Source organism: Sphaerisporangium corydalis (genome assembly GCF_025506355.1).
GTDB lineage: Bacteria > Actinomycetota > Actinomycetes > Streptosporangiales > Streptosporangiaceae > Sphaerisporangium > Sphaerisporangium corydalis.
In genome coordinates this window covers 1-57,671 of the sequence record NZ_JANZYP010000045.1, presented here as the reverse complement: position 1 = coordinate 57,671, position 57,671 = coordinate 1, and the positions used below count along the sequence as shown (strand labels likewise).

At 70.5% G+C, this 57,671-nt stretch carries 43 protein-coding genes (1 of these 43 running past the window's edge); 19 read left to right on the top strand and 24 right to left on the bottom strand.

Annotation, left to right across the window (positions count from 1 at the left end; all coding sequences use genetic code 11):
• Together NYZ98_RS27075 and NYZ98_RS27070 are read right to left on the bottom strand one after the other, a co-directional pair.
• Positions 1–2,235 carry the 5' portion of a glycoside hydrolase family 9 protein gene (locus NYZ98_RS27075; RefSeq protein ID WP_316249609.1) on the bottom strand. 90 nt of this gene lie to the left of the window's left edge, so 2,235 of the gene's 2,325 nt are visible here — the first part of the coding sequence; the start codon lies at positions 2,233–2,235; the stop codon falls past the left edge of the window.
• A 223-nt stretch (positions 2,236–2,458) separates the two neighbouring features.
• Positions 2,459–5,362 carry a glycoside hydrolase family 48 protein gene (locus NYZ98_RS27070; protein ID WP_262846333.1) on the bottom strand — a complete coding sequence of 968 codons (2,904 nt, stop codon included), beginning with the start codon at positions 5,360–5,362 and terminating at the stop codon, positions 2,459–2,461.
• 454 nt (positions 5,363–5,816) lie between these two features.
• Between NYZ98_RS27070 and NYZ98_RS27065 the strand changes: the two genes are divergently transcribed.
• Positions 5,817–6,425 (top strand): DUF6158 family protein, encoded by a 609-nt coding sequence (locus NYZ98_RS27065; RefSeq protein WP_262846332.1) that lies wholly within the window; start codon positions 5,817–5,819, stop codon positions 6,423–6,425.
• Between the two features lie 78 nt (positions 6,426–6,503).
• Here NYZ98_RS27065 and NYZ98_RS27060 read toward each other — a convergent pair whose 3' ends face one another.
• From NYZ98_RS27060 to NYZ98_RS27025, 8 genes are all read right to left on the bottom strand, one after another.
• Positions 6,504–7,805: an ice-binding family protein gene (locus tag NYZ98_RS27060; protein ID WP_262846330.1), complete on the bottom strand. Its 1,302-nt coding sequence runs from the start codon at positions 7,803–7,805 to the stop codon at positions 6,504–6,506.
• A 366-nt stretch (positions 7,806–8,171) separates the two neighbouring features.
• Entirely contained in the window at positions 8,172–9,749 is a 1,578-nt protein-coding gene (locus NYZ98_RS27055) for a cellulase family glycosylhydrolase (protein WP_262846328.1), read from the bottom strand.
• 347 nt (positions 9,750–10,096) lie between these two features.
• Positions 10,097–11,488, bottom strand: coding sequence for a serine/threonine-protein kinase (locus tag NYZ98_RS27050; protein ID WP_262846326.1), 1,392 nt, complete (start codon positions 11,486–11,488; stop codon positions 10,097–10,099).
• 10 nt (positions 11,489–11,498) lie between these two features.
• Positions 11,499–12,506, bottom strand: coding sequence for a LacI family DNA-binding transcriptional regulator (locus NYZ98_RS27045; protein WP_262846324.1), 1,008 nt, complete (start codon positions 12,504–12,506; stop codon positions 11,499–11,501).
• 412 nt (positions 12,507–12,918) lie between these two features.
• The gene (locus tag NYZ98_RS27040; protein ID WP_262846323.1) at positions 12,919–14,022 is read right to left on the bottom strand and encodes an LLM class flavin-dependent oxidoreductase; all 1,104 of its coding nucleotides are present in this window, start codon (positions 14,020–14,022) and stop codon (positions 12,919–12,921) included.
• Between the two features lie 100 nt (positions 14,023–14,122).
• Positions 14,123–14,551 carry a large conductance mechanosensitive channel protein MscL gene (gene mscL, locus NYZ98_RS27035; RefSeq protein WP_262846321.1) on the bottom strand — a complete coding sequence of 143 codons (429 nt, stop codon included), beginning with the start codon at positions 14,549–14,551 and terminating at the stop codon, positions 14,123–14,125.
• 938 nt (positions 14,552–15,489) lie between these two features.
• Positions 15,490–15,714 (bottom strand): DUF397 domain-containing protein, encoded by a 225-nt coding sequence (locus NYZ98_RS27030; RefSeq protein WP_262846319.1) that lies wholly within the window; start codon positions 15,712–15,714, stop codon positions 15,490–15,492.
• 112 nt (positions 15,715–15,826) lie between these two features.
• Positions 15,827–16,675, bottom strand: coding sequence for a helix-turn-helix domain-containing protein (locus tag NYZ98_RS27025; protein WP_262846317.1), 849 nt, complete (start codon positions 16,673–16,675; stop codon positions 15,827–15,829).
• 375 nt (positions 16,676–17,050) lie between these two features.
• Here NYZ98_RS27025 and NYZ98_RS27020 point away from each other — a divergent pair, with 375 nt between their 5' ends.
• The 6 genes from NYZ98_RS27020 (at position 17,051) to treZ (ending at position 27,284) form a co-directional block, all read left to right on the top strand.
• On the top strand, positions 17,051–17,368 hold the full coding sequence (locus tag NYZ98_RS27020; RefSeq protein ID WP_262846315.1) for a hypothetical protein: 318 nt from the start codon (positions 17,051–17,053) through the stop codon (positions 17,366–17,368).
• 220 nt (positions 17,369–17,588) lie between these two features.
• A complete protein-coding gene (locus NYZ98_RS27015; RefSeq protein WP_262846311.1) occupies positions 17,589–19,130 on the top strand; it encodes a beta-N-acetylhexosaminidase in 1,542 nt (513 codons plus the stop codon).
• 37 nt (positions 19,131–19,167) lie between these two features.
• The gene (locus NYZ98_RS27010) at positions 19,168–20,802 is read left to right on the top strand and encodes a glycosyl hydrolase family 8 (protein ID WP_262846306.1); all 1,635 of its coding nucleotides are present in this window, start codon (positions 19,168–19,170) and stop codon (positions 20,800–20,802) included.
• Between the two features lie 306 nt (positions 20,803–21,108).
• Entirely contained in the window at positions 21,109–23,214 is a 2,106-nt protein-coding gene (gene glgX, locus NYZ98_RS27005) for a glycogen debranching protein GlgX (RefSeq protein WP_262846301.1), read from the top strand.
• 42 nt (positions 23,215–23,256) lie between these two features.
• Positions 23,257–25,500, top strand: coding sequence for a malto-oligosyltrehalose synthase (gene treY, locus NYZ98_RS27000; protein WP_262846299.1), 2,244 nt, complete (start codon positions 23,257–23,259; stop codon positions 25,498–25,500).
• A 59-nt stretch (positions 25,501–25,559) separates the two neighbouring features.
• Positions 25,560–27,284: a malto-oligosyltrehalose trehalohydrolase gene (treZ, locus tag NYZ98_RS26995; protein WP_262846297.1), complete on the top strand. Its 1,725-nt coding sequence runs from the start codon at positions 25,560–25,562 to the stop codon at positions 27,282–27,284.
• A 60-nt stretch (positions 27,285–27,344) separates the two neighbouring features.
• Here treZ and NYZ98_RS26990 read toward each other — a convergent pair whose 3' ends face one another.
• Together NYZ98_RS26990 and NYZ98_RS26985 are read right to left on the bottom strand one after the other, a co-directional pair.
• Positions 27,345–27,869, bottom strand: a complete 525-nt coding sequence (locus tag NYZ98_RS26990) for an RNA polymerase sigma factor (protein WP_262846295.1) — start codon at positions 27,867–27,869, stop codon at positions 27,345–27,347.
• A 201-nt stretch (positions 27,870–28,070) separates the two neighbouring features.
• Positions 28,071–29,138: a MerR family transcriptional regulator gene (locus NYZ98_RS26985; protein ID WP_262846293.1), complete on the bottom strand. Its 1,068-nt coding sequence runs from the start codon at positions 29,136–29,138 to the stop codon at positions 28,071–28,073.
• A 244-nt stretch (positions 29,139–29,382) separates the two neighbouring features.
• Here NYZ98_RS26985 and NYZ98_RS26980 point away from each other — a divergent pair, with 244 nt between their 5' ends.
• A complete protein-coding gene (locus tag NYZ98_RS26980; RefSeq protein WP_262846291.1) occupies positions 29,383–30,678 on the top strand; it encodes a cryptochrome/photolyase family protein in 1,296 nt (431 codons plus the stop codon).
• Positions 30,675–30,971, top strand: a complete 297-nt coding sequence (locus NYZ98_RS26975) for an MTH1187 family thiamine-binding protein (RefSeq protein WP_262846289.1) — start codon at positions 30,675–30,677, stop codon at positions 30,969–30,971. Before NYZ98_RS26980 ends, NYZ98_RS26975 begins: the two co-directional genes overlap by 4 nt.
• Positions 30,972–30,980: 9 nt before the next feature.
• Here NYZ98_RS26975 and NYZ98_RS26970 read toward each other — a convergent pair whose 3' ends face one another.
• From NYZ98_RS26970 to NYZ98_RS26960, 3 genes are read right to left on the bottom strand one after another with little or no spacing between them, the layout of a single operon-like run.
• A complete protein-coding gene (locus NYZ98_RS26970; RefSeq protein ID WP_262846287.1) occupies positions 30,981–31,883 on the bottom strand; it encodes an ABC transporter permease in 903 nt (300 codons plus the stop codon).
• Positions 31,880–32,845 (bottom strand): ABC transporter ATP-binding protein, encoded by a 966-nt coding sequence (locus NYZ98_RS26965; RefSeq protein WP_262846285.1) that lies wholly within the window; start codon positions 32,843–32,845, stop codon positions 31,880–31,882. The genes NYZ98_RS26970 and NYZ98_RS26965 overlap by 4 nt, the downstream gene beginning before the upstream one ends.
• The gene (locus tag NYZ98_RS26960) at positions 32,845–33,663 is read right to left on the bottom strand and encodes an ABC transporter permease (RefSeq protein ID WP_262846283.1); all 819 of its coding nucleotides are present in this window, start codon (positions 33,661–33,663) and stop codon (positions 32,845–32,847) included. Before NYZ98_RS26960 ends, NYZ98_RS26965 begins: the two co-directional genes overlap by 1 nt.
• A gap of 63 nt (positions 33,664–33,726) precedes the next feature.
• Here NYZ98_RS26960 and NYZ98_RS26955 point away from each other — a divergent pair, with 63 nt between their 5' ends.
• Entirely contained in the window at positions 33,727–34,716 is a 990-nt protein-coding gene (locus NYZ98_RS26955; protein ID WP_262846281.1) for a winged helix-turn-helix transcriptional regulator, read from the top strand.
• 105 nt (positions 34,717–34,821) lie between these two features.
• Positions 34,822–36,477, top strand: coding sequence for a phosphoglucomutase (alpha-D-glucose-1,6-bisphosphate-dependent) (gene pgm / locus NYZ98_RS26950; RefSeq protein WP_262846280.1), 1,656 nt, complete (start codon positions 34,822–34,824; stop codon positions 36,475–36,477).
• A 122-nt stretch (positions 36,478–36,599) separates the two neighbouring features.
• Here the strand turns inward: pgm and NYZ98_RS26945 are convergent, their stop codons facing one another.
• From NYZ98_RS26945 to NYZ98_RS26925, 5 genes are all read right to left on the bottom strand, one after another.
• The gene (locus NYZ98_RS26945; protein ID WP_262846278.1) at positions 36,600–37,277 is read right to left on the bottom strand and encodes a uracil-DNA glycosylase; all 678 of its coding nucleotides are present in this window, start codon (positions 37,275–37,277) and stop codon (positions 36,600–36,602) included.
• Positions 37,278–37,501: 224 nt separating this feature from the next.
• Entirely contained in the window at positions 37,502–38,404 is a 903-nt protein-coding gene (locus tag NYZ98_RS26940) for a carbohydrate ABC transporter permease (protein WP_262846276.1), read from the bottom strand.
• Complete coding sequence (locus NYZ98_RS26935; RefSeq protein ID WP_262846274.1) at positions 38,401–39,918, bottom strand: carbohydrate ABC transporter permease; 1,518 nt, start codon at positions 39,916–39,918, stop codon at positions 38,401–38,403. The genes NYZ98_RS26940 and NYZ98_RS26935 overlap by 4 nt, the downstream gene beginning before the upstream one ends.
• An 11-nt stretch (positions 39,919–39,929) precedes the next feature.
• Positions 39,930–41,258 carry an ABC transporter substrate-binding protein gene (locus tag NYZ98_RS26930; protein ID WP_262846272.1) on the bottom strand — a complete coding sequence of 443 codons (1,329 nt, stop codon included), beginning with the start codon at positions 41,256–41,258 and terminating at the stop codon, positions 39,930–39,932.
• A gap of 123 nt (positions 41,259–41,381) precedes the next feature.
• Complete coding sequence (locus NYZ98_RS26925; protein WP_262846270.1) at positions 41,382–42,608, bottom strand: ABC transporter substrate-binding protein; 1,227 nt, start codon at positions 42,606–42,608, stop codon at positions 41,382–41,384.
• A gap of 165 nt (positions 42,609–42,773) precedes the next feature.
• Between NYZ98_RS26925 and NYZ98_RS26920 the strand changes: the two genes are divergently transcribed.
• From NYZ98_RS26920 to NYZ98_RS26910, 3 genes are all read left to right on the top strand, one after another.
• Positions 42,774–43,280: a PadR family transcriptional regulator gene (locus NYZ98_RS26920; protein WP_262846268.1), complete on the top strand. Its 507-nt coding sequence runs from the start codon at positions 42,774–42,776 to the stop codon at positions 43,278–43,280.
• A gap of 24 nt (positions 43,281–43,304) precedes the next feature.
• Positions 43,305–44,072: an ABC transporter ATP-binding protein gene (locus NYZ98_RS26915; protein ID WP_262846267.1), complete on the top strand. Its 768-nt coding sequence runs from the start codon at positions 43,305–43,307 to the stop codon at positions 44,070–44,072.
• A gap of 62 nt (positions 44,073–44,134) precedes the next feature.
• Positions 44,135–46,408: an FtsX-like permease family protein gene (locus tag NYZ98_RS26910; protein ID WP_262846265.1), complete on the top strand. Its 2,274-nt coding sequence runs from the start codon at positions 44,135–44,137 to the stop codon at positions 46,406–46,408.
• Positions 46,409–46,475: 67 nt separating this feature from the next.
• Here the strand turns inward: NYZ98_RS26910 and treS are convergent, their stop codons facing one another.
• Together treS and NYZ98_RS26900 are read right to left on the bottom strand one after the other, a co-directional pair.
• Complete coding sequence (gene treS / locus NYZ98_RS26905; RefSeq protein WP_262846263.1) at positions 46,476–48,164, bottom strand: maltose alpha-D-glucosyltransferase; 1,689 nt, start codon at positions 48,162–48,164, stop codon at positions 46,476–46,478.
• Between the two features lie 294 nt (positions 48,165–48,458).
• Complete coding sequence (locus tag NYZ98_RS26900; protein ID WP_262846261.1) at positions 48,459–49,886, bottom strand: asparagine synthetase B family protein; 1,428 nt, start codon at positions 49,884–49,886, stop codon at positions 48,459–48,461.
• Between the two features lie 1,062 nt (positions 49,887–50,948).
• Between NYZ98_RS26900 and NYZ98_RS26895 the strand changes: the two genes are divergently transcribed.
• Together NYZ98_RS26895 and NYZ98_RS26890 are read left to right on the top strand one after the other, a co-directional pair.
• A complete protein-coding gene (locus NYZ98_RS26895; protein ID WP_262846259.1) occupies positions 50,949–53,168 on the top strand; it encodes a hypothetical protein in 2,220 nt (739 codons plus the stop codon).
• Between the two features lie 136 nt (positions 53,169–53,304).
• Positions 53,305–54,015, top strand: coding sequence for a GNAT family N-acetyltransferase (locus NYZ98_RS26890; RefSeq protein WP_262846257.1), 711 nt, complete (start codon positions 53,305–53,307; stop codon positions 54,013–54,015).
• Positions 54,016–54,027: 12 nt separating this feature from the next.
• Here NYZ98_RS26890 and NYZ98_RS26885 read toward each other — a convergent pair whose 3' ends face one another.
• Together NYZ98_RS26885 and NYZ98_RS26880 are read right to left on the bottom strand one after the other, a co-directional pair.
• The gene (locus NYZ98_RS26885; RefSeq protein ID WP_262846255.1) at positions 54,028–54,657 is read right to left on the bottom strand and encodes a Uma2 family endonuclease; all 630 of its coding nucleotides are present in this window, start codon (positions 54,655–54,657) and stop codon (positions 54,028–54,030) included.
• A 145-nt stretch (positions 54,658–54,802) separates the two neighbouring features.
• Positions 54,803–55,246 carry an ATP-binding protein gene (locus tag NYZ98_RS26880; protein ID WP_262846253.1) on the bottom strand — a complete coding sequence of 148 codons (444 nt, stop codon included), beginning with the start codon at positions 55,244–55,246 and terminating at the stop codon, positions 54,803–54,805.
• Between the two features lie 95 nt (positions 55,247–55,341).
• Between NYZ98_RS26880 and NYZ98_RS26875 the strand changes: the two genes are divergently transcribed.
• The 3 genes from NYZ98_RS26875 (at position 55,342) to NYZ98_RS26865 (ending at position 57,266) form a co-directional block, all read left to right on the top strand.
• Positions 55,342–56,325 (top strand): helix-turn-helix domain-containing protein, encoded by a 984-nt coding sequence (locus NYZ98_RS26875; protein WP_262846251.1) that lies wholly within the window; start codon positions 55,342–55,344, stop codon positions 56,323–56,325.
• 26 nt (positions 56,326–56,351) lie between these two features.
• On the top strand, positions 56,352–56,597 hold the full coding sequence (locus NYZ98_RS26870; protein WP_262846249.1) for a DUF397 domain-containing protein: 246 nt from the start codon (positions 56,352–56,354) through the stop codon (positions 56,595–56,597).
• 180 nt (positions 56,598–56,777) lie between these two features.
• Positions 56,778–57,266 (top strand): tetratricopeptide repeat protein, encoded by a 489-nt coding sequence (locus tag NYZ98_RS26865; RefSeq protein ID WP_262846247.1) that lies wholly within the window; start codon positions 56,778–56,780, stop codon positions 57,264–57,266.
• Positions 57,267–57,671: the final 405 nt, after the last annotated feature.

Here is a 57,671-nt window from a genome sequence, read left to right as displayed (position 1 = left end):
CAGGCCGCCGTTCCAGCCGGCGTTCCTCACCGACACGCCGCTTCCGGTCTGCGTGTGGGTGGCGCCCCAGATCTGAGTGATCGTCTGGCCGCTGGGGAACGTCCATCCCACCGTCCAGCCGGTGATCGCCGTGCTCCCGGTGTTCCGTACCGCCACGTCGGCCTGGAAGTTGCCCTGCCAGGCGCCGCTGATCGTGTACGTCGCCGCGCACGCCGTGCCGGCCGTGGGCGTCGGGGTCGGGGTCGGTGTGGGGGTGGGGGTGGGGGTGACGGTCGGAGTCGGGGTCGGTGTGGGGGTCGGGTCGGGGCCGGTGCCCGGCGGGTCGCCCCAGATCCTGGCGCCGCCGGAGTACAGCGGGATGTTCCGCACGGTCACCGGCGTGGCGCCCGGGGTGGTGGCCACCCCGGTGTACGACCAGTCGTTGGCCGGGTCCCACGACCCCGACGAGGAGGCGATCCGGAACTGGACCTCGCGCCGCGACTCCGACTGGCCGGCCGGGGCGATGGCCGTGCCCGAGCAGTCGATCGTGACGTAGTAGACCTTGCCCGAGAACAAGGTCGGCCCGGTCGGCGCCTTGCACTGGGTGTAGGCCGACGACAGCGTGATCTGGGCGGGCGTGGTCGCGCCGTCCAGGGTGAAGTAGTAGCGGAACGTGCCGTCCGTCAGCGCGCGCGCCGGCCACGCCGAGTGGTTCACCACGAGCGCCTTGATCTCGGTGTAGGTGGTGCCCGCCGAGTTCACCGAGGCCTGGAGGTAGATCTCCGGCCCGTCGGGCGTCTCGGCGACCGGGAATCCGGTCAGCGGGGCGCCGCCGTACTCCTTGTACAGCCGGGCGAGCGCGCCGGTGAAGGCCGCGTTGTAGTCGGTGGCGACCTCGTTCATCACGTAGTCGTTCCGGCTGTCGGTGTAGGCGTCGTTCGCGGACGTCGGGCCGCCGACCAGCGCGCCGTACAGGATGTGCCTGCTGGCGACCGGCTCGTTGAGGTTGTTGGACCAGGAGCCGTGCGCCGTGCGGTGGTGCGGGTTCTTCGGGGGGTTCGCGCCGAAGCCGATGACGTACGAGGACTTGCGTGGATTGTCGCCCAGCGCGTAGTTGATCTGCCGGACGCCGAAGTCGTGGTAGCGCGCCTTCAGCGTCGTGTCGGTCACCCAGTCGCTGTAGACCAGCGCGACGAACGCGGTGTTGGCGGCGTACCGCAGCGAGCCCCACTGGTCGAGCACGGCCTCGCCACCCGGCGAGTAGTTCACCTTGGCGCCGTTCACGCCGACCGTCCAGAAGTCGAGCCACCGGTTCGCGTCGTCCACGTACTTCTGCTTGCCGGTGAGCTTGGCGAGCAGCACGTAGGCGCCGTACGACTTGTCGTCCCAGGCGATCGTCCACTTGTAGGACCGGGTCGTGCTCTGCGGCTCGGTGCCGAGGGTGTCGTAGTACGCCTCGGCCTTGGTCAGGTACGACGCCTCGCCGGTCGCCCGGTAGAGCCAGATGGCGCCCCAGACCAGCTCGTCGTTGTAGCCGCTCCACGACTGGTAGTACCCGGCGGCGTCGGTGATGCAGTCGCTGTACTTCTTCCTGACGGTGTCGGCGAAGGTGTAGAGCTGCCGGGCATGGCTGACCAGCGTGTCGGCATAAGTCGGGTTGGTCGGGCGGAAGACCATCGAGGACGCCGCCATGGCCGCCGCCGTCTCGCCCGCGAGGTCCGACCCCCCGCACGAGGCGTCGATCTTGTACGCCGGGCGGGCCATCGGCATGACCTCGGCCGGTCCCCACCACGCGTGGTCGGTCCCGCCGTTGCCCACCTGCCCGTACAGCACGTTCGCCGACGGATGGGCCCTGATGAGGTAGTCGTTCACCCACTTCAGGTTGTCCAGCAGGTACGGGAGCTGCCCCGAGCCCTGGTAGGCGTCGCGGTACTCCACGGCCCCCCACGCCAGCATGGTCGCGCTCGCCGCCATCGGCAGCCCGAACTTCACGTGGTCGCCGGCGTCGTACCAGCCCCCGGTGAGGTCCAGGCCCGCGCTCGCGCCGTCGGCCAGGGCCGAGTCCCCCCGCCAGGTGACCCGGTTTCCGGCCGGCAGGTCGCCCGAGCGCTGGGCCTCGTAGAAGAACAACGACTTCTGCAGCGCCTCGCCGTAGGCGAACGCGGGCGCGGCGGCGGCTGAGGACGTGAGCACGGGGAACAGCGTGGCCGAGGCGACGAGGATCGCCAGGCCGGTGAGCGTGCGTCTGCGGGACAGCGATCGCCTCTCGTGGGGGGGGACGCCGGTGGTGCCTGTCGGGGTGGGCGGGGCGCGGCGGGGGTCAGGCCCGCCGCGCCCCGTCCTTCGAGAGGGTGCGACGGCGTGTCAGGCGCCGCCGCACTCCGCCCTGGGGGGTGCGTGATGACGTGTCAGGCGTCATCGCGATCCGCCCTTCGGAGGGGCGCGGCGATGTGTCAGGCACCGCCGCGCCCAGGCCGGATCAGGGGAACAGCCGCCCGTACTCGGCGAGGGCGATCGCGACGTCGACCTGCGCCCAGAAGCGGTGGTAGTTGAACGACGGCGCGGAGGCCGTGCCGTTCAGGTAGGCCTGGACCTTCGGCCAGTCCGGGTCGTTGCGGTACCAGGACCGGATGGAGATGAAGGTCGAGCTGGAGTTGATCGTGTCGCCGTTCGGCATCTTGCCGGTCCAGCCGGACGGGATGTAGATGGGGTCGTCGAGCCGGTTGTAGTCGGCCTTGGTCTCCGGCACCGACACGCCCTTGGAGTCCTGGTTGTTGGCCCAGATGCCGTCGAGCAGCGACTTGGCCAGGTTCTTGGCGGCCGTGTCGCCGGACTTGGCGGCGTAGTACATCAGGACCTTGGCGTACGCGCCCGCCACGCCGACGTCGTTGGTGTAGTCGGCGATCGAGACGTGCAGGCTCGCGTTGCTCCCCGGGCTGGCGGCGTTCCAGGTGTCGGGCTGGCCGGTCCAGCGCAGCGTCGAGGGCATCCGGATCACTCCGGCTGAGCTGACGGTGGTGTTGGCGCTGGCCCAGGCGACCCACTTGTCCAGGACGGCCTTGGCGGTGGCGTTGCCGGTGGCGTAGTAGTACTCCGCCACCCGCTCCATCGACCACGCCTGGAAGCCGAACCACTGGTTCGACGGCGGGTCGTGGTAGACCGGCTGCCAGTCGTAGGCCATGCCGTAGAAGGTCGGCGTGCCCGAGGGCGGCGCCGCGTAGTGGCCCTGCCAGCTGTTGGTGGCGCCACCGGCGATGGCCCCCTCCGACGACTGCAGCCAGCGGTAGAACTCGATCTGCCGGGTCAGGCTGGTGGTCCAGTCGGCGACGGCGGTCGAGCCCTTGGGCTTGAGCGCGTCCACGTTGGACAGGGCCCAGGCCGCGAGCGGGTTCTGGTAACCGGAGTGGTTGTGGCTGGCGCCGATGCGCCACGCCCAGCCCGCGGAGGTGTCGTTCGCGCCGCCCCAGGCGTAGTACCAGGACAGCAGGTAGGAGGCGCTGTCCTTGCCGGTGCCCGCCGCGCAGGAGGTGCTGGTGCAGCCCTGCTTCTTGAAGTACTTGTCGTACATCGCGTAGCGGAGGTAGTCGCCCATCTTCGCGGCCTTGGCGACCGTGGCCGAGATCTGCGACGCCTTGCCCTGCGCCGTGGCCCAGGTCAGCGCCCAGTACGCGGCCTGGACGGCACGCGCGTCGGCGTCGGGGGCGTCGGTGTACTTCCACTGCTTGGCGTAGGAGGTGTCCTTGGTGAACAGGTCCAGGTAGCCGTTGGGCCCGCCGTGCTTGAAGGTGTCGCAGGACGGCTGGGGCACCGTCTCGAAGACCGACTCCTCCGGGCCGCGCTGGTAGGTGTTGATGTAGGCGGGCTTGGTGGTGCCGTCGCCGCAGCGGCCGTAGCCGTAGGTGTTGTCGACGTCGAGCAGCCAGTGCATGCCGTACACGTCACGGGTGCCGTAGGCGGTCTGCAGTTCGTTGGCGATCGGGTCGACGCCCACCGACACCCCGCTGTCGAGCTGCGAGGGGTACTGGTTGATGGCGTCCCACTCGCCGGCGTAGGTGGCCGGCTTGCTCGGGTTGTAGAACGAGTTCGTGGGCTGGTCGGTCGAGGAGGGGATGATGTACCTCTCCATGGTGGCCCAGGCGTCGTTGAACCTGGACCAGGTGCCGGTGACCTGCCCGTACACCGCCTCCAGCCACAGGAAGTAGCTGAACGCCTCCGAGGTCGTCTCGTGGCCCTGGTCGGGCGCCTCGACCATCAGGGTCTCCACCGAGTGGTAGGGGACGCCCTCGGGGGAGAAGTACCCGTTGGCCGGGTCGTGCAGCTTGTTGTACATCGTGGTGAACCGCGCGATGTAGTCGGAGTTCCCGCCGCCGCCGTCGTTGTCGACCTCGGTGGCCGCGAGCGAGCCGGTCGTCCAGCCGCTGGCGGTCGAGTTGAACGTCGCCGTGCCCGCGGTGGTGTCGGTGTCCTCGGCCGCGGCGAGCGTGACCGTCTGCGCCGTGTTCCAGTTGGACGTCGTGAACGTCAGCGACGCGCCGGACTGCACGGTCAGGTCGGTGTCACCGCCGCTCGCCCGCGCGGTCGCCACGGTGACGCTCGAGGTGGGGGCCTTGGAGAGCTTCACCGAGTACGTCGCGGTGCCGCCCTCGGGGACGACCAGGCTGGTCGGGCTCACGACGATCGTGGAGGCCGCCGTGCCGGTGACCGTGATGCCCACCGGGGACGAGGTGGTCGCGGCTCCGGCGTTGTCGGTCGCCTTGGCGGTCAGCGAGTAGCTGCCCGCGGCCACGTTCGACCAGGCGAACGTGTACGGGGAGCTGGTGTCGGTGCCGAGCAGGGTCGTGCCGTTGTAGAAGTCGACCTTGGCCACCGTGCCGTCGGAGTCGGCGGCGTTCGCGGCCAGGTTGACGGTCGCGGGCGCGGTGTAGGTCTGGCCCGCGGTCGGCGAGGTCAGGCTGACGGTCGGTGCCTGGTTGGTGGGCGTGCCGCCGCCGTTGCAGGTGACGCCGTTGACCGTGAAGGCGGCCGGCTTGGCGTTGGTCCCGCTGTAGGTGCCGTTGAAGCCGATGTTGGTCGACTGGCCGTTGCCGAGGGCGCCGTTCCAGCTCAGACTGGTGGCGGTGACGTTCGCGCCGCTCTGCGACCAGGTGGCGCTCCAGCCCTGGCTGACCCGCTGGTTGCCGGCGAAGGCGAAGCCCAGGGTCCAGCTGGTCCAGGCGTCACCGCTGTTGGTGATCTTCACGTTCCCGGTGAAGCCGCCGCCCCAGTCGTTGACCGTGTAGTCGACCGAACAGGCGACGGCCGCTGAGGCCGGGACGGAGGCCAGGACCGTGAACAGGCCGGCCGCCAGGCTGGTGAGCGCGACCCACACGCCACGTCTCTTCATCCGTGAACGTGGGAGCGCTCCCGCCCCAAACGATGATGTTGACATTCTGGACGTACTCCAAAGTGATGAAAGGCGATGGACGGTACAGAAGGTGGCGCAGCGTCGGTCACGCACCGGAAGGGGAAGGTGGTGTGATATGGGAGCGCTCCCACATCGGATTCTGGTGAGTACGACAAAGATGTCAATGACGTGTCAGGCGCGTTTCAGGGGCTGGGTAGCGCCCATGGTCGCCAGCCTGGCCGTTCTTATGCGGGGCTTATGCCGAGCTTCGCGAGGTGGCTGAAACTTTCAGGTCGCCGATCCACGGCCGGTGGCCCGGCCGGTTCGGCCGGTCGAGGCGGGGTAGGGGGGCCGGGCGACGGCCTGCCGGGCCACTCGGGCGACCGTAAGAGTGTGAGATATACCGCTTTGTCCTGATGTGACGGTTTCGGCGCTGAGGGTACATGGTGGAGTCATGAACAGAGTGGACCCGAGAGAACTGAGCGTGCGCGACCTGCTCGACGAGCTGAGCGAGCTCGAGGAGTCATGGGCGGAGACGCTGCTGCGCGGCTCGGAGGATGCCCTGGACGACTTCGCGGTGCGCTCACGCGAGCTGGAGGACGAGGTCGACCGCCGCCAGAGGGACGACGCCCCGGCGGGCGCCCGGTCCGGCGGCAGGCCGGCGGACGTGGCCGGGACCGGCGGTGGTCCGAGCGAAGATGTCCTGGTCGGCGATGGTGCGGCCGATGGCGTCCTGGCCGGGAACGTTTCCGCCGAGGCCGGTCCGGGGGACGGTGACGCGGCCGGGAGCGTTTCCGCCGAGGGTGGTCCCTGGGACGGTGGGTCGGACGAGGACGTCGCGGCCGGGAGTGTTTCCGCCGAGGGTGGTCCCTGGGACGGTGGGTCGGACGAGGACGTCGCGGCCGGGAGTGTTTCCACCGAGGGTGGTCCCTGGGACGGTGGCGTGGCCGGGAATGTCCCGGTCGGGGGTGATTCCGCCGAGGGTGGTCCGGGGGACGGCGCCGCGCCGGAGAGCCCGGAAGTTCCGGTAGGTTCTTTGTTTGGGGTCATCGGCTTGCGATAGTTGTCGTTCGTATCACCGGGGTCCCGTCCGGTGAGGTCGGACGGGACCCCGGATTCCCCTCATCAGCCGAATTTCACGTCAACCGGTGACGATCGCGTGCGGCCGCGGCTTCACATGGTGAATTTTGCGGACGTGGAAACGCGGCTTCCAGTGTGCTTTGTAATGGTGGACCGGCCGGCTCCTCGACGCGGAATGGTAACGGGAGTGGTGGCCCCCGTGCCGGCCCTCGTGGATCACGCCGTGCAGCGTGTGCAGGGCCTGGACCGTGAGCAGGCGGTGGTGGTCCCGGTGGTGGCGACCCCGCTCCTCGCGGTGCCTCTTGGTGGTGGACCGGTCGTCGGCCTTCTCGTCGTCGCAGTCCCCGTCGCACTCCTCGGCGCAGGCCCCGCATGGGCCGACGTCCAGGGTCAGCGTCTCCGACGCGCTCGGATCGAGCAGCGTGGTGCCCGGGTAGGCAGCGATGATCCTGTGCTCACCCTCGGCCAGTCTCGGCGGGGTCAGCGTCGCCTGCCCGCTCCCGTTGAGCGTCGCGTTCCCCAGGAAGACCCCGTCGGAGCTGAAGGTGACCGTGCCGGTGGGAATGCTCCCGTTGGCGGCGGTGACCGTCGCGGTCAGCGTCACCGCGCTCCCCGGTCCGTTGCTCGTGCACGACGAGGTGACCGCGGTGGTGGTCGCCTTGGGTGGGATCGGGCAGATGGTCCGGGCGATGGTGTCGGTGTCCAGGGTGACGGCGCCGTTGCGGGCCAGTGTGCGGCCGTTGACGGTGACGCCGGTGGTCACGGTGATCGAGGTCAGCGCCAGGATGTTGCCGGCGAAGGTGGAGCCGGTCCCCAGCGTGGCCGAGCTGCCGACCTGCCAGAACACGTTGCACGCCTGGGCGCCCCCCGCGAGCGTCACCGTGCTGGCGGACGCCGTGACCAGTGTGGACGCCGTCTGGAAGATGAAGACCGCGTTCGGGTCCCCCTGCGCGTCCAGGGTCAGGTTCCCGGTGATCTGGAAGGTGCCCGCCGCCGAGTTGTACACGCCGGGCGTCAGCGTGGTCCCGCCGAGCTGGGTCGGCACAGTGGTCGCGGGGGTCCGCGACGCGGCGTCGGTGTACGCGGCGGTGAGGTCGGTCTGGGCCTGCGCGGCGGTGGCGTCGGCCGCGTGGATCGTTCCCGTCACGACGCCGGGCGGGAAGCCGGTCACCGCCGATCCGGGGCTGACTCCGAGGTCACCGGTGACGGCGGTGGGGCCCGTGTTGGTCACCGTGGTGCCGGCCAATACCGCGAAGTTCGCGGCCGTGCCGAGCGCCACGGGCGCGGTCGCCGCGCTCGCGGTGTTCGGCGTCGCGACGATGGCCCCCATCGCGACCACGGCCGGGATGGCCGCTGCCAGCAAGGTGCGGACGAGATTTCTCCGTCCGGCACGAGGTCGACTGGCGTGCTTCATATGATGGTCCTTTTCTTTTGGTATCGCTATGTGAAAACGCATTACCGATGATGCGTCTTGAGATCCCACCGTACCTACCGATCATGCCGCTATCGCGTGCGACATGCCGATGGCTAATGTCCGGCCTGATATGTGGATTAGGGTTGATTAAAGCCTGATATAAGGAGGCTATGGCGCTTTAGTGGTGAAGCGACATTGGTCCCGCATATGGGGAAATGCCGTCACAGAAAACGAGGGCGCGCCGCGAACGGCGCGCCCTCGTCGAGGTCTCCGGTACTCCCGCGGGCGGGCTCGGCGTGCCCGCGGGGGACCGGTCTAGGAGCAGACGATGTTCGACGGGCCCGGGGTCGAGGGCCCGTTGGCGGTGAAGCCCACGGTGACCGACTGGCCGGGCGCCAGGCTCGCCGCGTACGACGGCGCCCTGGCGGTGATGGTGGTGCCGCTCTGGGTGACGGTGGCGTTCCATCCGCTGCCCAGGGTGACTCCGGACGGCACCGTCCAGCTCACCGCCCAGTTGTTCCAGCTCGACGCCCCGTTGTTCCTGATCGCGAGTTCGGCCTGGAAGCCGCCGGACCAGGTGTTGGTCAGCGTGTACGTCGTCCCGCAGGTGGCGGCGGTCGGGGTGGGCGTCGGGGTGCCCCCGCCGCCGCCCCCGCCGCCCACCGGCGCGATGAGGTAGGGCTGCAGGATGCTCTGCTTGGCCTGGTCGACGGTCGTCCAGTCGTCCTTCAGGATGCCACCGGTGTCACCGGAGTTCGGGTTCCAGGACCAGTAGGTGAACGACATGCCGTTCACGCCGGTGCCGGTGTACTTCATCAGCTCCTGCAGCCAGATCTTGTCGGTGTTGCTGGCCAGCGTGGTGCCGAACTCGCCCATCATGATGGGCGCGATGTTCTGCTTGTAGAGGTAGCCCCAGAAGCGGTCCCAGATGGCGGGCATGTTCGCCGGGTAGGTGGGGTCGTCGAACCAGGTCTGGTGGAAGACCGAGGTGGCGTACTCGTGGGGGGAGTAGACCAGCCGGTTGGCGACGTTCAGCCGCACCGGGAAGTCCTTGGCCTTGGACAGGTTGCCGCCCCACCAGCCGCAGGGCTCGTCGGGGATGTCGTCCCAGACGTTGGCGTTGCCGCCGCTCGGGCAGCTCACGCCCTCGACGAAGATGAGCCAGTTCGGCTGCACGCCGAGGACGGCGTTCCCGGCGCGCTCGGCGGCGAGCCGCCAGTCACGGGCGGTGTCGCCGCAGCCCCAGCACGCGCCGGTGCTGTTCGGCTCGGTCCCGTCGGCGTGCGGCTCGTTGTGCAGGTCGGCGCCGATGACGGTGGTGTTGCCCGCGTAGTGCTGCGCGAGCGTCTTCCAGTCGTTGATCCAGGTGCTCTCCGGTACGCCGCTCGTGTACCAGAGCGCGGTCTGGCCCGCCGAGGTGGGCCGGTGCCGGTCGAGGATGACGCGCATCCCCTTGCTCCCGACGTAGTCCACGACCTTGTCCAGGATCTGCATGGGGGACAGGCCGACGAGGTCGGGGTTGGTGAAGGTGTTCACGCTGGTCGCGACCGCGCCGGGCTTGACGGCGTCGTCGGAGAACGGCACCCGCAGGGTGTTGTAGCCGAGGCTCGCCATGAGGTCGAGCTGGCTCCGCCACGGGTTGCTCGACCACAGGCCATGAAAGGTCTTATTGTCCGTTTCCATCCCAAACCAGTTGATACCGGTCAGGCGTACGGTCGCGCCGGTGCTGTCGACGATCTTGTTGCCGTTGGTGTGCAGGTAACCCGTGCCGGTCCCGCCCGCCGCCTGGGCGGGTGCCGGGCCGAGGGTGAGCGCCAGCGCGGTGGTGGCGGCGACGGTCGCCACGACAGTGAGCGCGGCCTGCCACCTCCTGCCGCTCCATGGAGTCTTCATCGGTGCCCTTCGTGACTGAGGCGAGGCGCGACGGCACCGTCCGGGGAGGGGGTGGTGCCGGCCTCGGCCGGACACGGCCGTGGCCACTGGCCGGCGGGCCCGGACACTGCCGGGCGCTGTACGGCCAGGCCGCGCTCGTCATGCTTCGGCGCGGTTTTCCGGCACGTCAACCGTGAGCCGAGCCGGTCCCGCGTTGACCTGGGCGGGGATATGTAACTTTCATCGGGTCTGACCTCTGTCGCGCGGGCGGGAGGCCCCAAAAGCCTGGGAGCGCTCCCACCCCGCGCGGACCCCTGGCCGCGCCTTTCGGCCGCGAGCGGGCGCTGCCTGTCGCCCTGACGGACGGGTCAGGTTGCGTTCTGGAGGGCGATGCCGATCAGGATGAGCCCCTGGGCCAGCTTCTCGTGGACACCGGGGGACAGGCTGCCCTCCCTGGCCCGGTCGTCGAGCTTCCTGCGGGCGTCCTTCAGGCCCTGGCCCGGGTCGTTCAGCGACCGCACCAGGTTGTGCACCACCTGCCGCAGGTCGAGCGCGACGTCGGCGCGGATGGACCCGGAGGTCTCGCCCGCCGACAGGACGGCGTCGAACCGTCCCACGGCCTGGGTGAGCGTCGCGTGGGACCCGGCCGAGGGGCCGGGCTCCCAGCCCGCGGGGGATCGCACCGAATCAGGACGGTCCGGGGCGGCGGAGGCGGGCGGATCGGGGGGCTCCGGCGATCGCGCGGCCTGCGGGGTCGCCGGTGGGTCAGGGTCCGGGGCCGGCGGGGTGCCGGACACCGAGGCAGCGGCGGTGACCACCGCCGCGACCGGCGCCGACAGGTCCGGCTGGATCCACAGCAGGGCCGCCGTCCAGGTCGCCAGCGCGGCCACGGCGACGGTCGTCATGCGGGCGCGCCTGACCCACCTCTCCGCGTCGCGGGCGGCGCTGAGCGACGCGGTGAGGGTGTCGGCCACGTACTGGGCGCTCGGCCGTTCACCCGGGTCCTGGGCCAGGCAGCTCCGGCACAGGTCGGTGACCTCGGGCGGCAGCCCGGCCACCCCGCGCGGCGCCGGTGGCGGTCCGGTGCGCCGGGCCGACTCCACCGCTTCCCAGGTGGTCTCCGGGTACGGCAGGGTGGCCGTCATCATCTCGAAGATCAGCACCCCCAGGGCGTACACGTCGACCGCCGGGTGGACGCTGGCGCCGGACAGCCGCTCAGGAGCCACGTACGGCGGGGTGCCGAAGTCGGCCAGCCGCTTGTCGACGTGCTCGCCGACGAAAGCCGCTATCCCGAAGTCGAGCAGCTTGGCGCCCTCGGGGGTGAGCAGGACGTTCTCGGCGGTGACGTCGCGGTGCACGATGCCGCGCTGGTGGGCCGCCGCGAGCACCACCGCCACCCTGGCCCCGATGACCGCCGCCTCGCGCCAGGGCAGCGGGCCCTCGGTGAGCCGCTCCGACAGCGGGCGCCCGTCGAGCAGGCGCATCACGACGTACGCGGCCAGCCGGCCGCGTGCCGTGACGGTCTCGCCGTAGTCGTAGACCTCGATCGCGTCCGGGTGGATCAGGCGCGCGGTCGCCCGCGCCTCCCTTCTGATCAGGTCGCGCCCGCCGTGGTCGCCGCCGACGCTGCCGTCCAGGACCTTGATGGCGACGGTCCGGTGCAGGGACTGGTCGAACGCCCGCCAGATGGCGGACATCCCCCCCGACGCGATCTGCTCCACGAGCCGGTACCTGCGCGTGAGCACATCGCCTTCCCGCATGCCTCCCGAATCAAGTTGATTCACGTACCACCAGCTCCGTGGGCAGGATCGGGTTGCCGTGCGGGACTTCGTCCTCAGAGGAGATCGACATCAGCAGCATCCTGGCCGCCAGCACGCCGAGCTCCTCGACCGGCTGGCGGACGGTGGTGAGGGTGGGGGAGGTGTGCTTGGCCAGCGGGGCGTCGTCGAACCCGACCACGGCGACGTCGTCGGGCACCCGGCGCCCGGCGCGGCGCAGGGACTGCATCGCGCCCGCGGCCATCGGGTCGGAGGAGGCGAAGACCGCGTCGAGGTGCGGCGAGCGTTGCAGCAGCCACTGCATGGCGTGCGCGCCCGAGGCGTGCGTGAAGTCGCCGTACGCCACGGGGACGTCGGTCATCCCGGCGGCGTTCAGCGTGCGGAGGAAGCCGTCCAGGCGATCTCGGGCGCCGGGCAGCGTGGGCGGCCCGGCGATGACGGTGATCGCCCGCCGGTTGGTCAGCAGGAGGTGCTCGGCGGCCTGCCGGGCCCCGTCGAAGTTGTCCATGTCGACGAAGGGCAGGTCGATGCCGTCCGGGGGGCGCCCGGCGCTGCGCACCGCGATCCCCGAGGCGGCCAGGGTGACCGCGAGGGGATGTCGTTCCCTGGCGCCCGCGAGCAGGACACCGTCGAACGAACCGGTCACCAGCGGTGGCGCGGTGATCGTCGAGGTCGCCGGGGTGGCGGTCATCATGACGAGCGGCACGCCGTAGCTGGTGAAGACCTCGTCGGCGGCGCACAGCAATCGTGCGTAGAAGGGCTCGGAGAACATGCGCTGGGTGTGCTCGCAGATCACCGCCGCGACGAGCTGATCGGACCGCCGGGCGGACGTTCCGCGAGGGGCGCGGTGTCGTACGTAACCCAGACGGGACATGGCGTCATGGACCTGACGGCGGGTCGACGTGCTCACCCGCACCGAGCCGGTGAGAACTCGCGAGGCCGTGGCGGGGGAGACCCCTGCCTCGGCTGCTACCTGGGCAAGCGTGGGCTGGTCAGCCATCCGGCTTCCTCCGCTTTCAAAGCATGTCGCGAAGGCGTGGGAGCGCTCCCATTACACTAACAGTGTTTCTTGCGTGTCAACAGATGTTTCCGGTGAAGTTCCACGCCGATCTGGAGGCGATGTTACGGACATATTCCATGCGAAGAAAGGTCCCAGTCAGAGAATCCTGGTGAAGCTGGGGTGTCCGTGGCGCAGGAGGTCAGGCGCTCGCGAGTGACCCGCTCCCGCCGCCTCGCCGATCGGCCTGCTCAGGCCGCCGAGCAGGCATGAAGGGCCGTCGGCCTCCTGGGGGGCCGGCGGCAAATGTTACAGGCATGTTACAGATCAGCCTTGGCGGGCCGGGGATTACGGTCGGTCGCGGGCCGCCCGGTCTGGCCGTTCTATCCGGTTTGCCGGATTTACTACATGCGCGTCACGCGTTTCCGGCGATCTTCACGGCGGGAGCGGGATGGCGTTCCCCGCCGGTCATACCATACGCGCGGGCGATCAGCTCGAACGAGCGGAGCCGCGCCTCGCCTCCGTGCACACCCGTGGTGATCATCAGCTCGTCCGCGCCCGTACGCTCGCGCAGCGCCTCAAGGCCGGCCCGGACGCCGTCCCCGTCGCCGGTCACGACGTTCGACAGCCAGTCGCGGACGAACTGCTCCTCGACCGGGCTGTAGGGGTAGGCCTCGGCCTCCTCCGGCGTGGGGATCGGTGCGGGCGTGCCCCGGCGGAGCCGCAGCATGCCGAGTGCGGTGGTCCGCGCGCTCCGCAGCGCCTCCTCCGGCGTGCCGGCCGCGACCGCGCTGACACCGATCAGGGCGTAGGGGCGGTCCAGGACGCTGGACGGCTGGAACGACGAGCGGTACAGCTCCAGCGCGGGCAGCGTGTTGGCCGCGCTGAAGTGGTGCGCGAACGCGAACGGCAACCCGAGCAGACCGGCGAGCTGGGCGCTGAAACCGCTGGAACCGAGCAGCCAGATCGGCGGGCGCCCCGAGCCGGGGGCGCTGGCCTCGCCGGGGACGGCGTGGATGCGCTCGTATGGGTGCCCGGCGGGGTGGGCGTCGTCCAGGAAGGCGGTCAGCTCGGCGAGCTGCTGGGGGAAGTCGTCGGCGTCCGGGGACGCCATGCGGCGCAGCGCCCGGGCGGTCGCCTGGTCGGTGCCGGGCGCGCGCCCGAGCCCGAGGTCGATGCGGCCCGGATGCAGGGCGTGCAGGGTGCCGAACTGCTCGGCGATGATGATGGGGGCGTGGTTCGGCAGCATGACGCCGCCCGAGCCCAGCCGGATGCTCCGGGTGCTCGCGCCGAGATGGGCCAGGATCACCGCGGGGGACGAGCTGGCGACGCTCGGCATCCCGTGGTGCTCGGCCACCCAGAACCGGTGGTAGCCCCATTCCTCGGCACGCCGCGCCAGCTCGGTGGTCGTCCGCAGGGCGCCGGACGGCGTGTCGCCGGCGCCCACGGTGGCCAGGTCGAGGATGGACAGCGGGACGCGCGACTCGCCACGGGCGATCCCGCGGATCAGATCACTCACGCCCCGAACAACCCACCCTCACAAGCGACTATTCCTCGCCGGCCGCCTCCGCGTGTGAAGCACTCGGGTCCTCGACCGGCCGCCTCTGGTTGACCGGGCCTCAGACCGGCGGGCGGTCGTTGGCCGGGACGACGGTCAGCTCGGCGGTGCAGAACGCGCAGCGCCGGGCGTCCAGCGGGATGTCGCTCAGGCACTCGGGGCACTGCTTCTCGGTGGCCTGCTTGTCACGGTCGAAGAAGCCGATCAGCCGGGTCATCGGCATGACGACCAGCCAGTAGATCACCGCGGCGATGATGGCGAAGGTCAGCAGGTGGTTGACGAAGTCGCCGTACATGAACTTCGAGCCGTTGAGGGTGAAGGAGTAGTCGGAGAAGTCGGGCTGCTTACCGCCGGTGACCGCACCGATGAGCGGAGTGACCAGATCGGTCACCAGTGCTTGGATCAGCCCGCTGAAAGTGGCTCCTACCACGACCGCGACGGCGAGTTCCACGAGATTGCCGCGCATCAGGAACTTCTTGAATCCGCCCATCTGTATGTCCTCCGGTGAAACTGTGGGGGGAAAGGACTCCGGCTACCCGCCTCCCCGCGACCAAACCCCGCCCAGGCAGGGGCTGTGGGGCCGCGCGCCGGGGTGGAGCCGGCCCGGCCGCCGTCCGGCGAGGGCGGTCGCCGGGGCAGAAGCCCGCGGTCACCGGCCCGTCCCGCCCGCGAGCCGGGGCATGGCCGCGGCCATGCTATTCCGCGCGCGTTCGCCGGGGCCGCGAATCGGCCGCCGCCGGCTCCCGGAATTCGCGGCGGCACCCTCCGGTACGGGCTTCTTCTCAGGTTGATCACTACGTGGGCTGGGTTATGATGTTCAGGTATGCCGGGTCCGGGATGACGCGAACACTTCCGGCGACCCGGAACGCATTGCCCCGCCATTCCCTCCGGTTCCGGTGATCTCGATTCGGTTATTCCGATTCGGTGGAATCATCGGCGAACCGGGGTGGACGGTCGACTCTCGGCGGGATTTCCGTGCCCGGTCCGGTCGCCGGATCCGGGCTTTTCTGCGGCGCCGGGAATGTTCGGCCGGGCGCGGCCGGAGTGTTTTCCGATCGGTATTGTTAATCGCGATCCAGGTTCAGCGCGCTTAATTCCGAGTCGTTTTGATCGGAGTGCCAGAGCCGGATCGTGCGGAGTGATCTTCCATGCCGGACCGAAAAGGGCCGTCGCCGGAGGCAAGGCCGTCCGAGTCACTTCAGGATTTATCCGGATTTTCCCGGCAAAGAGGCCAGGTCGGCGTCCGAGCGGGGGAGGGAAATGCCGCTTATTTCGTTCCAAAGGCGGAAATAAGGGGAGCGGAGGCGGGTGTGGCGACCCTGACGGCCGATAGCATCTGTGCAGTTCAGGAAGGCTTCGGCCGACGACACCCCCGGTTCCCGAGGCGGTCGTTCTGGCCTACCCCGGGAACCGTTCGGCTATTTATGACTAGGCGGAGAGGCTCGTGATGTCGAACTCCCCGTTCTTTGCGCCGTTGATGAAGGCCTGCCACTCGCTCTCGGTGTAGAGAAGAACAGGGCTGTCGGGATTCTTTGAGTCGCGAACGGCAACCATCCCGTCCGTGACCGCAACGGTCACGCAATTCGATGTGTTGCAGTCCCTCGCGACGCGCCAGGCAAGGTCGGAATACCTCGTGGCCGGCGAGAGCCTCATCTGTTTCTCCTGACGGCTGATGGATATGATATGAGACACAGCTGATTGGTGCCTCATATCCGGTATTATGCCATCAACCCAGCGGCGGGAGAGTGCCGCCTGGCCGCCCCCGTCACAGGGCCGTGTTCCGGCCCACCTCTTCGATGCGTTCCATGGAGAGCGGAGGCTCCAGGCTCACCGCCAGGAGGCGTCCGACGGTCTCTCTGTACATGGCCAGATCGGCGGGTCTGTCATAGTATTCGAGGCGGGTCAACGCTTCTGTATACACGATATCGGGCACTCCCGGATCAACCATCTCAAGAAGCGTGAAGGCACTGTTGAACCCGATGTGCGCGCCCACGCTGAACGGAATCACCCGAATGGTGATGTGCGGATGGCGGGCGACCTCGACCAGGTGGAGTAACTGCTCCCGCATCGTCTCCGGGCCGCCGATGTGCCGGTGCAGGGCGGACTCGTCCAGGAGCACGAGGTGGTGCGGCGGCGTGTTCTGGTAGAGGACCTCCTGGCGCTTCATGCGGGCGTCGGCCCGCTCGACCAGCACCTTCTCCTCGATGCCCGGCAGGACGCCCCGGATGATCGCCTTGGCGTACTCCCGGGTCTGCAGCAGGCCGGGGACGGCGCACGTGTCGTAGCTGGTGATCGAGGAGGCCTCGGCCTCCAGCCCGATGTACAGATGGAACTCGTGCTCGTCGTAGGTCTTCCACCAGCCGGGCTGGCGCGCCTCCCTGGCCATGGCCATCAGGGCGTCGGCCTCCGGCCGTCCGGCGCCGTAGATCTCGCACAGGTCCCGCACGTCCCGGGGGATCACCCCCCGCCGCGCGGTCTCGATCCTGCTGATCTTCGCCGTGGAGCATTCGAGTCGCGCGGCGACGTCGTCGAGGCTGAGCCCGGCGTCCTTGCGGAGCTCGCGCAGCCGGGTGGCGAGCTGCCGGCGTCGCAGGGTCGGATTCACCCCGGCCACAGGCGCTCATCCCCTTCCTGACGTGGGCGGTCGCCGCACGTCCTGGCGTCCCAGGCGACCGGCGGCGTGTCAGCTCACGCTATTCGCCTCCGGTGATCATCCTAGGTAGCCACCGAGACAGTCTTTTCTGGCAATTGCCAATGGCGGTTGCTCTTGGTACTAACCAGGGTAAAGAGAAGGGTAGCCCTTGGTACGGGAGGCATCACCCCTGGGAGTCGCGTCCCCTCGGGGTGGGGGGCCTGCGGGACCGGGGTCGTGCGGCGAGGGGCGTACGGCCGGTTTCTTCATCTTCAGACACTTACCGCCGGACCGGTGATGGGGCACCGGCCCAGTGCGAGCAACCCGCTCAACCCTGGAACGAGAGGACGATCCTCTATGAATGTCAGCCCAGCCGGGATCACGGCCGGCCTGTGGACCCTTCTTCGCGAGCAGACGCTGGCCCGCCACTGGGAACTGAGCGACGCCGTCTTCGCGGAGATCGACGGGTTCGCGTGGGTGCAGGGCTGGGCGATCATCCGGTACCGGACCAGGCACACCTACCGCGACCCCCGGTTCGACCGGGTGGTCGCCTGCCGCACCTGCGGGGGAGACGGCGCGGGCGAGGGCGGCCGGGAGTGCCGCACCTGCAAGGGGGAGGGACTGCTCAACTTCTTCGAGCCGCCGGACGCGGGCCAGGCCAGGAAGATCGCCTGAGCCACCCGGCGGCCGCACCGCGCCCCACATGTTCAGAGCCTTGACGATCGGCCATGGCCGCTCTACGGTTCCCTCGCAGAGGCAGGTAAGGAAACCTTACTAACGAAGCCCTGGAGGCCCGGTGCGACCGTCCCAGAGACCCGGAGTGCCGCGAGCCGTGCCGAGCGCGCCGCGACGGCGCGGAACACCGTCCGCCGGAACCCAGTGGCTCGGAGTGCCGATGGCCGTGCTGGTGGCGGTCTCCTGCCTGGCGCCGGTACGGGCCCAGGCCGACCAGCGTCCCGCCGCCCCCCGCCTCGTGCCCGCGCCCGTCTCCCTGGAGGCGACCGGCGAGGCGTACGCGCTGCGTCCGGGCACGCGGATCGTCGTCCGGTCGGCGGCCGGCGCGGGCGCGGCCTCGTACCTGGCCAATCTGCTGCGCCGCTCGACGGGGTACGCGCTGCCGGTCGTGCGGAGCGAGACCGAGGACGGCATCGTCCTGGACGCGACCGGCCTGACCGGGCTGGGCGAGGAGGGCTACCGGCTCGACGTCGGCGCCACGGGCGTCCTGCTGGCGGCGGACACCGCCCAGGGCCTGTTCCGTGGCGTGCAGACGCTCCGCCAGCTCCTGCCCGCGAAGGCCGAGAGCCTCAAGGTGCGGCCAGGCCCGTGGCCGATCACGGGCGTCCACGTGTCCGACACGCCCAGGTTCGCCTACCGGGGCGTGATGCTCGACGTCGCCCGGCACTTCTTCACCGTCGACCAGGTGAAGCACTACATCGACCTCGCCGCCGCATACAAGATCAACATGTTCCACCTGCACCTCAGCGACGACCAGGGCTGGCGGATCGCGATCAGGAGCAGGCCGCTCCTGACGAGAATCGGCGGCCGGACCTCGGTCGGCGGCGGCCCGGGCGGGCACTACACCCAGGCCGACTACTCCGAGATCGTGCGGTACGCCAGGAGCCGCTTCATCACGCTCATCCCGGAGATCGACACCCCCGGGCACACCAACGCCGCACTCGCCTCGTACGCCTCGCTGAACTGCGACGGCCGGCGGCGCGCGCCCTACACCGGCACCGAGGTCGGCTTCAGCTCCCTGTGCACCGGCAAGGACGTCACCTACCGGTTCCTTGACGCGGTGATCGGCGAGCTGGCCCGCCTCACGCCCGGCCCGTACATCAACATCGGCGGGGACGAGGCCAAGAGCACCAAGCGCGCCGACTACCGGAGGTTCGTCGCACGCGTGCAGAAGATCGTCCACGCGCACGGCAAGAGCATGATGGGCTGGGAGGAGATCGCGGACGCCCGCCCGTCGGCGGACTCGGTGGCCGAGCACTGGAACCCGGTGACCGGCACCCAGGAGGGCACCGAACTCGCCCGCACGGCCGCACGCAGAGGCGTGAAGATCGTCATGGCGCCCGCCGACCACGCCTACCTCGACATGAAGTACACCGCCGCGACCAAACTCGGGCAGGACTGGGCGGCCCTGGTCGAGGCGCGCCGGGCCTACGAGTGGGATCCCGCCAAGCTCATCACGGGCGTCGGCGAGGACGACGTGCTCGGCGTCGAGGCGCCGATCTGGACCGAGTCGCTGCGGACCGTGGACGACCTGGAGTACATGGCCTACCCCCGGCTGCCGGGGATCGCGGAGATCGGGTGGTCGCCGGCGAAGGGCCGTTCCTGGGCGGAGTACCGCGTGCGCCTGGCCGCGCAGGGACCGCGCTGGGCGGCGCGCTCGGTGAACTTCCACCGCTCCCCGCAGGTCCCCTGGCCCTCCTGACCGGCTCAGAACACCCCCCGAAGGAGAGGACATCCAGGTGCATCGTCTTGCCCGCACCGCCGCCACCATCCTCACGCTGGCGCTGGCGCTCGCCGTGTCGGCCCAGAGCGGCGCGTCGGCCGCGTCCACGCAGTACGAGGCGGAGAGCGCCACGATCTCGCAGGGATCGGTGGCCACCGACCACACCGGCTACTCCGGGTCGGGGTTCGTCGACTACACCAACGTCGCCGGCGGCTACGTCGAGTGGACGGTCACCGCCGCCACCGCCGGCGCCGCGACCCTGGCGCTCCGCTACGCCAACGGGACGACGGTGAACCGCCCGATGGACGTCCGCGTCAACGGCGCCGTCGTGGCCTCGGCCAAGGCGTTCGCCGGGACCGGCTCGTGGGACACCTGGGCCGACGGCACCCTGACCGCCACGCTGAACGCGGGCGCCAACACCGTGCGCGCGACGGCCACGACCTCCGTCGGCGGCCCGAACCTCGACCGTCTCACCGTCACGACCCAGACGGGCGGCACCGGCCCGGCCGTGCCGTTCGGCTCGCACCTGTTCCCGTACGCCGCCGGGACGCTGAAGCCGTCCGGGTCGCAGGCCACCCTGGACCAGGCCGTGGTCACCTACTACGACAAGTGGAAGAGCGCCTTCCTCAGGCAGAACTGCGGCAACGGCTGGTACGAGGTCATCTCGCCCGACGCCGACCACCCCTACGTCGCCGAGGGCCAGGGCTACGGCATGGTGATCCTGGCGACGATGGCCGGCGCCGACCCGAACGCCAAGACCGCGTTCGACGGCATGGTGAAGTACATGCTGGCGCACCCGTCGGTGAACAACGCCGACCTGCTGGCCGCCGAGCAGGACACCTCGTGCCGGAGCGTCAACGGGTCGGACTCGGCGACCGACGGCGACCTGGACGTGGCGTACGGCCTGCTGCTCGCCGACCGGCAGTGGGGCAGCACGGGCACCTACGACTACAAGGCCCTCGCGATCCGGCACATCAACGCGATCAAGGCGAGCGAGGTCAACCCTGCCACCCACCTGACGCGGCTCGGCGACTGGAGCACCTCCGGTGACTCCCTCTACTACGTCACCCGCTCGTCCGACTGGCTGATCGGCCACTTCAGGGCGTTCAGGAAGGCGACCGGCGACACCGCCTGGGACACGATCAGGACCGCGCACCAGAACCTGATCACCTCCCAGCAGTCCACCTACGCCGCCTCGACCGGGCTGCTGGCCGACTTCGTGGTGAACACCAACACCACGCCGAAGCCCGCGCCCGGTGAGGTGCTGGAGGACGCCAACGACGGCAAGTACTGGTGGAACGCCTGCCGTGACCCGTGGCGGATCGGCACCGACGCGGTGACCAGCGGCGACGCCGCCTCGCTCGCCTCGGCGCGCAAGCTGAGCACCTGGATCAGGGGCAAGACCGGCGGCGACCCGTCCAAGATCGCGGTCGGCTACTCGCTGGGCGGCACGCAGATCGAGAGCGGGAGCGAGCCGGCGTTCTTCGCGCCGTTCACGGTCGCGGCGATGACCGACTCCGGCGGCCAGGCCTGGCTCGACGCGCTGTGGACCAAGATGCTGAACACGACGTTCACCTCGAGCGACTACTACTCGACCAGCATCCAGCTCCAGGTGATGATCGTGGCCAGCGGCAACTTCTGGACGCCCTGACCGGCGCGGTACGGGCCCGCGAGCGGACCTGGCGGGCCCGCGAGGAGGCCGGGGCCCGCCGGTGAGGTGGCCGGCGGGCCCGCGAGTGTCCGGTGCGGGCCGGGCCCGGGTGTCGAGTAGCCTGGCACGGGCCGCCGATCATACGGCGGCCCGTGCCGGTGCGGCACCCACGACATGCGGCACCATGACGGAAGGTCCTTGACGGAAAGTGCACAATGTCCCCCTTGGCCAAGTGATGGACGCACTGGCCTGCGCTGGACGGCATGGTCAGGGGAACATGGGGCAAATCCCTATCCGGGTGGTGACATGATCGAAACTTGGCCCGGCGACCCCTATCCGCTCGGGGCTACATATGACGGCGCGGGAACGAACTTCGCGCTGTACACCGAGGTCGGCGAGCGTGTGGAGCTCTGCCTCTTCGGTGAGGACAACGTGGAGGAACGCGTCGCGCTCACCGAGTGCGAGGGCTTCGTGTGGCACGGCTACCTGCCGGGCATCGGCCCCGGCCAGCGGTACGGCTACCGCGTGCACGGGCCCTACGACCCCTCGCGCGGCCAGCGGTGCAACCCCAGCAAGGTCCTCCTCGACCCGTACGCCAAGGCCATCGAGGGCGGCGTCCAATGGGACCAGGCGGTGTACGGGTACCACTTCGGCGACCCCGACAGCCGCGAGGACACCGACTCGGCCTCCTACGTGCCGAAGTCCATCGTGGTCAACCCGTTCTTCGGCTGGGGCCACGACCGTCCACCCGCGACGCCGTACCACGACACGGTGATCTACGAGGCGCACGTCCGGGGGCTGACCATCCAGCACCCGAGGATCCCCGAGCGCATCCGGGGCACCTACGCGGCCCTCGGGCACCCCGAGATCATCGACCACCTCAAGGGGCTCGGCGTGACCGCGGTCGAGCTGATGCCGGTGCACCAGTTCGTCACCGACGACACCCTTGAGCAGCGCGACCTGACGAACTACTGGGGCTACAACACCATCGGCTTCTTCGCGCCGCACAACGCCTACTCCAGCTCGGGCGAGCGGGGAGGGCAGGTGCTGGAGTTCAAGGCCATGGTGAAGGCCCTGCACGAGGCGAGCATCGAGGTCATCCTCGACGTGGTCTACAACCACACCGCCGAGGGCAACCACCTCGGGCCGACGCTCAGCATGCGCGGTATCGACAACGAGGCCTACTACCGGCTGGTGGACGACGACCAGCGCTACTACATGGACACGACGGGCACCGGCAACAGCCTGCTGATGCGCTCGCCGCACACCCTCCAGATGATCATGGACTCGCTGCGCTACTGGGTCATCGAGATGCACGTCGACGGCTTCCGCTTCGACCTCGCCTCGACCCTGGCCCGCGAGCTGCACGAGGTCGACCGGCTGTCGGCCTTCTTCGACCTGGTCCAGCAGGACCCGGTGCTCAGCCAGGTGAAGCTGATCGCCGAGCCCTGGGACGTCGGGCCCGGCGGCTACCAGGTGGGCAACTTCCCGCCCCGGTGGACCGAGTGGAACGGCCGCTACCGCGACACCATCCGCGACATGTGGCGCGGCGAGCCCGCCGCCCTGCCGGAGTTCGCCTCGCGGCTGACCGGATCGAGCGACCTGTACCAGGACGACAGCCGCCGCCCCGCCGCGTCGATCAACTTCGTGACCTGCCACGACGGCTTCACGCTCCGCGACCTCGTCTCGTACAACAACAAGCACAACGAGGCGAACGGCGAGGGCAACCGCGACGGCACCGATGACAACCGGTCGTGGAACTGCGGCGAGGAGGGCCCGGCCAGCGGCGCGGTGGAGGCGCTGCGCGAGCAGCAGAAACGCAACTTCCTGGCCACGCTGTTCCTGTCGCAGGGCGTGCCGATGCTCTCCCACGGCGACGAGCTGGGCCGCACGCAGGGGGGCAACAACAACGCCTACTGCCAGGACAACGAGATCAGCTGGGTCGACTGGTCCGACGTACGGGAGAACTGGCTGCTGCTGGAGTTCACCCAGCAGCTCGCCCGGCTGCGCAGCGACCACCCGGTGTTCCGGCGCAGGCGGTTCTTCTTCGGGCGCGCGGTGCGCGGGTCGGGCGACGAGCTCACCGACATCGCCTGGCTCACCCCCTCGGGCAACGAGATGACCGACGGCGACTGGCACAACGGGTACGCCAAGTCGCTCTGCGTCTTCCTCAACGGCGAGGCCATCACCGAGCCCGACCGGCGGGGACGCCGCGTGGTCGACGACTCGTTCCTGCTGATGTTCAACGCCCACCACGACATCATCCGGTTCTCGATCCCGAAGGACTTCGGCGACGTGTGGGTCCCCGAGATCGACACCGCGGTGCCCATCTCGATCGACTCCAAGCTGTACCGCGCGGGCGAGGAGGTGCCGGTGGCGGGCCGGTCGGTGCGGGTGCTGCGCCGCGCCTGACCCGTCCGCACGGCATCGCCACTGACATTCGGAGGACACGACGTGACCGAATCCGTGAACCCCGGGGCGCCGAGGCCGGCGTACCCGTCGGCGACCTACCGGCTCCAGCTCACCCCGGAGTTCGGGTTCGCCGAGGCGGCCGGCCTGACCGGCTACCTCGCCGAGCTGGGCGTGAGCCACCTGTACCTCTCGCCGATCCTCCAGGCGGTGCCGGCCTCGCAGCACGGCTACGACGTGACCGACCACTCACGGATCAGGCGGGAGTTCGGCGGCGTCGCCGGGCTGCGCGAGCTGGCGGCCAAGGGGCTGCCGCTCATCGCGGACATCGTGCCGAACCACATGACCGTCCCGGTCCCCGAGTCGGGCAACGCCCGGCTGTGGGAGGTGCTGCGGGACGGCCCGCAGTCCCCGTCGGCGCGGTGGTTCGACATCGACTGGTCCGGCGGCACGGTGGCGATGCCGGCGCTCGGCGATGACGTCGACCCCGAGACCGAGGTGGTGGCCGACGGCGACGTCCTGCGCTACCACGAGCACGAGTTCCCCGTGCGGCCCGGCAGCGGCGGCCGGCTGGACGAGCAGTTCTACCGGCTGGTGCCGTGGCGGAAGAGCCCCGGCTACCGGCGGTTCTTCGACGTGTCCTCGCTGATCGGGCTGCGGGTCGAGGACACCGAGGTGTTCGAGGCGACCCACGAGGTGATCCTTTCCCTGGTGGCGGAGGGCCTGGTCACCGGCCTGCGGGTGGACCACCCCGACGGGCTGGCCGACCCCCGTGCCTACCTGGCGCGGCTGCGTGAGCGGGCCCCGGTGTGGACGGTCGCCGAGAAGATCCTCATCGACGACGAGCGGCTGCCGGACGACTGGGCCTGCGACGGCACCACCGGCTACGACGCGCTCAACATGGTCACCCGCCTGTTCGTCGACCCCGCGGGGGCCGGCCCGCTGGTGGAGACGTTCCTTGCGCACACCGCCTTCCCCGCCGACTACGAGGCCGTGCGGTACGAGGCCAAGAAGCAGGTTTTGGCGCAGTTCTTCGGCGGGGAGATCGACCGGCTCACCCGCGAGGTGCCCGAGCTGCGGCACGCCATGACCGAGCTGCTCGCCGCGATGCCGGTGTACCGGGCGTACGTGGTCCCCGGGGAGGAGCCGCCCGCCGAGACCGTGCGGCTGCTGCGGGAGGCCGCCGCCGGCGCCGCGCGGCACGCCGACCCCGGCGAGGTGGCCAGGGCGGCCGAGCTGGTCCTGTCCGGCCCGGCCGAGACGGTCACCCGCTTCCAGCAGACCTGCGGGCCGGTCATGGCCAAGGGCGTGGAGGACACCGCGCTGTACCGCTGGTACCCCCTGGCCTGCCTCAACGAGGTGGGCGGGGAACCCGATCGGTTCGGCGTCTCCGCCGGGGAGTTCCACGCCTTCTGCGCCGGCATGGCGCCGCACACCATGACCACGCTGTCGACCCACGACACCAAGCGCTCAGAGGACGTGCGCGCCCGGCTCGCCGTGCTGTCGGAGCTGCCCGGCGAATGGGCCGAGGCGGTCGCCGGCTGGTCGGAGCGGGTGTCGTTCGACCCCAAGCTCGACTACCTGGCCTGGCAGAACCTCATGGCGGCCTGGCCGATCAGCGTCGAGCGGTTCGCCGACTACCTGTACAAGGCGGCCAGGGAGGCGAAGACCTCGATCTCCTGGATGAGCCCCGACGCCGCCTACGAGAAGGGCGTGCGCGACTTCGCCGCCCAGGCCGTGGAGGAGTGCGGGCCCTCGGTGGCCGCGTTCACCGAGCGCCTCGACCGGTACGCCCGGGTCAACTCGCTCGGGCAGAAGCTGGTGCAGCTGATGATGCCGGGCATCCCGGACGTGTACCAGGGCAGCGAGACCACCGACTTCTCCCTGGTCGACCCCGACAACCGGCGGCCGGTGGACTACGACTACCGGCGCTCGCTCCTCGCCGCCCCCGGCGGCGACACCTGGGACGCCATGAAGCTCCTGGTCACCACCTCGGCGCTGCGGTTGCGCGCCCGGCTCGACCCCGGCGCGCCGTACGTCCCGCTGGAGGCCGGCGAGGACGGCGCGGGGCGCGAGCACGCCGTCGCGTTCGCCCGGGGGGACCAGGCGGTGGCGGTCGCCACCCGGCTCCCGGCCGGGCTCGCGCGGCGCGGCGGGTGGGGCGCGGCGACGCTGACCCTGCCCGCGGGGCGGTGGCGCGACGTGCTCACCGGCACCCCGCACACCGGGCGCGTCCCGTTCGCCCACCTGCTCGCGCGTTATCCCGTCGCGCTGCTGGAAAGGGTGTAGCGGGGCGGGTGGTCGCACGCGTCGACGGACGCTCCGATCGGAGCGAGGCGGGGAGGGACATGTTCGAGGTCTGGGCACCGACGGCCGGCCGGGTCGAAGTGGAGATCGGCAAGGCGGAGCGGCACGACATGACGCGCGGCGAGGGCGGCTGGTGGACCGCGGAGGTGCCCGGCGCCTCGCACGGCACCGACTACGCCTTCAGCGTCGACGGCGGTCAGGCGTTCCCCGACCCGAGGACGCGGCGGCAGCCCGAGGGCGTGTTCGGGCCGAGCCGGGTCTACGAGCACGACCGCTTCACCTGGGGCGACCAGGCGTGGCGCGGCCGCGTCCTGCCCGGCGCGGTCATCTACGAGCTGCACATCGGCACCTTCACCAAAGAGGGCACCTTCGACGCGGCGGCCGAGCGCCTTCCCCACCTGACCGGGCTCGGCGTCGACTTCGTGGAACTGCTCCCGGTCCCGCCGGTCCCCGGGCGGCACAACTGGGGGTACGACGGGGTCGACCTGTACGCGGTGCACGAGGTGTACGGCGGCCCGGACGGGCTCAAGCGCTTCGTGGACGCCTGCCACCGCGCCGGCGTCGGCGTGCTGCTGGACGTGGTCTACAACCACCTGGGCCCGTCGGGGAACTTTCTCGCCCAGTTCGGCCCCTACCTGCACGCGACGGCCTCGTCGTTCTGGGGGCAGGCGGTCAACCTGGACGGCGAGCACTCCGACGAGGTGCGCCGGTACTTCATCGAGAACACCGTGCAGTGGCTGCGCGACTACCACATCGACGGGCTGCGCCTGGACGCCGTGCACGCCTTGCACGACAGCCGGGCCGTGCACTTCCTGGAGGAGCTCGCCGAGGAGGTCGACGCGCTGTCCACCGCCCTCGGCCGGCCGCTGACGCTGATCGCCGAGGCGGACCTGAACGACCCGCGCCTGATCACGCCGCGCGAGGCCGGCGGGTACGGGCTGGCCGGGGTGTGGGACGACGACGTGCACCACGCCCTGCACTCCGCGCTGACCGGTGAACGGCACGGCTACTACTGCGACTTCGGGCCGATGGACGTGCTGGCCAAGGTGCTGACCTCGGCCTACCTGCACGACGGCACGTACTCGACGTTCCGTGGGCGCACGCACGGGCGTCCGGTCGACCGGCACCGCGTCCCCGGCCACCGCTTCGTGGTCTCGCTGCAGAACCACGACCAGATCGGCAACCGCGCGATGGGCGACCGGCTCTCGCCCGAGGTGCTCAAGGTCGGCTCCGGCCTGCTGCTGACCTCGCCGTTCACCCCGATGCTGTTCATGGGGGAGGAGTGGGGGACGGCGACGCCGTTCCTGTTCTTCACCGACCACGAGGAGCCGCACCTCGCGCAGGGCGAGAGCGAGCGCAGGGAGCGGGAGTTCGTCGGGTTCGGCTACGAGGACTGGGGCGGCACTGCCCCCGACCCGCAGGACGAGGCCACCTTCCACCGTTCGAAGCTCGACTGGGACGAGCTGTCGTCGCCCGTCCACCAAGAGGTGCTCGGCTGGTACCGCGACCTGATCGCGCTGCGCCGGTCCTGCCCCGATCTGGTCGACCCGCGCCTCGACCGGGTGTCGGTGGACTTCGACGAGGCCGGGCGGTGGATCGTCGTGCACCGGGGGGCGTTGCGGGTGGCCGCGAACCTGGGCGAGGCGCCGGTGTCGGTGCGGCTGGCGCCGGGATCGGTGCTGCTGGCCTCCGACCCGAAGGTGGCGCTGACCGGCGCCGACCTCACCCTGCCGCCGCGCTCGCTGGCCGTGGTCCGCCCGGACTAGGGGTCCTGTCCGCGTGACGCGCCCGGCCGCGTCTTCACCGGCCGGGTCTCGCGTGGCCGGTCAGGCGGCGATCGTGGACAGCATGGTGGACAGGCGGTGCAGGCCGCGCGCCGTGCGGGCCTTGATCGTGCCGAGCGGGACGTCCAGCCGCTCGGCGATCTCCCGCTGGGTCAGCTCGCCGTAGTAGGCCAGCTCGATCGCCTCCCGCTGCGGCCCCGGCAGCACCGCCAGGGCCCGCTGGACCTGGTCGCGCCGGCCGATCATGTCCGCGATGTCGCGGCCGTCGCCGTCCTTGGGCTCGGACACGCTGTCGAGCGGGACGGTGACCAGCATCCGGACCCGCAGGTGGTCGATCGCGCGCTTGCGGGCGATGCCGAGCAGCCACGCTTCCAGGCTGCGGCTCGGGTCGTACCGGAACCGGGACCGCCACACCTCCGAGAACACCACCTGCCGCACGTCCTCGATGTCCTGCGGCGGGACGAGCCTGCGCAGGTAGGCCGCGACCAGCGATGAGTACGTCAGGTAGCACTCCGCGATCGCGGCCTCGTCGCCGCTGGCCAGCCGGGTGTTGAGCGTTCCCGTCATCGGATCCTCCTCGGAGGCTAGAAACCTATTCAAAACCTATTCATAGCCCTGAAGGTGGGCGTGGCGCAACCCAAAGTGGCCCAAAAGGACGGCACGGCTGTGCCAACGACGATCAGCGGAGGAGTCCGTCGACGCCGGGCGGGAGCCGTGCGCCGACAGATTCAGCGAGAGGCGATCCGGGACCGAGCGGGCCGGGGCGATCTAGAGGATCGCCGCGCGGACCTGGGCGACGGCGTCGTCCAGGGAGAACGCGCGGCCCACGCCGGGAGGCAGGTGCCCGCTCCACCAGCCGGGGCCGCCCACGACGATCCGGCTCGCCGGCCGGAGCACCGGCAGGCCGCGCAGGGGCTCAGGGTCGCCCGTGATCTCCAGCTGGGACCAGACGAACACCGCCAGGGGCCCGAGGCGCCGCATGGCGTCCGCCAGCGCGGAGTACGGGGTGCGGGGGCCGAGGATCCGCGTGTCCAGGCCGTACGCCGTCGTGAGCGTGGCGGCCAGCGCGTACAGGGGCAGGCTGTGCTGGTCGTCCTCCGCGCAGGCCAGCAGGACCGGCCGGGGGTGGGCGGGCCTGGCGGGGCGGCCGGTGCGCTCGCTCAGCACGCTCAGCACCCGCTCGGAGAACAGGTGTTCCAGCTCGACACCGGCGCCCGTGGAGTCCTGCCGCCTGGTGATCACCTCGAAGACCGGGAGCACCAGCCGCTCCCAGGTCCAGGTGACGCCGTGCCCGTCCAGCGCCGAGACCAGGCCCGAGACGACGGCGTTCCCGTCGAGGTTCAGCGCCGCCCGCGCGAGCACCGCCACGCTCGGGATCCGCACGGCCCGGGCCCCGCGCACGGCCACCCCGGCAGGGCGCTCCGGCCGGGGGACGAGATCGGAGTCGGGGCGCGGGCCGTTGCCGGGCTCGCCGCCGGCGTCCTCCGGCCCGGCGGCCGGCCTGTCGTCCGTGCCGACGGCCCCCACCCCGTCGTGTAAGGCAGGTCCCGGCGCGCCGCCCGGCCCGGAGGAGGGGCGCAGGGCCTGCTGGGCGGCCTCGGCGGGCGGCAGGCCCGCCTTGATCAGCCGGTTCATCTCCTGGAGGCGGAGCAGGTCGGCCGCGTCGTAGCGACGGTGGCCGCCGGGGCTGCGGTGGCTCGGGCCGATGCCGTAGCGCAGGTTCCACGTGCGCAGGGTGGGGGCGGGCACGCCGAGGCGGCGCGCCACGGCGCCGATGCCGTAGCTCGGGCCCTCGCCCACCGGCACCTCGGCCGGCCCGCCTGTGCGTTCGTCCATCCGCCCTGTCCTGACCCCTGCCGGCGAAGGCCGGTCCCGGCCCGCGTCCGGGCCCGCTCGTCGAGATAACAGCCTGACAGCAGGCGGGACCCGCTCGGGACGTCCGGCCGCTCCGGGTTCCCTCCTCCCCTCTGTCCTTCGAGAGGCCACCCGCCCCCGGACGCGACCGCCGGTGCCCGATCTCCGGGGAAGGAAAGCCGTCCCTGGACGCAACCGCCGGAACCCGATCTCCGAACGAATAGGCGTGGAGACAGTCATCGTCCTGCTGAACAGGGACCTGCGGGTACACGACCACCCCGCACTCGCGGAGGCGTGCTCGCGGGCGCGGGCCGTCGTGCCCCTCTTCGTCGTGGACCTGGCGATCCGGGGACGCCACCGCGCGGGCTTCCTGGCCGAGGCACTGGACGACCTGCGATCATCGCTCAGGGACCGGGGCGGCGACCTCGTCGTCCGGTACGGCGACCCGGTCGCCGAGGCCGTCCGGCTGGCCGGTGAGCTGCCCGCGGAGGCCATCTGGGCCTCGGCCGACGTCAGCGCCTTCGCCCGCAGGCGCGAGCGGCGCCTCGCGGAGGCGTGCGCGGTCCGGCGGCTGGACTTCCGGTTGTTCCCTGGGCTCACCATCGTGCCGCCCGGCGAGCTGATGCCCATCGGAGGGGATCACTACCGCGTCTTCACGCCCTACTGGCGGGCCTGGTCGGCCACCCGCCACCGGCCCGTGCTGGAGGCCCCCTCCCTGGTCACCCTGCCCGAGGGCATCGACCCGGGTACGCCGCCCGTCCCCACGAGCCCGCCGTACGGGGACCTGCGGGGCGGCGAGACGGTGGCGCGGCGGCGGCTCGAACTGTGGACCAAGCTGTGCCTGGCCGACTACGCCGAGGGCCACGACGCGCTGGCGGAGGACCAGACGTCCATGCTCAGCCCCTACCTGCGGTTCGGCTGCGTGTCCCCGTCGGAGGTCGCCGCGCGGGCCGGCGACCACCCCGGCGCCGAGGACTTCGTCAGGCAGCTCTGCTGGCGCGACTTCTTCTACCAGGTGGCCCTGGCCTTCCCCGACCTGCCGCGCCGCGACTACCGGCCGCGCAGGACCGGCTGGAACGACGACGAGGACGCGGCCGAGGCCTGGCGGCAGGGGATGACCGGGGTGCCGATCGTGGACGCCGGGATGCGGCAGCTCCAGGCGCTCGGCTGGATGCACAACCGGGCGCGCATGATCGTGGGCTCGTTTCTCACCAAGCGGCTGAACATCCACTGGCGGGTGGGCGGCGAGCATTTCGCCGAGCTGCTGCTGGACGGCGACATCCCCAGCAACTGGGGCAACTGGCAGTGGGTCGCGGGCACCGGGAACGACACCAGGCCGAACCGCGTGCTCAACCCCCTGCGCCAGGCCAGGAGGTTCGACGCCGACGGCACCTACGTCCGGCGGTACGTCCCCGAGCTGGCGGCCCTGCCTGCGCCGCTGATCCACGAGCCCTGGCGGGCCTCGCCCCCGGTACCCGGCTACCCCGCGCCCCTGGTCCCGTACTGGACAATGGACAGATGATCGTCGCATTCTCCATCACCCCGCTCGGCGTGGGCGAGGACGTCTCCGCGCCCGTGGCCAGGGCCGTCCGCGTGGTCCGCGACAGCGGCCTGCCCAACAGCACCGACGCCATGTTCACCACCGTCGAGGGCGAGTGGGACGAGGTGATGGACGTCGTGAAGCGGGCCGTCGAGGCCGTCGCCGAGGTCGCGCCCCGCGTCGGGCTCGTGCTCAAGGCCGACCTGCGGCCCGGGGTGGACGACGCCATGACCTCCAAGGTCGCCTCCCTCGAACGCCGGCTCGGCGGCGGGTAGCCGCACGGGTCAGAAGAGCCGCAGCCGCCCGGTGCGCTGGGCGTTGGCCTCGCCCAGGCGCAGCGCGGCGACGGCGCCGAGCGTCAGCAGCACCGTGAGCGCGCCCAGCCCCAGCAGGGTGGGCGCCAGCTCGCCGATCGTCCGCCCGTCCAGGAGCGCGCCACGGACCACGGCCAGGCTGCCGGTGAGCGGCAGCACCGACCCGAAGACCCGGATCCACACGGGCAGGGCGAACAGCGGCAGCCGCACCCCGGCGGCGAACCACATCGGGTCGTCCAGCAGGGTGTAGAGGAAGGCCGAGTCCCTGGAGAAGATCAGCAGGCTGTTGAGGAACGCGCCCCAGGCGACTGCGGGGACCAGCAGGGCGAGGAAGACCACCGCGTACATCGCCGGGTGGGCGACGTGGACGACGTCGAGCGCGGTGAACAGGGCCACCATGAAGCAGGCGAACAGCCAGACGTTCTGCACCAGCGCGCCGAACCCGTTGCCGACGACGATCGCCAGCCGGCCGGCGGGGGACAGGAACAGCAGCTCCAGCGTGCCGGTCACCCGCTCGAACGAGAAGTGCCAGGCCGACTGGACCAGCGAGAAGAAGAACGTGAACCCGAGGGCGCCGGTGGCGAGGAAGGCCAGCAGCCGCTCGGGGTCGGCCGCGAGCGGCCAGCGGCCGGCGATCCCGGGGGTCGCCGCCAGCGGGCGCACGGTGTAGTACGTGGCGGCGAGCTGCATGAGCGGCCAGACCAGCATCGAGAAGACGACGAGCCTGCTGCCGAACACCCGCCGGTGCTGCTTGAGCGCCTCGGCCCTGAACACCTTGGCCGTGTGCCGCAGGCCGCCTCCCGCCTGGGCGCGCCGGTGCTCGACCGGTTCGGCCTCCGGGGTGAGGGAGCAGGCCAGGCAGCGGTCCGTCATGCCGTCACCAGCCAGGCGGCGTCGTTCAGCGCGAGGATCGCGTCCTCCAGCGACGGCTCGGTGACCTCCAGCCCGGCCAGGGTGCCGCCCGCGCCGACGATGGCCATGGTCAGCGGGCCCGCGATCTCGCCGGGATGACTGACCGAGACGACCAGCGCGCCGTCGCCGGCCCGGTCCAGGCCGGCGACGGTGCCGGCCCGCGCGGCGAAGGCGGTCACGGCCGCCTCGACCTCGGGGGAGGCGCCGGGCACGGTGACGCGGACCGTGCGGTGGCCGCCCGTCCGCGCGGTCAGCTCGGCGGGGCTGCCCTCGGTGAGGTGCCTGCCGTCCCCGATCACGTACACGTGCCCGCACAGCTCCTCCACCTCGGCCAGGTAGTGGGAGGTGAGCAGCACGCCCTTGCCCTCGGCGGCGAGCCGGGCGACCACCCGCCGCAGGTCGCGGGCGATCGGCGCGTCCAGGCCGAGGGTCGGCTCGTCCAGCAGGAGGTAGGCGGGGTCGTTGATCAGGCCGCGCGCGATGGACAGCCGCTGGGCCATGCCGCGCGAGTAGCGCTCCACCACCGTGCCCGCCGCGCCGGTCAGCCCCACCAGGGCGAGCAGCTCGTCGATGCGGGGGCCGAGCACCGCGCGGGGGACGTCGTAGAGCTGGCCGAAGTACCACAGGTTCTCCCGGCCGGTCATCCGGGCGTAGACCATGCGCTCGCCGCCCGCGATGAGGTTGATCCGGTGCCGGACCGCTTTCGGGTCGCGCAGCGGGTCCAGCTCGTCCACGCGGACGGTGCCGGAGGTCGGGCGCAGCAGGGTGGCGAGGATTTTGATGGTGGTGGTCTTTCCCGCGCCGTTCAGCCCGAGCAGCCCGGTCACCCGCCCCGGCGGGATCGCCAGGGTGAGGCCGTCCACCGCCACCTTGGTGGTGCGGCCGTCGCGGAACTCCTTGCGCAGGTCCTGGGTCTCGATCATCAGTAGCTCCTTTCCATCGCGTGCCGCTCGGCGCGGGGCAGCCACAGCAGCCCCACGACGACGTAGAGGAGGCCGACGGCGAGCGCGACGGCCGTCCGGCCGGGCGCCGGGCCCGCGCCGGTGGTGAAGACGCCGCGCAGGACGTCCATCGCGGCGGTGGTGGGCACCAGCTCGCCGAGCCACTGCAGGACGCCGGGCAGGTACCGGCGGGGGAAGGTGAAGCCCGAGAGCAGGGCGATGGCGAGGAAGACGCTGTTCTGGGTGATGTGCGCCTCGCCCGCCGTGATCATCACGGCGCTCAGCACCAGGGACATCCCGAACACCGCCACCCCGAGGACCAGGATCGCCAGCGCGGCGTCACCCGGCCCGCTGGCGGCCGGCCGCACCCCGAGGGCGTACGCGCAGCCGAGCAGGACCGAGACCTCCAGCACGATGGCGGTGAAGGCGAACGCGGCGAAGCCCAGCAGGTAGGGCAGCCGGCCGGCGGGCGCCACGAGCAGCGCGCCGAGGGTGCCCTCCCGCTGTTCCTGGATGAGGGCCTTGCCGGCCCACAGGACGCCGTGGGTGACGAACATGAACGCCGCCGCGCCGACGGTGACGTACCCGAGGTAGTCGGCCGACCCGGTCGCGGTGACGAAGTCGCCCGCGACCCGGCCGCCGCCGATCGCCGCGAGGCCGAGATGGGCGAGGCCGACGGTGAAGACGCCGAGCATCAGGGTGCCGACGAAATACGACCAGGGGTAGGCGCGGCGGGTGACCGTCCAGGTGCGCCAGAAGGTCGCCCGGATGACGTGCGGGGACAATGGGGGGCTCAGCACGTAAGTCTCCTTTGGGAACTATCAAGTTTCTATCAGAGACCCAGGCGGGCGTAAAGTTGGCACATGGCACGGGAACTACGCGAGCGGGACCTCCAGTGCGCGATCGCGCAGGCGGCGGCCGTCATCGGTGACTGGTGGAGCCTGCTGGTCGTCCGGGAGGTCACGCGCGGGCACCACCGCTTCGAGGACCTGCTCGCCGAGCTGGGCATCTCGCGCAAGGTCCTCACCGAACGGCTCAAGCACCTGGTCGACCACGACGTGCTGCGGCGGCTGCCGTACCAGACGGGGCCCACGCGGCACGAGTACGTGCTGACCGAGACCGGCTGGGCGCTGGCGCCCGTGCTGATCTCCATGCAGGACTGGGGCGACCGGTGGCTGCTGGCGGACGGGTCGCTCACCGGGAGCGCGGAGCCGGGCAGCGCCGAGGCCGCCCGCGTCCACGCGCTTTTGGGGACCGAGATCCCCGCCCCCCTGCTGCTCCCCGCGTCGGTACCCGCCAAGGTCCCCGCGTCCGCGCCCGGCAAGGTTCCCGTGTCGGTGGCCGGCGGGATGTCCGCGCCCGGCACGGCCCTCCCCGCGTCCGGCGGGCGGGTGGTGGTCCAGGCCGATGTGGTGGGGGACGCGCGGGCGACCGTCCTGTTCGCCTACCCCGCCACCGGGCTCCCGGCCCCGCTGCCGCCCGGCTGGGGCTCGGTGCCCGGCGCCGCCGGCTGCACGCTGGAGAACCGGCTGTTCCGCGACATCGCCCCCGAACTGGCCGCCGAGGGGATCGCGATCCACGGGGTCAGCACCCAGCGGCCCGACGAGCAGGCCGCCTTCGCCGAGGCCGAGGGCGTCACCTTCCCGCTGCTGTCGGACATGGACCTCCACCTGGCGGCGGCGCTGCGGCTGCCCACGTTCCGTGCGGGCCAGTCGCTCCGGCTCAAGCGGCTGATCCTGGTCGCCGACCCCGCCCGGGTGATCCGCCACGTCATCTTCCCGGTCCTGGACATCCCCGCCGCCATCGACGAGGCCCGGCGGGCGGCCACGCGGGTCGCCCGCGCGGAGCCCTGAGTACGATCGGCCCTGGCGGTCCGCACAACACCGGATAACCGTATGAACCGGATGTCTCGCGGGTAGTGGCCACTAGACCTGAACGAGCGTGGACGAGGAGTTCTCATGGTGCACGAGCGCGCTGGGAAGCCGGCGCAGGCATCCGACCTGGTGGACGTGCCCCGTCTCGTGACGGCGTACTACGCCCTGCACCCCGACCCGGGCCTCGCCGGGCAGCGGGTCGCGTTCGGGACCTCGGGCCACCGCGGCTCGTCGCTGGCCACCGCGTTCAACGAGGACCACATCCTGGCCACCAGCCAGGCCATCTGCGAGTACCGGGCGCGGCAGGGCACCGACGGCCCGCTGTTCCTCGGCGTCGACACCCACGCGCTGTCGGAGCCCGCGCGGGTCAGCGCGCTGGAGGTCTTCGCCGCCAACGGCGTCACGGTGCTGGTCGACGACCGCGACGGGTACACCCCGACCCCGGCGGTCTCGCACGCCATCCTCACCTACAACCGGGGGCGCGCCACCGGCCTGGCGGACGGGGTCGTGGTCACCCCGTCGCACAACCCGCCGGGCGACGGCGGGTACAAGTACAACCCGCCGAACGGCGGGCCCGCGGACACCGACGCCACCTCCTGGATCCAGGACCGGGCCAACGCCCTGATCGCCGCGGGCCTGAAGGAGGTCCGCAGGATCCCCTACGAGCGCGCGCTGCGCGCGGAGACCACCGGCCGGTACGACTTCCTCGGCGCCTACGTGGACGACCTGCCGTCGGTGGTCGACCTCGACGCGGTGCGGGGCGCCTCGGTGCGCATCGGCGCCGACCCGCTGGGCGGCGCGAGCGTCGCGTACTGGGGGGAGATCGCCGAGCGGCACCGGCTGGACCTCACGGTCGTGAACCCCGAGGTGGACCCGGCCTGGCGTTTCATGACCCTCGACTGGGACGGCAAGATCCGGATGGACTGCTCGTCGCCGTACGCGATGGCGTCCCTGATCGCCAATCGGTCCGCCTTCCAGGTGTCCACCGGCAACGACGCGGACGCCGACCGGCACGGGATCGTCACCCCCGACGGCGGGCTGATGAACCCCAACCACTACCTGGCCGTCGCCATCTCCTACCTGTGGGGGCACCGGCCGGGGTGGCCCGAGGGCGCCAGGGTCGGCAAGACCATGGTCAGCAGCAGCATGATCGACCGGGTGGTGGCCGACCTCGGCCGCGAGCTCTACGAGGTGCCGGTCGGGTTCAAGTGGTTCGTCGGCGGGCTGCTCGACGGGTCGCTCGGGTTCGGCGGCGAGGAGAGCGCCGGCGCGTCGTTCCTGCGGCGCGACGGCTCGATCTGGACCACCGACAAGGACGGCATCATCCTGGCCCTGCTCGCGTCGGAGATCATCGCGGTGACGGGCAGGTCACCGAGCGAGCACTACGCGGGGCTGGTGGAGCGGTTCGCCGACCCCGTGTACGCGCGGGTGGACGCCCCGGCGACCCGGGAGGAGAAGGCGGTGCTCGCGCGGCTGTCGGCCGACGATGTCACCGCCGGCACGCTCGCGGGGGAGCGGGTGACCGCCGTGCAGGCCACGGCCCCGGGCAACGGCGCCGCGCTCGGCGGGATCAAGGTGTCCACCGAGAACGCCTGGTTCGCCGCGCGGCCCTCGGGCACCGAGGACGTGTACAAGATCTACGCCGAGTCCTTCAAGGGCGCCGCCCACCTGGCCGAGGTCCAGGAGGAGGCCCGCGCCCTGGTCGGCACCGCGCTGAAGCAGGGCGGCGGCCCGTCCTGACAAAAAGCGGGCGGCCCGCCCTGATGAGAGGGCCGGCCTGGTCATCACGCGGTGAGCGGTACGGCCACGGGCATGTGCGCGTCAGGGCCGGCGCGCCCGCGTGACGGGCGCGCCGGGCGGGGTCAGGGGAGCTTCCACTCCACGGGGCCGGCGCCCTGCTGCTCCAGCAGTTCGTTGGCGCGGCTGAACGGGCGGGTGCCGAAGAAGCCGTTGCGCGCGGACAGCGGGCTCGGGTGCGCGGACTCGATGCACGGCACCTTCCCGAGCATCGGCCGCAGCGACCGGGCGTCGCGCCCCCACAGGATGGCGACCAGCGGCCCGCCACGCTCCACGAGCGCGTGGATGGCCTGTTCGGTGACCTGCTCCCAGCCCTTGCCGCGGTGGGAGGCGGGCTTGCCCGGGGCGACGGTCAGCACCCTGTTGAGCAGCAGCACGCCCTGCTCGGTCCACGGGGTGAGGTCGCCGTTGGACGGCGGCGGGTAGCCGAGGTCGGTGGCGTACTCCTTGAAGATGTTGACCAGGCTGCCCGGCAGGGGACGCACGTCGGGCGCCACGGAGAAGCTCAGGCCGACGGGGTGCCCCGGCGTGGGGTACGGGTCCTGGCCGACGATCAGCACGCGCACCTGGTCCAGGGGCTGCTGGAAGGCCCGCAGGACGTTGGCGCCCGCGGGGAGGTACTGCCTGCCCTCGGCGATCTCCTGCCTGAGGAACTCGCCGAGCGCGCTGACACGCTCGGCGACGGGCTCAAGGGCGGTTGCCCACCCAGGCTCGACTACTTCGTTTAACGGACGACCGGTCATGTGCGGATCTTAGTGGCGCGGCCGTGCGCGGCGGACGTGAACCGGTGAGCCGGGCCGCTCCGGTGGGGCGGGGGAACCAGGCACCGGTTCCCCCGCCCACCGGGACGGCCGCGGGCGGCCGGCACGAGCCTCCCGCGGCCGCTGGTGGCCGGCCCCGCGCCAGGGCCGGCGCGAGATCCCGGGCGCCCGCCTGCCCCCGAGAGACGGGCACCCGAGAAGATCGTCTACTTGACCGAGCCCGCGAGCAGGCCCTGGACGAAGTAGCGCTGGAAGGAGAAGAACAGGACCAGCGGGATGATGAGCGACAGGAAGGCACCGGGGGCAAGAATGTCCACGTTGGTCCCGAACTGCCGCATCTGGGACTGGAGTGCCTTGGTCATCGGCTGGGAGCCGGTGTCGGCGAAGACCAGCGCGACCAGCAGGTCGTTCCACACCCACAGGAACTGGAAGATGCCGAGCGAGGCGACCGCGGGCTTGGCCAGCGGGAACACCACCGTCGCGAAGATCTTCCACTCCGCCGCGCCGTCCATGCGCGCCGCTTCCAGCAGCTCCTTGGGGATGCCGGCGAAGAAGTTGCGCAGCAGGAAGATGGCGAAGGGGAGCCCGAAGGCCACGTGGAACAGCACCACACCCGGGATCGACCCGAAGATCCCGAGGGCGCCGTACATCTTGGCGATCGGGATCAGGGCGATCTGGATCGGCACCACCAGCAGGGCGATGACGACCAGGAACAGGCCGTCCCTGCCGGGGAACTCCATCCAGGCGAAGGCGTAGCCCGCCATGGCCGCGATGCCGATGACCAGGATGGTCGCGGGCACCGTGATGGCCACGGTGTTCCAGAACGACGAGGTGAACCCGCTCGCCAGCAGGTTGCTGTAGTTCTCGAACGTGATCTGCGCCGGCTTGGTGAAGAACGTCCACCAGCCGCTGGAGTTGTTGTCGGTGTCGCCGCGCAGCGACACCACCAGCAGGCCGAGCGTGGGCATCAGCCAGAACAGGGCGAGCACGATCAGCACGATCTGGACCAGCCCGCCGCCGAGCTTGTCCACGACCCGCGAGATGACCCCGCGTCGCGGTGCGCCCGCGCCGGTCGCCGTGCCCGGCTGGGACGCGGTGAGAGTCGTCATGCCTGATCCCTCCGGAACCGCCGGATGTTGATGATCATGAAGGGCAGCACCAGGATGAGCAGGAAGATCGCCAGTGCGCTGCCCAGCCCCTGGTTGCCGCCGCCGCCGAACGACACGCGCCACATCTCCAGCGCGATCACGTTGGCGTTCGGCTGCACCGATCCCGGTGCGATGACGAAGACCAGGTCGAAGACCTTCAACGTATTGATGATCATCGTGACCAGGACGACGAGCAGCACCGGGGACAGCAGCGGGATGGTGATGCGGCGGAACACCTGCCACTCCGTCGCGCCGTCGATGCGGGCCGCCTCGAGCGCGTCACGCGGGATGGCCGACAGGCCGGCCGCGATCAGCACCATGGCGAACCCGGCCCACACCCAGATGAACGCGCCGATGATGGCCGGGGTGATGAGCGCGGGGCCGAGCCAGGTGACCCCGCCGAACTGCTGGGTGAAGTTCGACTGCGGCAGCCGCACCTGGTACTGGCCGGCGGCCAGCCCGGGGAAGCTGAAGGTCCCGTCGGCCGCGGTCGTGGTGGTCGCCTTGACCTCCGTGCCCGCCACCGCCTCGACGGTGACGTCGGGCAGGCCCTTCTCGGTCCCGTCGATCTGGTTGGGCGTGCCGCCGCCCGGGGCGAAGTCCAGCCACACCGTGCCGGACAGCCCGCCCGACGCGGGCGGCGCCTGCTTGGCGGCGACGGCGCCGTCGGGAAGCGCGTCCGGCCTCATGCCGACCAGCGGCAGGAGCACCTGCTGCCCCACCTGCACGGCTTGGCGGGTGACGACCGCGCCCTTGTCGACCAGGTCGGGCGCGGCGTCGTTCTCACGGGGCCGCGCGTTCGGGTAACTGCTGCTGGAGGCGAACAGGTCGTGCACCGAGGTGATGACGGCGTTCGCCACGCCCTTGTCGGGGTCCTGCTCGTAGACCAGCCGGAAGATGACGCCCGAGGCCAGCAGCGACACCGCCATGGGCATGAACACGATCAGCTTGAAGGCGGTGGCCCAGCGGATCCGCTCGGTCAGCACCGCGAAGATGAGACCGAGGACGGTCACCAGGCTCGGGGCCACCACGACCCAGATCAGGTTGTTCCTGATCGTGGTCAGGGTGCCGGAGTCGCTGAAGATCGCCGTGTAGTTGGAGATGCCGACGAAGGTGTCGCCACCGCCGTCGTACAGGCTGCGGATGAGCGAGTAGACGATCGGGTAGATCACCCAGGCGCCGAGGAGGACGGCGGCCGGGAGCAGGAAGTACAGGGCGACCTTGGGCGAGGGTCCGAGGTTGCCGGAACCGCCGTAGCTGACCTTGGCGGCGGCGGGCCCGCCGGTGGCCAGCGCAGGGGGCGCGCTGCTCGTCGTGCCGTCCTCGCCGGAGGCGACGTCTTCGAGAGCCGGGTGGGTGGCGACGGGTGAGGTTTCACCCGTCTTCTCTGAGGTCTCGTCTGGTCCGGGGGAGGCCCCGCGGGCGGCGTCGCCGCCGCCGCGCGGGGTCTGCGGGCCGTCCAACCGTTCGGTCACGGCCTTGGCCCCTACTTCTTCCAGGCCTTGGCGGCGGCGGCCTCAAGCGTGTCCTGCGTGCCCTTGACGTCCTTGGGGTTGCGCAGGAAGTCCTGCAGGGCCTTCCACTCGCCCTTGCCGTCGGTGCCACCGAAGGCGCTCGGCGCGAGGTCGGACATGTCATAGCGGACCGACTCGCCGGCGGAGATGATCGTCTGCGCGAGCTGCTTGGTCAGGTCGTCCGGGTAGTTGTCGGGGGAGACGTTGCGGTTCGGCGAGAGGTAGCCGGGCTGCTTGGCCCACACCGAGCCGCCTTCCGCGGAGGCCAGGTACTCCAGCAGCGCCATCGCGCCCTTGGAGTCCTTCAGCGCCACCGCGATGTCGCCGCCGAGCACGACGGGGGCGGTGTCACCGGCCTTCGGGAACGGCATGATCTTGGCGTCCTCGCCGACCTTGGCGCCGGACTGGACGGCCGAGGAGGCGACGAAGTCGGCCTCGATGACCATCGCGGCCTTCTTCTGGCCGTACACCTGGGTGGAGCACGTCGGGAAGTCGGTCTGCAGGGCGCCGGAGGAGCCGCCGAGCATGAACTCCTTCTTGCCGAAGATCTGGCCGATCTTCTCCAGCGCCGTGGTGACGGAGGGGTCGGTCCACGGGATCTCGTGCTTGGCGAGCTTGTCGTAGTTCTCCGGGCCCGCCGAGGACAGGTACACGTTCTCGAACAGGTCGGTGAGCGTCCAGCCCGAGGCGCCGCACAGGGCGAATGGCGCGGTGCCGGAGTCGGCCAGGGTCTGCGCGGTCTTGGTGATCAGCTCGTCCCACGTGGTGGCGGGCTGGGCGCCGGCGTCCTCGAACGCGGGGGCGCGGTACCAGATCAGGGACTTGTGCGCGGCCTTGACCAGCACGCCGTACACCTGGCCGCCGGCCGAGCCGAGGCTCTTCCAGTACGGGGTGTAGTTCTGGTCGATCTGGGTCTGCACCTCGGTCGACAGCGGCTTGAGCGCCTTCTGGTCGGCGTACTGCTGCACCAGGCCGGGCTGCGGCAGGACCGCGACGTCCGGCGGGCTGCCGCCCTGGATGCGCGGGCCGAGGTAGGCGCCGGTGTCCTCACCGGTCGAGGCGTAGGTGACCTTGGCGCCGGTCTTCTCCTCGAAGGCCGTCAGGACCGTCTGGAAGGCCTTCTGCTCGTCGCCGGTCCACTTGGCCGCGATCTCGATGGTCGTCCCCGCCAGGGCCTTGGCGGCCGGGGCGCTGCTGCTGCCGGCGCTCGCCGCGGGCTCGCTGCTGGTGGACGTTCCGCCGCCGCACGCGGTGGCCGCGAGCATGAGCCCGGCCACCACCGCAGTCGTCTTGACACGCATGGTGCTACCTCCTGGTGAAAAAACCCCGAATGAAAAAATGAGTTCTATGGGATGAGGTGAAGCGGTTAAGCGGTGAAGCGGTGGGATGAGGGTGGTGCGTTTCGGCGGGGGGATCGCCCTCGCCTATGGGGTGCGGATGATCTCGCTGAGTTCCTGCTTCAGGGCGGCGACCGTCTCGTCGCTCGGTTTCCTGAGGTTGAGCGCGTCGGAGACGGCACTCGATATCACCAGGCTGACCTGGTCGTATTTGGAGCTGACCGGCCGGGGCCGGGCAGACATGATGCTCTGTTTGAGCACCGGGAGATAGGGATAACGCTTGATGAGGGCGGGGTCGTCGTAGAGCTCGGACCACACCGGCGGGAAGGACCCGTCGGTGAGCACGCGTCGCTCGTTCTCCAGCCCGGTGAAGTAGCGGATGAACTCCAGAGCCGACTTCTGGTGCTTGGAGTACGCGCTGATGGCCAGATTGAGGCCGCCCAGCGTGCTCGACCCCGGCCCGTTGAGGCCGGGCAGCCGCGTCACCGCGAACTTGCCCGCGATGGCCGACCGGGTGGCCGGGCCGTACGCGTGGGGCCAGTTGCGGGCGAACAGCAGCTTGCCCTGCTGGAACGCCAGCCGCGACTCCTCCTCCTTGTAGGAGAGCGCGTCCTGCGGGATCCAGCCCTGGCGCAGCCCGTTGACCAGGAAGTCCAGGCCGGTGGCGGCGCTGCCGAGGTCCAGGGTGACCTTGGTGCCGTCCGGGCTCAGGATCTGGCCGCCGGCGGACTGCACCGCTTCGGCGAAGTTGACGGTCAGCCCCTCGTAAGGAAGGAACTGGCCGGCGTACCCGTCCAGCTTGTACTTCCTGCCGAGGCGGGTGGCCTGGTCGCGCAACTCGGCCCAGGTCTTGGGCGGCTTGAGGTGCTCGGCGTCCAGGATGTCCTTGCGATAGTAGAGCAGACCGGCGTTGCTGGTGTACGGCACCGCGTAGAGCTTGCCCGCGTACAGCGCCGTGTCGACGACCGGCTGCAGCAGCCGGTCCAGCGGGAACATGCTCCGGTCGAGGGGCACGATCCAGCCGGCGTCGGCGAACTCCGCCGTCCAGACCACGTCGAGGCCGAGGACGTCGTACCGCTCGCTTCTGGCCTGAAGATTGGCGACCATCTGCGCGCGCTGCTCGTCCGCCGCCTCAGGGAGCTCCAGGAGGGTGACCGGTTCCTTGGGATGGGACCGGTTCCACCTGTCGATCAGAGGTTGGATGTAGCCCGTCGTGTCGCGGCCGGTGGCGAAGGTCATCGGACCCGTGCCGTCGGTGCCGCCACCCTGGATTTCAGCGCGCGCGCCGAGCCCCGCACAACCGCTCAGCAGCATGACTGCCAGCAGGAGAGGGGCGAGAGGCCGCAACGTGTCCTCCGGGTTTTGATTGGGTTACATGCGTGTTATGTAGATGCATGCATGTTATGCATAGCGGTAATGTGGTCGTCAACGGATCAGGCTGTAACACTCAGGTAACGTGAGGCCCGAGGGAGGTGGGGCGTGCGGCTCCATTTGCTGGCGCTCCTGGCGAAGGAACCTGCCCACGGGTACGAGCTGAAACAGGCGCTCGAGCAGATCTTCGGCAACGCCTACCCGTCCCCGAACATCGGGCAGATCTACGTCACGCTGGGCAGGCTTGAGAAGGACGGCCTGATCCGCAGCGTCGACGTCGAGCAGTCCAACCGGCCGAACAAGAAGGTCTACTACTGCACGGCCGAGGGCCGCGAGGCGCTCGACGAGTGGGCCGACTCGCCCACCGAAGGGCCGAGAGTGCGCGACGAGTTCTTCATGAAACTCGTGCTCGCCCCCCTCACGGGCATCGCCGACCGGACGGTGCTGATCAACCGGCAACGCCGTCATTACCTCGCGATCATGCGCGATCTGGTAGAACTCGCCCAGCAGACAGATCAGGACAACCGCCCGGCCCAGTTGCTCATCGAGGGCGCCATGCTCCACCTCCAGGCCGACCTGGACTGGCTGGAGCGGTGCCAGGAGGACCTGGCCTGACGCGGCAGATGTGAACGAGAAGTGGTGAGCGACCGAGTGACCACCGCGACCGGACCGAGTGCCCTGCACACGGTCAACCTGGTGAAGATCTACCAGACCGGCGGCCTCCCCGTGCACGCGGTGCGCGGCATCGACCTGCTGGTGGAACCGGGCGAGTTCGTCGCCATCATGGGCCCCTCCGGCTCGGGAAAGTCGACGCTCGTCCACATGCTCGGTGGCCTGGACACCCGCACCAGCGGCGAGATCTGGGTCGACGGCAAGCGCGCCGACACCCTCAACGAGAGCGCGTGGGCCATCCTGCGCCGTCAGAAGATCGGCTTCGTCTTCCAGTTCTTCAACCTGGTCGACAACATGACAGTAGCCGACAATGTGGAACTTCCCGCCCTGCTCGGCGGCGCCCCGGCCAAGCACGCGCGCGAGCGCAGGCAGTACCTTCTCGGCGAGCTGGGGCTCACCGACAAGGCCGACGCCGCCCCCGCCCAGCTCTCCGGCGGCGAGCAGCAGCGGGTCGCGCTGGCCCGGGCGCTCGCCAACCAGCCCCAGGTGCTGCTCGCCGACGAGCCCACCGGCAACCTCGACAGCCGCAACACCCGCGACGTGCTCCGCCTCATCGGCGAGGTGCACCGCCAGGGCCAGACCATCGTCATGGTCACCCACGACGCCCGCGTGGCCGGCCTCGCCGACCGGGTGGTCACCCTGCTGGACGGCCAGATCGTCGACGACGGGCTGATGGCCCCCGTGCGCCGCCGTCCCAAGAGCGGCGCGGGCGATGTGGTCGAGCTGCACGGCTAGGATCCGATGACCTCCAGCGGACAGGAACCGATGACCCCCGGCGGCACCCACGCGGAGATCCGATGAGCCACAGCACCACCGTCGCCGAGATCCGGTGGGTCCGCGCCGACCTGCGTGCCAGGCGCGCCCAGGGGCTGCTCACGGTCCTCGCCGTGGCCGGCATCGTCACCGCCCTCATCACCGCCGCAACCCTCCTTGAGGACGGCACCAACCCCTGGCGCGGCCTGTTCGTCCGGGGGAACGGCGCCCACGTCTGGATCCACACCAAGGACGCCCCCGACCCCGCGGCCCTGCGGTCCCTCGACGGCGTCACCGACGTCGCCGGGCCGTACCGCAGCGCCCCCGCCACGCTCGCCCAGGGCGGCAAGAAGACCCCGGTCGCCCTCCAGGAGATGGCCGCCGTGCTCCCCGCCGTGGGCCGCCCCCTGGTCCGCGAGGGGCGCTGGCTCGACCCCGGCTCCCCGGACGGCGTCGTGGTGGAACGGTCGTTCGCCCGCGCGACCGGGTTGCGCCCGGGAGGCGCCTTCACGGTCATCGGCCTCAACGGCGCCACCCACTCCCTGAACGTCGTCGGCCTCGCCGAGAGCGGCGACCAGGGCTTCTACCCTGAATGGGCCCCCGGCCTCGCCTGGACCCTCGAAGGCACCCTGGACCAGGTCGAACCCGCGCTCGGCCGCAGCGAGTCGGTCACCGGCCTGCGGCTGGCCGACCCCGACGACACCTCCCTGATCGTCCAGCGGACGATCACCAAGCTCGCCGGCCAGGTGCAGCGGGTGTCCACCTGGCGCGAGGTGCAGGCCTCCATGGAGCTCGACAACCGGCTGCTCGGGGTGCTGCTCGGCCTCTTCGGCGTCGCCGGGCTGGTGGCCGCGGCGCTGGCCATCGCCAACGCCACCGGCGGCCGGGTGCTGTCCCAGCAGCGCGACATCGCCACACTGAAGTCGCTGGGCTTCACCCGGCGGCAGGTCGTCCGCATGCTGCTCGCCGAGCACGGCACCCTCGGGCTGGCCGGCATCGCCCTCGGCGTGCTCTGCGGCCGGCTGATCACCGTCTACGCGCTGGCGGAGACCGTCGTGGTGCCGCTGTCCTCGGCCCCGCTGCTGGCCATCGCCTTCGGGACCGTGCTGGTGGTCCTGGTCGCCATCTGGCTGCCCGCGTGGCGCGGAGGCCGCACGCCGCCGATCCCCGCCGCCCCGGTCGCGCCGCCGCGCGGCCACCTCTCCCGCATGGCGCGGCTGGCCCTGCTGGTACGGCTGCCGCCCGCGCTCGTCCTCGGCGCCAGGGACGCCTTCACGCGGCGGCTGCCCGCGCTGCTGACCACGTTCGGGCTCGCCATCCCCATGATGATGATCACCATCGGGCTGGGCTGCTGGGCCACACTGGACGACTTCGAACGCCATCCCGAGCAGGTCGGCCAGGCCGCCGCGCTCACCGTCCGGCCGGGAAGCCTCACCTCAGGGGTGGCCAACACCGCACTCGCCGACCCCGACGTGGTCGCCGCCTACCCCGGCACCGAGGCGGACGCGCTGGTGCCCGGCCAGACCAGGACCGTGCGCACCCGGGCGATCGGCACCATCACCGACCCCTACCCCTTCACGGTCGTCGAAGGGCGCTCCTACCACGAGCGGGGCGAGGCGGTCGCCGGGCAGGGGCTGCTCGACCTGCTGAACGTGCGCATCGGCGACCGCACCCGGCTCACCATCGGCGGCACACCGCTGATCGTGCGCATCGTCGGGCGCGTCCTGGAACCCGAGCAGGACGGCGAGGTGCTCTCGGTCCCCCTGGACAACCTCGCCCCCAAGGACGCCCTCCCGCCGAGGTTCTACGGCCTGGTGCTCCGGCAGGGCGCCGACCCCGCGGCGGTACGGGCCAGGCTCCAGGCGCAGTCGCTGGAGGTGTCCCAGGTGGTGAACCCGGCCGACCGGCTGTCGGTCATCCGGGTCATCATTATCGCGCTGGTGGGCGTGCTGGCCCTGCTCGGCCTCGGCAACCTGCTGACCGCGAGCGCGCTCGGGCTGCGGGACCACGCGCTCGACCTCGCCGTGCTCAAGGCCATGGGCCTCACCCCGCGCCAGGTCATGGCGACCCTGGTCACCGGCACGGGGCTCCTCGCGGTGATCGGCGTCGGCGCGGGCGCGGTCGCCGGGGCCCTGGTGTCGTCCGGGCTGATCGACCTCCAGGGCGCGGCGAGCGGCATCGGCGCGGGCATCGGCCGCTCGCCCGCGCCCGCGACCCTGCTGCTGGCGGTGCTGACCGTCGTCGGCGCGGCCCTGCTGGTCGCGCTCATCCCCGCCCGCCGGGCCGCACGCGCCCGGATCCCGGTCACCCCCCGCTAGTACGTTCCGCCGGTTTCTGGCGGTCGCGGGGGGTCGTGGGGTGTCTCACCGCCCTCGGCGGCCCGGTTCAGCGCTCCGTGAGGGAGAACCAGTAGAAGCCGTGACCCGGCAGGGTGAGCAGGTAGGGCAGCTCGCCGATGACCGGGAACGGCACGTCCCCTCGGCACTCCACCGGCGTCATGCCCGCGAACCGCCGCAGGTCGAGCTCGACCGGCTGGGGGTGCTTGGACAGGTTGTTGACGCACAGCATGCGGTCGTCGCCCTCCTCCCTGACGAACGCCAGCACGCTGTAGTTCGGCGACCACAGCTCGGTGTAGGCGCCGGTGCCGAACACCGGGTGCTGCCGCCGCACTGCGAGCATCTTCCTGGTGAGGTGCAGCAGCGACGAGCCGCTCTTCATCTGGGCCTCGACGTTCACGGCCTGGTAGCCGTAGATCGGGTCCATGATGGCCGGCAGGTAGAGGCGGCCGGGGTCGCCGCCCGAGAAGCCGGCGTTACGGTCCGGGCTCCACTGCATCGGCGTGCGGACCGAGTCGCGGTCCTCCAGCCAGATGTTGTCGCCCATGCCGATCTCGTCGCCGTAGTACATGATCGGTGAGCCCGGCATGGACAGCAGCAGCGCGGTGAACAGCTCGATCTGCCTGCGGTCGTTCTCCAGCAGCGGCGCCAGCCGGCGGCGGATGCCGAGGTAGGCCCGCATCCGCGGGTCCTTGGCGTACTCCGCGTGCATGTAGTCGCGCTCTTCCTCGGTGACCGTCTCCAGCGTGAGCTCGTCGTGGTTACGGAGGAAGATGCCCCACTGGGCGTTGTCGGGAAGCTTGGGGGTGCGGGACATGATCTCGGAGATCGGCTCGCGCGACTCCCGGCGCACCGCCATGAAGATGCGCGGCATGAGCGGGAAGTGGAACGCCATGTGGCACTCGTCGCCGCCCTTGGTCGGGTCGCCGAAGTACTCCACGACGTCCTCGGGCCAGCCGTTGGCCTCCGCCAGCAGCACCCGGTCGGGGTACAGCCGGTCCACCTCGGACCTGACGCGCTTGAGGTAGGCGTGCGTCTCCGGCAGGCCGGAGCAGGCCGTGCCCTCCCGCTCGAACAGGTAGGGCACGGCGTCCAGGCGGAAACCGTCGATGCCCAGGTCGAGCCAGAACCGCAGGACCTCCAGCATGGCGTCCTGGACGGCCGGGTTCTCGTAGTTCAGGTCGGGCTGGTGGTGGAAGAACCGGTGCCAGTAGTGCTGGCCGCGCACCGGGTCGTAGGTCCAGTTGGACTCCTCGGCGCCCACGAAGATGATCGGCGCGTCCGGGTAGCGGGTCGGGTCGTCCGACCACACGTAGAAGTCGCCGTAGGGGCCGGTGGGGTCGTGCCGGGACGCCTGGAACCAGGGGTGGCGGTCGCTGGTGTGGTTCATGACCAGGTCGGTGATGATCCGCAGGCCCCGCTTGTGCGCCTCCTCGATCAGCTCCACGAAGTCGCCGAGGTCGCCGAACTCCCGAAGGATCTTCATGTAGTCGGCGATGTCGTACCCGCCGTCGCGCAGCGGCGACTCGTACAACGGCAGCAGCCACAGGCAGTCGACGCCGAGCCACTGCAGATAGTCGAGCTTCTCGATCAGTCCGCGCAGGTCGCCCGTGCCGTCACCGTTGGAGTCGCGGAAGCCGCGCACCAGCACTTCGTAGAAGACGGCCCTCTTGTACCACTGGGGGTCGGAGGAGATGAAGGACTCGGAAACGGATTCCGGGCATGGTGAAGCGCTCATAGGTATCGCTCGCATGGAGAAGTAGGGCGGTACATCACGGGGGCTCGCGCCGTCGGAGCCGTCATCCCTGCGGCTCCCGCCCGACGCCGGCACCGAAGGGGTGGCTCGGTGCGCAGCGTGTTTCGGCGCTGTTTCGCGGAAGACTAGCAGGCCATTAGGGGCACCCGGAGAGGATCGGTCAGGGTCACCCAGCGTGCCGAACGCGTAATCGGTCGCCGCCCATGGACAGGCCACGTAATGCCCCGCACACCCTCCGTGTCACCGCAGGCCAGAAGCCATATGGGATAGGGGTTCTCACGCGTTCGCCCACGGCGGAGTCAGGTCGCCGAGCACCTCTTCGTAGTCCGTCAGCCACGAACCGAAAAGGACCAGTCCCCTGAGCCAAAAACGGGAGTTCCACGAACCGAACTCCGTCAGGGCGTCCGGCCCCCGGGCGATCACCCCGAGCATGGGCTCCGACACCAGGCCCTGGACCGTCGCGGCCTTCAGCAGCATGCGGTGGTTCCACTCGCGGGCGGCCGGGCCGCCGGAACGCAACGGCACCCGGCGGTGCGGCAGCGCGCCGTTGGTGGACGGCAGGGCCGCCACGCGCGGGTTCGCGGCCCGCAGGATCTCCCGGTAGAACCGGCCGCCCTCCTTGCGGTCCACCGGCACCGACAGCGCGGCGTCGAAGAACTCCGGGTGCAGGAACGGGAAGACCGGCGTGGCCTCGGGTCCGACCAGGTTCACCGGGGAGCGGGCGATGCCCCGGGCCGTGCGGGTGTGCAGCACGCTCAGCGGCAGCTCCGCCCGGTGGCCGCGCAGCATCGACGTCGCCTGGGCGAACGCCGCGCCGACCCGGTCGTCCATGAACGCCAGCGCCTGGTCCGACAGCACCGGCAGGTGCGGCTCGCCGGTCGCGAGGGCGGCGAGCAGGGCCGCCTGCCGGCCCGTGGAGGACCTGGCCTCCACGGCGTCCGCGGTGATCAGGAAGTTCTTCATCAGCGGCCCGCCGGCGAGCCCGTCCACCACCGCGCGGCCCGCCTTGTGCACCTCGCGGGCGAAGGGGGAGTACCAGGCGTGGTGGCTGGTCAGGTACTCCAGCCTGCGTGCCGCCCACCGCGCCTCGTCGGGGTAGGCGGCCGGGTCCTGCGGGACGATCCGGTGGTCGATGCCGAGCTCGCGGGTCACGTAGCGGGCGAAGACGAGATCGTTGTCCAGGCCGTCGTCCGGGCTGGTCGTCCACGACTCGACGTCCATGCGGCGGGCCATCGCCACCGACGCCAGCAACCGCGAGTCGTACCCGCCGCTGACCGGCACCAGCAGCGGGCGGTCGTCGAACGGCTTGAGCGCCTCGTGCAGCAGCGCCACCATGTCGCCCGCGGTGACACCCCGGTCGAACGGCTCGTCGCGCACCCACCTCGGGGTCCGCTTCCGCACCGTGATCCGGCGCGCCGACCGCGACCACACCAGCGCGGCCGACCCGGGCAGCCGCTTGACCTCGCGGTACGGGGTGTCCTCCAGCAGGGGGTAGGTCAGCTTGAGAATGGCCGCCCAGGCGTCCCAGTTGACCTCGTACGGGCGGCGCGCCAGGGCCAGGAGCGGCTCGATGGCCCCCGCGAAGTAGACGGCGTCCCCGTCGGCCAGGTAGTAGACGTCGATCAGGCCGAAGGCCCCGGTGTGCAGGATGACCGCACCGGGCTCGTCGACCAGCCCCGGCGCCTCCCCCACCTCAGCCGCCACCTCCCAAGAAACCCCCTCCTCCGGCCTCCTCTCCGCCCAGGCGAAACTGACCCGCCCGCTCCCACCACCGGAAAAGTCGGCACTTGACGGACCCGCCAGGCCCGGTCCGCTGCCTGAATGGGGCCCTGGCGAACCCGGCAGGTCCGGTCCGGCGGCGGAGGAGTAGGGGACAAGAGGAGACGAACTCAGCAGGGCGGCATCAGGAGCGCGATGCGCCTCCCGCACCGGAGGCCCGGCCTTCGCCAGCAGATCCAGCCTGACCGGGTCATAGGCCCCGATGGCGCCGCAAACGTACGGCCGCACCGCGTACTCCGGCCACTTCCCCTTACGCACGGGACCTCTCCCCTCAGCGAGTCCCTGCAGAGTGTACGGACTCCCACACCTTCACCCCAGAAAACCCCCCATCGCCCCAGCCCCACCGCACCCCTGAAAAGGTCCTCGCCTCCGGCTCGGGCAGTTTCCCAAGGCCTCCCGGCCCTTCCGCCCGCGCCGCCATCGCCCGCCACCCCCGACTCCGCTCGCCTCGGGGTCGCCCTCCTGCCTTGCCACCCCTCCGGGATTGCCCTCCGGGCTTGCCATCGAGGTCTTTTACCCGGCGCCGACACGGTGGGCGGTGGTACGGCGAATCCGGCGCCGACGTGCGGCGGCGAACCGGTCAAAGGTCCTCGCCTTCGGCTCGGGCAGTTTTCCAAGGACCTACCGGCCGGGCTGGCCCCCCTGATCCCGTTCGCCTCCGGGGTTGCCCCTTCTGCCTCGCCATCAGGGGTCTTGTGCCCGGCGCCGAGTCAGCGGGACGGAGTACGGCGAATTCGGCGCCCTTCGCGGTGGCGGACCGGCGGCCGATCGCCGGGCTTACCGGTCGGCTGATCGCTTGGCCCAACGGTCGGCCAATCGCCTGGCCTACCGGTCGGCCGATCGTCTCGCCTACCCGTTGGCCGATCGCTAGGTCTACGGGTCGGTCGGGGTGGGACCTTGGAAGATGGGTGGGACTTGTGAGGGTTCGGGGTGGTGGGTTGGGATCTGCGATTATTCTGGCTGGACGTCTGGGGACACGGTGATGGCATGAGTGATGAGTTGGAGCGAACCCGGTCGGCCCTCGAAGCGGCCGTCGCGGCGGCCTCGGGTGCCGCCGAGCTCACCCGGCTGCTGGCCGGCTACCAGGAACGGCTGGCGAAAGCGGCCGAATCGGAGGCCGAGGCCCTCACGCGCGCTCGCGAGGCCGAGGCGCGGCTGAAGGCCATCGAGAGGCAGGCGGCCCAGCTGGCGAAGAACCTCGCCGAGCAGCGCTACCAGACCGAGGTCGCCCAATGGCGCCTTGAGTCGGTGCAGGCCAGCCGGTGGTCCAAGCTCGGGGACGCCATCCACACCAAGAATCCGGGCGAGGTCGCCCGCACCCTCCGTACCCCCATCGGCAAGCCCTCCGCGCCGAAGCGGTCCGACTTCTCCCCGGCCCCGCCGGCCGTCGAGGTCCCCCCTGTGGCGCCCGTCGTCCCCGACACCGCCGGCCCGGCCGTCTCCGCCGCCATGGCCGAGGGATTCGTGGTGCCCAAGGGCCCGCTGGCCCGGCCGTACCTGACCGTGGCGGCCATCGTGGACCGGCAGTCCGAGGCCCTGTTCCGCTACGAGTGGCGCCAGGTCACCAACTTCGGCCCCGACAACTGGCAGGCGATGCTGGACGAGCACCGCCCCCACCTGCTCTTCGTCGAATCCGTACGCCCTGGGCCGCGCCAGGGCAACGGCGGGCGCTGGCTGGAGGAACTCGCCGGTCGTACCCGTGGCCTGCGCGACCTCGTGGAGGAGTGCAGCCGCCGGGGCATCCGCACGATGTTCTGGCACTCTGGCGGGCCGATCTCCACCAGCGTGCCCATGGCCTCGCTGTTCGACCACGTGCTGGCGACCTCGGAGGCGCGGGCGCGCGAGTGGCGGGCCGCGCTTCGCCACGACCGCATCGGGATCCTGCCGCACGCCGTCCAGCCCCGCGTCCACAACCTGATCCCCGCCGCCACCCCCCGCTCCGGCACGGCCCTCCTCGGCACCACCTTCCTGGGCGCCCTCCCCCCGGCGGCGGCCGTCCATAGCGATCCTTCGGCGGCTGAAACCTCCGGAGCGGGTCGCCACGCGAACGGTCGGCCCGATGGCGGCTGGCGGCCGCTGATCACCGACAAGGCCACCTACGACGACCTGCTGACCGCCTACCGCTCGGCCTCCGTGGTGCTCGCCGGGCCGGACGCCGACGCGCGTACCGTGGCCGAGGTGATCGCCTGCGGCACTCCCGTCATGCGGCTCGCCGCCCCCATCCCCGCCGACGAGGCCTCCACGAGGCATGCCGCCGACTCGATCGGCGAGTACCTCGCGGCCGTCCCCGAACGTGACGCCGAGACCTACCGCGCCTGGCGGGCCGCCGTCCCGGTCACCCCCCTGCTCGACCCGCTCCTCGACACCGCCGGCCTGCCCTCCGTACGGAACGCGGCCACGATCACGGCCATCGCGGCCGTCACCGGTGCGGCGGAACTGGACCACCTGCTCACCCAGCTACGGCGCCAGACCCACGCCCCGGCCCAGCTCGTGATCGTCGCGGACGGCCTGGACGCCACCCTCGTGGAAAAGGCCATCCGCACCACACAACAGGAGTCCGCCACCCCGCACAGCGTGATGCCCACAGACGATGGGGCGGCCCGTCAGGCCGCCACCCAGCACGGCCCGGACAGCGTGATGCCCGCAGGTGATGTGGCGGCTCGTCAGGCCGCCGCCCCGCACGTCCCGGAGAGCGTCAAGCCCTCGGGCGATGTGGTGGTCCGGCAGGCCACCAGTCCCCTGACCAGGGGGGCGGCGCTCGACCGGGCGCTCCGCCTGGCCGATGGCGACCTGGTCGCGATCCTGGACCCCCGTGACCTGTACGGGGAGCACTACCTGGCCGACCTGGCACGGTACTTCTCCGCCGTGGACGCCGACATCGTCGGCAAGGCCTCCTACTACGCGCACATCACGGAGACCGGCGCGACACTGCTCCGCCAGCCCGGCGCCGAGCACCGCTTCCTCCCCGAACTCGCGGGCGGCGCGCTCCTGGGCCGCCGCCAGACCCTCCTCGCCCTGGGCATCGCGGACCTGTCAGAGGACTGGGACGAAGTCCTGATGCGCCAGTGCCGCACCGACGGCGTCCGCGTCTACTCCGCCGACCGCTTCTCCTACGTCCGCGTCCGCCCCACCCCCGACCCCCGCCTCCTCACCTCCGCCCACCTCCAACCCCCCACCCCACCCGAACCCCTCGCGATGATCCTTTAGAACCTCTGGCCAGCACACTCCCAGGAGTTGCTCTGGCACTCGCTTCCACGATTTGGCGCCGCTGGTTTCAGTGGGCACCTGCGAGCTCTCCATCGATTGAGTTCTACTTGCGTCATGAGCGCGAGTGGGGGCGCAGATGACTGGTTATGTGCGGTGGCGAGACATCCGGGCTGAGCACATCGAGCGTGCTGGCGGTGAGCCCGCTGTTGAAATCGGCAAGCAGGAGCGACTCGCCGAGGTTCGCGAATTTGGCTTTCAGGAGCAATGCCGCAACATGGGTTCGATTCAGAGTGCCGGTCAAAGATCGAGGATAGGCGGCGGCATGACGGTCGTGGAGGCCGAGGTCATTTCTACCGAGCGGCTTGAGTTGCTGCCGCTTGTTGTCGGGCATGCCGAGGAGATGTGCGAGGTGCTGGGGGACCCGGCCTTGCACGCGTTCATCGGTGGTGCGCCGGACGGTCTCGAAGCGCTGCGCCGCCGTTACCAGAGCATGCTCGCGGGCTCGCCCGACCCGGCCGTGTCCTGGTGCAACTGGGTGATCCGGCTCCGGGACGAGGGCTGTCTGACGGGCACCGTCCAGGCGACGATCGGCCCGTCCGGCGAAGGAACGGTCGCGGAGATCGCCTGGGTGGTGGGCACCCCGTGGCAGCGGCGCGGCATCGGCGGCGAAGCGGCCAGGGGACTCGTCGCCTGGCTCGGACGGCAGCCGGTACAGGCGGTCATCGCCCACATCCACCCCGCCCACACGGCCTCCGCCGCCGTCGCCACCACCGCCGGCCTCACCCCGACCGACCAATCCCACGACGGGGAGACCCTCTGGCACCTGAGTCTTCCCATGACGAAATGACCCTCCACGGGGTCAGAACATCAGCTCGGTCCAGTCGATCACGATGGGGATGGGGTTGCTGACCTTGGGTGTCTCACTACGTTCGTCCTTCATGAACGTGCCCACGTGCTTGTAGAGGGTCGTCGCCCGATCCAGCCGGTAGCGCTCGATGATCGAGACACCGGTGAGGTCCAGCCGGACGATCCAGTAGTGCGGGATACCGGCTTTGGCGTATTCACCGAGCTTGTCAGTCGTGTCCTGGGTTTCGGATCCTGGCGACACGATCTCGATGACCAGAAGAGCGTGCTCAGCGCGGAGTCGTTCCCCCCGCTCGCGATCCAGACACCGATAGAGCGCGATGTCGGGCCTCCGGTTGAGGAGCGGAAGGTCTCGAAGGCGTAGATCCACGTCGGTGTTCACCGTGACACACTCGTGGCCCTTGCTCATCGCCGCACGAGCATGCCGCTCCAACACATTCGCCAGCCGCCTGCTCGCAGTCTGATGATCCGGCGTCGGCGCGGCGCGGTATGCCGCGTATCCATCAACGATCTCGATAGCCATGGAGATCGCTTCGGGCAGCGCCTCATAATCCTCCTGAGTGATCGGCGCGAACTGGGGACGAAGACCGCGAAGCCAACTGTCGGCTGGTGAGGTGGTAGCCAAAGCGGGCCTTCCTTCCGTACCTATATGGCTGAGCGGCTCACAGGCATGGTCCTCGCCTGCGCGCGCTGGCGCGCACTCCGGCTCGGGCTGTTCTTCCTGGAGGCTTCGCCTCCTTTGAGGCCCGGACGGTGCTTGGGATTTCGGTTCAGGGACGTGCTCGCTGGTCGAGCGCGGCCTCTTCGCGGGGCGTATTCGCGAGGGTCCACCGGGCCCACACGGTCTTTCCCGGCCCATCCGCCACCGGAATCACGCCGACGTCATCGGCGAGCGCCAGCACGATCGGAAGTCCTCGGCCTGAGATGGCTTCCAGCCCCAGGTCGAGCCGGCAGGGCCGCCCCGGACCGTGGTCGGTGACCCGCACGCAGAGATCATCGGCCGCCGCCCACAGGGAGAGCCGGATGGGCGGCGCGCCGTACGAGATCGCGTTGCCGAGAAGCTCGCCGATCACCAGCACCACATCGTCGACCAGGTGATCCAGGCTCCAGGCCGTGAGGATCTCCTTCGCCAGGTTCCTGGCCCTGCCCACCATCGCCAGGTCGTGGGGGAGGTCCCAGCTGACGCTGCGAAGCCCATCCGATGTTTCGGTCATTGAGGTTCCTTGGGGAGTCGGTGAAGTACGTACCAATCCAGAATCTTGAACTGAGTGTGGTGATTCGAACACGGAGAGTGCCGTTGGCTGGCACGATGGCAGCATCGCTTGCGCAGGATTACTTGACAAGCGAATCCAGGCAGCTTGCCAAAAGAAGTTGGTCGCTAACCCCTGTGGGTGGCGGCGAACTGTTCTCCCGTCGGAAGGAAAGAGGTGACATGGTGCGTAATGTCAGCCCACTCGCGCAGCGTCGGAGACTCGCTCAGGAATTGCGCAAGCTGAGAGGGCGGCGCGGTATCAGCCTGGAGGACGTCGCGCGCGAGTTGGAGTGTGATTCGTCCTGGTTGAGCCGGGTCGAGCGGGCGGAGCGGGGGATCCGGCCGAAGGATGTCAAGAGCCTTCTCGATCTGTACAAGGTCGTTGACGAAGCGCGGCGGGAAGAACTTCTGGAGCTGTCGCGGCGGGCCGGAACCCGGGATTGGTGGCACCGATTCCGCAAGGGCCTGAAGCCGAAGTTCGAGGTCTATCTCGGACTGGAGGCCGACGCCTCCACGATCCGGAGCTATCAGACCCAGGTGGTGCCCGGCATTCTGCAGACGTCTCAGTATGCCTGGGCGGTAATCGAGGCCACTGACGTCGAAGGCGTGGTCGATGCCGATGAGATGATCAAGGTGAAGATGGCACGTCAGGAAATGTTGACTCGCGATCAGCACCCAGTACAGCTCTTCGTCGTACTGGATGAGGCGGTGCTCCATCGCCGGGTGGGGAGCGCGGACACTATGAAGGGGCAGATCGAGCACCTGCTGGAGATGGGTCGGCTGCCGAATGTAGTGATTCAGGTGCTTCCGTTTACTACTGGGGCGCATGCGGCAATGGCTGGAGCCTTCAACGTTCTGGAGTTTCCGGAGTCCGCTGACCTGGGGGTTGTGTACCTAGAGCAAGCGACAAGCGGTCTCGTCCTCCAATCGGAGCGAGAAATTAGGCGATACGCCCTTATGTGGGGGAACATAGCTGGAAAAGCGCTCAGCCCTCAGGAGTCGGCCGCTTTGATCACCGCTAGGTCTCATGGAGCTTCTTGATGGATGCTACGGAGAGGAGGGGTGGGATGCCTTCGCCGGAATCCACCTCCCGCGCCGGGAAGAAGTCGACCTTCAGTACCGAGAATGGCGACTGCGTTGTAGTGGACATTCAGGACGATCAGGTGCTGATGTGGGACTCGAAGGATCCTGACGGTCCGGCGCTGCGGTTCACTCCTGAGGAGTATGTGGCGTTCTGGAAGGGCGTCATGAACCGGGAGTTCGACCCGCCGCCTGCGTGGCTCGGCCGCTCCGCGTCCACGCGCGCCGTGTAGTGCACGTGGTGGCTTGACGGTCCTTCATGCTCTGTGCGCGACCCCCGCCACCACCGCTCCGTGCTCACCCCCGCTTTCACCGCTCTGGGATGTCGCCTGGACTCATCGCAGCTCAGGAGGCGGTCCGAACAGGGCCAGGTCGGTGGTGATGTGGCCAGCGGGGTGTGTGAGGGTATGGGGATGAATGAAGAGGATTGGGAGCGCCGGGTCGCGGAGGCCTGGGCCTCCATCGACGAGCGGGGCGAGGAAGAGTTCCGGGCGCTGATCGACGGGCTCGCCGCCGAACTGCCGGAGGGTAGCGGGATCGCCGCGTTCGAGCGGGCGTGCTCGTTCGACTCCACGGGGCACTCGGATCGCGCCGCGCCGCTGTACCGGGAGGCGTTGCAGGCCGGGTTGACCGGTGAGCGCCGGCGGCGTGCGGTGATCCAACTGTCCAGCTCGCTGCGGAACGTCGGCCTGCCTCAGGAGAGCATCGCGTTGCTCACGGCCGAGATGGAGCAGGGCTCCGACCATTTGGACGACGCGCTACGGGTCGTACTGGCCCTGGCCCTCACCGACGTCGGGCGGGAGCGAGAGGCCGTCTCGATCGTGATCACGGCGCTGGCACCGCATCTGCCGAGGTACCAGCGCTCGATGGCCAACTACGCCCGCCTCCTTGTAGAGAAGTGACGAAGTCCGGGCGGGGAACTTTCACCTCCCGGCCCGGACGTGGTCCTCGCCTTCGGCTCGGGCGTTTCTTGGGCCTGGTGGCCTGCCTGGGCCTCTGGGCCTGCGTTTATCGGTTGATCACCGCACGGGGCGCCGCTTCGCCGTATCGCTCCCCACGGCGTCGGCGCCCAATACATGCCCGTGTGCGAGGAGATCGAGGAGATGATCGCGGGACCGGGGGTGCGGGGGGCGGCAGGGCCGCTAGGCCTGAAAATACGCCCGAGCCGGAGGCGAGGACCTTTCGGCTCGGCGCCGTACAGGGCGCCGAATTCGCCGTACCCCGTCCCGCCGTGTCGGCGCCTGTTTTGGGTGCGTCGTATCGGCGGGAGGGGGGGTGGGTGGCCGGGGGTGGGGCGGGGACACATT

Bases quoted from the DNA above. Each gene is read 5' to 3' on its own strand.
- NYZ98_RS27070 (WP_262846333.1), bottom strand. From the start codon at position 5,362: ATGAAGAGACGTGGCGTGTGGGTCGCGCTCACCAGCCTGGCGGCCGGC.
- NYZ98_RS27065 (WP_262846332.1), top strand. From the start codon at position 5,817: ATGAACAGAGTGGACCCGAGAGAACTGAGCGTGCGCGACCTGCTCGAC.
- NYZ98_RS27055 (WP_262846328.1), bottom strand. From the start codon at position 9,749: ATGAAGACTCCATGGAGCGGCAGGAGGTGGCAGGCCGCGCTCACTGTC.
- NYZ98_RS27050 (WP_262846326.1), bottom strand. From the start codon at position 11,488: ATGCGGGAAGGCGATGTGCTCACGCGCAGGTACCGGCTCGTGGAGCAG.
- NYZ98_RS27045 (WP_262846324.1), bottom strand. From the start codon at position 12,506: ATGGCTGACCAGCCCACGCTTGCCCAGGTAGCAGCCGAGGCAGGGGTC.
- mscL (WP_262846321.1), bottom strand. From the start codon at position 14,551: ATGGGCGGATTCAAGAAGTTCCTGATGCGCGGCAATCTCGTGGAACTC.
- NYZ98_RS27030 (WP_262846319.1), bottom strand. From the start codon at position 15,714: ATGAGGCTCTCGCCGGCCACGAGGTATTCCGACCTTGCCTGGCGCGTC.
- NYZ98_RS27020 (WP_262846315.1), top strand. From the start codon at position 17,051: ATGAATGTCAGCCCAGCCGGGATCACGGCCGGCCTGTGGACCCTTCTT.
- NYZ98_RS27015 (WP_262846311.1), top strand. From the start codon at position 17,589: ATGGCCGTGCTGGTGGCGGTCTCCTGCCTGGCGCCGGTACGGGCCCAG.
- glgX (WP_262846301.1), top strand. From the start codon at position 21,109: ATGATCGAAACTTGGCCCGGCGACCCCTATCCGCTCGGGGCTACATAT.
- treZ (WP_262846297.1), top strand. From the start codon at position 25,560: ATGTTCGAGGTCTGGGCACCGACGGCCGGCCGGGTCGAAGTGGAGATC.
- NYZ98_RS26990 (WP_262846295.1), bottom strand. From the start codon at position 27,869: ATGACGGGAACGCTCAACACCCGGCTGGCCAGCGGCGACGAGGCCGCG.
- NYZ98_RS26985 (WP_262846293.1), bottom strand. From the start codon at position 29,138: ATGGACGAACGCACAGGCGGGCCGGCCGAGGTGCCGGTGGGCGAGGGC.
- NYZ98_RS26975 (WP_262846289.1), top strand. From the start codon at position 30,675: ATGATCGTCGCATTCTCCATCACCCCGCTCGGCGTGGGCGAGGACGTC.
- NYZ98_RS26970 (WP_262846287.1), bottom strand. From the start codon at position 31,883: ATGACGGACCGCTGCCTGGCCTGCTCCCTCACCCCGGAGGCCGAACCG.
- NYZ98_RS26965 (WP_262846285.1), bottom strand. From the start codon at position 32,845: ATGATCGAGACCCAGGACCTGCGCAAGGAGTTCCGCGACGGCCGCACC.
- NYZ98_RS26955 (WP_262846281.1), top strand. From the start codon at position 33,727: ATGGCACGGGAACTACGCGAGCGGGACCTCCAGTGCGCGATCGCGCAG.
- pgm (WP_262846280.1), top strand. From the start codon at position 34,822: ATGGTGCACGAGCGCGCTGGGAAGCCGGCGCAGGCATCCGACCTGGTG.
- NYZ98_RS26945 (WP_262846278.1), bottom strand. From the start codon at position 37,277: ATGACCGGTCGTCCGTTAAACGAAGTAGTCGAGCCTGGGTGGGCAACC.
- NYZ98_RS26940 (WP_262846276.1), bottom strand. From the start codon at position 38,404: ATGACGACTCTCACCGCGTCCCAGCCGGGCACGGCGACCGGCGCGGGC.
- NYZ98_RS26930 (WP_262846272.1), bottom strand. From the start codon at position 41,258: ATGCGTGTCAAGACGACTGCGGTGGTGGCCGGGCTCATGCTCGCGGCC.
- NYZ98_RS26925 (WP_262846270.1), bottom strand. From the start codon at position 42,608: ATGCTGCTGAGCGGTTGTGCGGGGCTCGGCGCGCGCGCTGAAATCCAG.
- NYZ98_RS26910 (WP_262846265.1), top strand. From the start codon at position 44,135: ATGAGCCACAGCACCACCGTCGCCGAGATCCGGTGGGTCCGCGCCGAC.
- treS (WP_262846263.1), bottom strand. From the start codon at position 48,164: ATGAGCGCTTCACCATGCCCGGAATCCGTTTCCGAGTCCTTCATCTCC.
- NYZ98_RS26895 (WP_262846259.1), top strand. From the start codon at position 50,949: ATGAGTGATGAGTTGGAGCGAACCCGGTCGGCCCTCGAAGCGGCCGTC.
- NYZ98_RS26890 (WP_262846257.1), top strand. From the start codon at position 53,305: ATGACTGGTTATGTGCGGTGGCGAGACATCCGGGCTGAGCACATCGAG.
- NYZ98_RS26880 (WP_262846253.1), bottom strand. From the start codon at position 55,246: ATGACCGAAACATCGGATGGGCTTCGCAGCGTCAGCTGGGACCTCCCC.
- NYZ98_RS26875 (WP_262846251.1), top strand. From the start codon at position 55,342: ATGGCAGCATCGCTTGCGCAGGATTACTTGACAAGCGAATCCAGGCAG.
- NYZ98_RS26870 (WP_262846249.1), top strand. From the start codon at position 56,352: ATGCCTTCGCCGGAATCCACCTCCCGCGCCGGGAAGAAGTCGACCTTC.
- NYZ98_RS26865 (WP_262846247.1), top strand. From the start codon at position 56,778: ATGAATGAAGAGGATTGGGAGCGCCGGGTCGCGGAGGCCTGGGCCTCC.